This window comes from Bacillus sp. ISL-34 (assembly GCF_018613325.1).
Lineage (GTDB): Bacteria > Bacillota > Bacilli > Bacillales > DSM-1321 > Peribacillus.
This window is the reverse complement of record NZ_JAGGQJ010000011.1, coordinates 173014-229431: the sequence shown is the minus strand read 5'-3', so window position 1 is coordinate 229431 and position 56418 is coordinate 173014. Positions and strand designations below refer to the sequence as shown.

Here is a 56418-nt window from a genome sequence, read left to right as displayed (position 1 = left end):
TCCTAGCGGTGTGGATAAATCCAATATTACAACAAGTTTGGCAGGTGCCAATTCACTGACCGTCTTACCTGGAGGGACCCGTGGTTTCCAAACGGGAGATTTCGTGGACATCCTGCTCCTCGATGACCAGGAAGGATGCAAATGGCCTTGGTGAAGCCCTTTATTTTTCAGTTGGTTGGCTACCAAAATAGAGGAAAAACGACCTTCATAACGAATATTATCAAAAAGCTTCGCGAAGCAAAATTAGAGACAGCCGTTTTAAAACATCATGGACATGGCGGAAAACCAGATGTCACAGGTATAAAGGATTCCACTAAACACTTTCAGGCTGGGGCGGCCGCTTCACTTGTTGAAGGTGATGGAACAATCGAACTGCTCGGCAATTTGAAGGGGGAAGCCCCTATCACTGAGCTGATTCAATTACTGTGTCTATTTCTCCCTGATGTGATTTTAATTGAAGGTTATAAGCAAGAGGACTTTCCTAAGGTCATTTTAATCAAGGAAGAAAGTGACCTCCTGTTATTGGAAAAGCTTACTAATGTCAAAGCAGCCGTGGCTTGGCCCGAATGTCTGGAACGAACCAGGAATCATGCTTCAGTACCCGTCTTCCCTTTGAATTCGGATTCATTCATAACATGGTTTTTAGAACAAATATGAAGGAGGGCGCAATGTTCATTCAATTTCCCATAGAAAAACGCCGCAAGATGATCGAAAGTATCCAAGAATATGTGTATCAGGAACATGGCAAGGAAATCGGTGAAATCGCTGCTGAAAATCACCTGCAGTTCATTTTCGAAAATATTGCTCCCTTTATTTATAATGAAGGTATCAAAGATGCTAAAAAAGTCATTGAGGACAGATTAGTAAATATCGAAGAAGATTTGTATTCCTTGGAACGACCAATTGATTAAAATGGAAAAACAGCATCTTAATCGATGCTGTTTTTTCATGTTCATTGTTCGGTCAGAATAAGCGGACCGTCTTTCGTAATGGCAATCGTATGCTCATATTGAGCCGAGTATTTCCCATCTGCAGTGGATGCCGTCCATCCATTCGGATCCCGGCTTGCTTTATATGTACCTACGTTTACCATTGGCTCGATGGTGAATACCATGCCTTCCTTAAGACGCGGACCTTTATTCGGCAGTCCATAATGCGGAACCTGCGGCTCTTCATGAATGACACTTCCTATCCCATGTCCGATGAAATCACGAACGACCGAGAAGCCTTCCGCTTCGACATATGTTTGTATGGCATGACCAATATCTCCAATCCGATTGCCTTCCACACATACTTCAATAGCCTTATATAAAGATTCCTTCGTCACATGCACTAAATGTTCGGTTTCCTTTGAAACCTTACCGACCGTATACGTCCAGGCAGAGTCAGCAAGGGCCCCGTTATAATTGACAACCATATCAATCGTTACGATATCTCCATTTTTCAAAGGGGTCTTACGAGGGAAACCATGACAGATTTCTTCATTTATGCTGGCACATGTCGCATACTCATACCCTTTGTAACCCTTTTGTTCCGGCTTCGCACCATGTTTTTTTAAGAATCCTTCAACAAATTCTTCTATTTCCCATGTTGTCACACCAGGAACAATCAACTTAGCAATCTCCCTATGACAAGCTGCCAAAATTTTACCCGATTCATGCATCGCTTGAATTTCACGTGCAGATTTTAATACGATCAATCGTGACACTTCCTTTTTTATTCGTCTCTCCTTTTATTTTACTGCAAAGATGGAAGTATATGAATCCTTTAAAATGAAAAACCCCGGCAGCTGCCGGGATTTTTCATTATTTCAATAGATTGAGCGATTCCCGGTTAAATGCCGGAAGATCTTCAGGTGTCCTGCTGGTTACAAGCTGGTTGCCGCAAACAACAACCTCCTTGTCCAAATATGTGGCACCTGCATACTCCATATCGACTTTAATGGATGTATATCCTGTTGCGTGACGTCCTTCAAGTGTTTTGGCCGTTATCAGCAACTGCGGTCCATGACAGATCGCAAATACAGGTTTTTTATCATCCATGAACGATTTGGCAAAAGATACGAAGCGTTCGTCAGCACGCAGCTGATCAGGCGAGAACCCACCGGGGATGAATAATGCATCGAAATTTTCTGGTTTCACCGAGTCGATGCTTTCATCAATCTCGACTTCCACCTCCCCTTGTTTCCCTTTAACAGTTTTCCCTTTTATCATTTCAATCGTCGTTACCGTATGGCCGGCTTCTTCAAATGCCTTTGCCGGTTCAATATACTCCGAGTCCTCAAACATATTCGTTACTACACATGCGATTTTTTTACCCATAATAATTCATCTCCTCAATTTTTGATCGAATGAACCTACTTTGCACTTTATTTATGTTCCCTCTGCCACCATAAATAAAACACATAATTAATGTTAGTCCCTTTTGTTAAGAGTATTTCTGGCTGTCCACCTTTTTAATATCTGCCTTTTCCCAAAGCAAATCAATGTTTAGGATACTCGCCAACAACGTGTATCGCATTGATGATTCTTTTATTGATCCATTTCCTGTTTTCTTCTGTATTCAAATTTCCGAATATCGTTTTCCGCCCTTCTTCAGTGGTTACATAGTAATTAGGCAGGTTATTCAATGATAATGTGATGATGTCATTTTTACATTTACTGCACGAACAAAATGTTTGATATTCCATACCTGACATTAAAACCTGCACCCATGTCACAACGATCTCTTCCATCACATTTGTATATTCTCTTTCCATATAATCTCCTTAAAAAAGAAAAACCCGTCCATTCCTGACAGGTTTTCACTCATTTATCGCTGTCCGTGGCACAATTAGGATTTCAACTCTCCGGTTTTTCGCCCTTCCTTTTTTCGTTTCATTGGAAGCAACCGGCTTGAATTCCCCATGTCCTTTTGCACTGAACATTTCGGGATCCAACTCTTTATTTTCGAGGAGAAGTTTCATAAAATTCACGGATCGCATCACGCTCAAATCCCAGTTGGATTCATACTGGTGATTTTTTATTGGAATATTATCGGTATGTCCGCTTACAATAATGTTTCTGGGTAAGTCCATGACAAGCAAATCCGAGATTTCCTTAGCGATTTTTCGGTTTTCACTTCTCACCTCAGCCACACCCGATTCGAACAGCACGTTTTCCCTAATTGAAATCAACATCCCTTCATCCGTAAGGTTCGTTCCCAATTTATCCGTTAAATCATTCTTTTCGATGTAGGCATTTACACGCTCCTGGACTTCCGTAAGTTCTTCTTGCTCGTTTTTCCCTAGCTTCTCAAGATCTTCTGCACCTGTTCTTTGTTCTGGTGACGTCGGCTCATTGCTGGGGGAATCACTTGGGAATTCCATAAAACCCGTTCCGCTTGTAAAAACCTGGTTAAATACATTGGACAACTGCTGGAACCTTACTGCATCAACCGAACTTGAAGCAAACAAGACGATAAAAAGCGCGAGAAGCAATGTTAAGATATCGGCATAGGGAACCAACCATGATTCATCGATATGCTCTTCATGCCTTTGTTTCTTTTTCCGCCTAGCCATCTTCTCTCACATCGCCTTCTAACCACTTTTTACGATCTCCAGCAGGCAAATATGATGTTAATTTCTGTTCAATCGTTCTTGGCGCTTCCCCTTCGATGATCGATAAAATACCTTCTATCATCATTTCTTTGATACGGACTTCCTGCTGCGATTTCCGTTTGAGCTTATTGGCAAATGGATGCCATAACACATACCCCGTGTAAATCCCCATCAAGGTTGCGACGAACGCGGCAGATATGGCATGTCCCAATGCCTCCGTGTCGGCCATATTACCCAATGCAGCAATCAGCCCGATTACCGCACCCAATACACCAAGCGTCGGAGCGTATGTACCGGCTTGACTGAAAATCGCTGCCGCGCTTAGATGACGTTCTTCCATCGCATCTATTTCCTCTGCTAAAATATCACGAATATAATCGGCACTCTGACCTTCCACTGCAAGATTCAAGCCATTTTTCAAAAAGGTATTATCCACTTGATCCGAAATACTTTCCAATGCCAATAAGCCTTCTTTCCTGGCAATGACCGCCCATTCCGAAAAGGTTTTTATTAAATCTTCAGGCTTTGTCAATTTTTGTTCAAAGAATAAAATCTTGAATATTCTTGGCAGTCTTTTTAATTCCGACAAAGGGAAAGCCGTTACGACAGCAGCTATCGTCCCTACAATAATGATTAAAATAGCCGCCGGGTTAATCAGCGCCGTTACACTAACGCCTTTCAACACCATTCCGACCAAGATGGCCACAATACCCAGAACTACGCCCAAAACTGATGTTATATCCATAATACTCACCCATTCATTTAAAGTCTCGTCTCCTCCTTATATCGGATGAAGTTCAAAAAAAGTGAGGATTATTTTACTATTCGATTTCAATTTTCATTAAATCATCACAAAATCTACCAACTTTATTGCCTAGATGAGCTTAATCAACAGCACATTTCAATGGTTCGGGTACATTATTATTTCGAGAATGGAATCACCAGCCTGTTATGTACGAAACTTTCTCAAAACGTCTGGAATATGCGCATTTACTCGTGAGTTTTGCAATTTTACTCGTGAGTTTCGCACTTTTACTCGTGAATTTTGCATTTTACTAGTGAGTTGCGGTTTACTCGTGAGTTTTGCACTTTTACTCGTGAGTTTTGAGCTTTTACTCGTGAGTTTTGCACTTTTACTCGTGAGTTTTGCACTTTTACTCGTGAGTTTTGCACTTTTACTCGTGAGTTACGGTTTACTCGTGAATTCCGCTTAACGCCAAAAGGACAAAGCCTGTCAGCTTTGTCCCTGTTCTTGTTTCCCCTGGTTTCTTCCAACCAGCCATTTTATGATTGGTGATAGAAAAAATAAAATGAATAAGATCCTGAATAAATGAAAGCTTGTGACAACGGATAAATCCACATGTACAGACATGGCTGTGACTGCCATTTCGGCGACGCCGCCTGGCGCCATGCTCAAAAATAATTCGTTCGGCTGCAAAGATAGGATCGGGGCAAACTGAACGGAAAGATAATAGCAAAATCCAATCAATAGGACATTACTGACGAATACGGCCCCGAACATCTTTCTGAAAAGTCGGGGATTATCAACCTTCAGTGTGTAGCCTAAATGTGCGCCGATCAACAATTGCGATAAGTTCAACCAAAAGTCAGGAATCTGCGGGGCACCTGGGCCTGCTAAATTGAATAGTGCTGCAGCCATAAGAGGTCCTAGCAAAAAAGGCAGCGGAAAATTCGCTTTCTTTGTGATGAAGATGAATATCAGCAAGGTTACCAACATCATGATGGCTAATTTCCCATCATATTCAAATAAGAAAAACGGCCGCTCCGATACGGCCATTACCGCACCTGATCCAACTGACATTATATGGGTCACGATCCAAGGAACAATGGATATCACCAGGATGACCCGAAGTGTTTGCATGAAACCTACAACCGTTTCATCACTATCCTTCATTTCCTCACTTAAGACCACCATCTGGGAAAGGCCTCCCGGAAAACTTCCAAGCATGGATGTGCCCAATGATAAGTTCATTCGCTTTCCGACAAACCAGCCAGTCAGCACTGTAAATGAAATGATTGCAATTGTCGTAAAAAGCATAACTGGCAGATATTCAATCATCTCATTTAACGATTGTTTCGTGAATGAACTGCCCAGTTGTAAACCTAGAATGACCAATCCCGTACTTCTAAAGGTTTTAGACCAAAACAAGTACTTCCTTAACTTCACTTTCGCAATCATCACGACGAATAATGGTCCAAGCATCCATGGCAGGTATATTCCAAGGCTATCAAACGCATAACCACCCAGGAAAGCTAGAAAAGCTGTAAAGATGACTCTAAAACTCTTACTCTCGATTAAATTTGCACTCACAAAATTACCTTCTTTATTTAAGCGGATTTTCATCTTTATCTTAACATAAAATAAGCATTCTCGACTGAAGCGAGGAGCGCAGTGGTGAAATATACTAAAAACGCACCATATGATGGGTCAATATTTTCCAACATCCAGCTAACGTTTTACCATAGGCAGAGCGTTGGTGCAATTTACCATTCCAATGTCAGGATGGATATTGGCGGGCTTGCCATAGTCTGTTCATGTTTATATTTCATCATGTTTTCGCTCAATGAAAAGGAACAGCTCGGGACTTCCACTATTTACTAGATTTCCCACCCCCACAAATTCGCTATAAAAGGTAGAATGAGTATATAGGGGTCAAACTCTTATGGAGGGGTGACTAGATGTTATCAAATACAGAAATAGGCATTGACTTAGGAACTGCAAATACGCTAGTTTACAGTAAAAATAAAGGAATCGTATTTAATGAGCCATCTGTGGTGGCCATTGATATAGAGACTAATAAAGTATTGGCAGTCGGTGTGGATGCAAAAAACATGATTGGGAAAACACCTGGAAATATTGTGGCAATCCGTCCGCTTAAGGATGGTGTCATTGCGGATTTTGATGTGACCGCGCAAATGCTTCGGGAAATCATGAAAAAAGCAAGTAAGGCCCTAGGATTATCGATTCGCAAACCTAGTGTAGTGGTCTGTACACCTTCAGGTTCCACATCAGTTGAGAGAAGGGCCATTCAGGATGCAGTCAAAAGCTGCGGAGCGAAACAGGTACACCTTATCGAGGAACCAGTAGCAGCAGCAATTGGTGCAGGTCTGCCTGTCGAAGAGCCCGTTGCCAATGTCATCGTTGATATCGGCGGCGGTACGACTGAGGTCGCAATCATCTCTTATGGAGGCGTCGTTTCTTGCAATTCAATCAGAATTGGCGGAGATCAATTGGATGAAGATATCAGCCAATATGTTAGAAAAAAACATAATGTGCTGATTGGGGAAAGAACAGCCGAGGAAATAAAAAAAGAAATCGGCTACGCACTCGTTGAACATTCCGCGATCACCATGGAAGTCAGGGGCCGCGATCTTGTAACGGGTCTTCCAAAGCCCATTACAATATCATCCACTGACGTCCAGGAAGCCATCCAGGAATCGCTTCTTCATATACTGGAAGCAATCAGGGCCACTTTGGAAGATTGTCCTCCTGAATTGAGCGGGGATATCGTCGACCAAGGTGTCATCTTATCCGGCGGGGGTGCACTTCTCAACGGGGTACAAGAATGGCTGACGAATGAAATCGTCGTCCCAGTCCAACTTGCAGATAACCCGCTTGAATCAGTTGCCATCGGAACCGGGCTTTCACTTGAGGTCATTCACAAATTACAAAAAGCCGTATACTAAAAATTGAGGAAACCCCAACTTGGGGTTTCTTTTTTTTATCATTCCAGGGCCTTCCCCCATTAGCAAACACCATTTTCCACGTTAAATAACTACCCTGAAATATTTTACCTCGTTTGAGTAGAGAATAAGGAAAAGGTTTTTTTACTGTTTGGATAGGAATCACCTGCACGACTAAATGTATGCAATGTTACATAACTCATGTTATAATGTAATTATGTTACATTGGCAAGAGGAGAAGATCTATGGAATATGTAGAAGCCTTTAAGGATATCAATCAAATCAGCAAGATAAAAACATACTTACGCGCTCACTCCAGTCGGGATTATTTATTGTTTGTACTCGGGATCAATACAGGTATGAAGATAAATGAAATGCTCGAAATCACCGTCGCCAGCGTTCTGGATGAAACGGGCAAAATCAAGGAGTTCTATGAGCAACGGACGGAAAATGACGAAGTCAACCAAATTTATTTGAATCTGAAAGTCCGTACCGCCTTACAAGAATACCTTAAAGGCTCGAAGGTTATCGAAGGTCAATTTTTATTTCTTTCCCCAAAGACAAAAAAGCCGATCACACGTCAACAGGCGCACCGAATCATCCATGATGCTGTGGAAGGTGCAGGGCTGACAGGCAAATTCGGAGCAAGTTCGATGCGTAAAACTTTTGGCTACCATGCCTATAAACAAGGAGTGTCACTGGCCTTGATACAGAAGCATTACCATCATTCCAGTCCATCGGAGACATTAAAATACATCGGCATATCCAAGGAGAAGAAATTCAAGACGAATATTGACGTTAACTTATAAACATTCTGCTATCTTCTATTAACTCTAACCAACATTTTAAGGAGGAATTCCAGTGAGAATTAGAGAAAGTGAACTTCCTGGTATTGGCCAAAAATTCGAAATCATAACGAGAAATGATGAAAAATTAGTAATCGTCATTCATGATGACGGCCGTCGGGAATTATACCATTTTGATAATGAACATGAGGACGTCATATCGAGCATCACCCTTAACGATCAGGAATCCCGGCAACTGGCTTCCATCATAGGCGGCATGGTTTATAAACCACAAGCACTTGAAACGATTGAAATGTCATTGGGTGACTTGGTGATTGAATGGTTCAAAGTCGAACCAGGTTCAAAGGCCATCAATCAAACGATCGGTTCGATTGATATCAGGAGCAATTATAACGTGACCGTCATCGCCCATTCTAAAAAAGGAAAAAAACAACTGAATAATCCTGGTCCAGACTCCATCATCGAAACAGGCGACACCCTTGTGATATCCGGTGAAAGAAAAGATATCCGTAACCTGACAAGAGAATTATTGACTGACGAAAGGAGTGACTAAGCTCATATGGACCATTTAGTCTTTGAAGTGGGAACTGCCCTACTTCTAGTGGCATTAGCCGCTCTCGTAGCAGGTAAATTCAAAATATCAAATGTACCACTATTAATTATCATCGGTATGCTCGTTGGTCCCCATGCCCCGAACTTCGGAATAATTGACCTGCGTTTCATTGAAAGTGATGAAATCATAGCATTCCTCGGTCGTGTCGGTATTTTATTCCTTCTGTTTTACCTAGGGCTTGAATTTTCCGTCAAAAAGCTTATGAAGTCCGGGAAAAATATCGTGACAGGCGGAACCTATTACATTTTAATCAACGTGGGAATGGCCTTGCTGTACGGTTTCCTGCTCGGTCTTCCATTGAAAGAGGTTCTGATATTAACCGGAATCATCAGTTTTTCTTCAAGTGCCATTGTGGCAAAGGTGCTTGTGGACCTTAAAAGGACCGGTAACAATGAAACGGAGCTAATCCTTGGCATCATCATGTTTGAAGATATCTTCCTCGCTGTTTATTTATCAGTCGTATCTGGATTGGTATTAAGCTCTTCTGGTTCCGTTTGGGGAACATTACTTTCTACATTTATCGCGATTGGGTATATGCTGATATTTTTCGTTATCGCCCGGAAAGCATCTGGGGTCCTCAACAAATTATTCAATATATCCTCCGATGAGATTTTTATCATCGTCGTGTTCGCATTACTATTCTTCATTGCCGGTTTCTCGGAAACGATTCATGTTGCGGAAGCCATTGGTGCATTACTGCTCGGCCTAGTCTTTTCTGAAACGGAACATAGCGACAGGATCGAGAAACTTGTCATTCCCTTCAGAGACTTCTTCGGGGCCATATTTTTCTTCAGCTTTGGCTTGAGTATCGATCCGACGACCCTTGGCGGAGCTGTCTGGATGGTTCTTGGAGCAGTCATCATCACCATAATCGGTAACTTCGCAGCTGGTATGATTGCCGGACGCAAATCCGGTTTATCTCACAGAGCTTCTGCAAACATCGGCTTAACGATCGTTTCACGCGGCGAATTCTCCATCATTTTAGCCAACTTAGGCATTGCAGGCGGTTTAATGCCTATACTAACCCCGTTTGCGGCACTTTATGTTTTAACCTTAGCGATTCTTGGGCCGATCCTTACAAAAGAATCCAAACACATCTATAATATCCTAAATAAAGTATTCAAATGGACCCCTCCGAAAGTTCAAAAGGAACAGGGAAAAGAAGTGCAATAGAGAAAAACGGCCAGACAGCAATGTCTGGCCGTTTTTCTGTTTACTTTAATAAATCACTTGAATAGCTATTATACTTGTTATAAAGGGGCATAAAATCATACCTAGCAGTAGTGTTGGCATTATTGATAGGCTTGAAGTATCAACGCAATTATTAGTCGCGAACCTTTCTAGATTAAAGGATACTTGCTGTACGAATCTTCAATCCTGATTCACATTCCCCGACTTCTGCAAAACTTATCCAAAAAGGGGCATTGGAAAATGAATTGGCTAAGATTGGTCATCCTTGGCTTGCCATTTCTATACCTCTCCACCATTCAGGATTATCATTGTCATAAGCATTTACAAGCGTGCGGTTCAGAGATTTCAATTTCTTTTCTTTTGAGGGTTAACTTACATGAACAGAGGGAAAAGAAGCAATAACCTAAGTAACTATTCAGGAGTGATGCTCAGATGAATAAGTCGATAAACTTTTCAAAGAAACTGATTAAAGAAATAAAGGAAGATCGTGTGACAGGGCTGGCAGCAGAACAAGCTTATTACTATTTACTGGCACTATTCCCTTTGCTCATTTTACTGCTTTCCTTATTACCTTATCTGAACATCGATATTCAGACAGCCCTGGACACGATAAGAACCTTCATGCCTGCGGAAACGATGGAAGTCATCGAGAAAAATATCATCAACATATTGTCTGAGCGGAACGGCGGCTTACTGACTTTTGGTTTCCTTGGCACCATATGGTCAGCATCCAATGGAATGAATGCGTTCATCCATTCCATGAATATCGCCTATGATGTTGAAGAAACAAGGAATTTCATTAAAGCCCGCTTCATTTCCATTGTATTGACATTAGGCCTTGTCGTAGCATTCATCGTCATGTTGGGTCTCCCCGTCTTTGGAAAAGTGATACTCGATTTATTACAGCAAGTCATTCCGATCCCTGAGGAAACGCAAATATTATTCAGCTTATTACGGTGGGTCATCGCGGTTGTCGTCATCTCACTTGTCCTGGCCTTTTTATATCGCTTTGCACCGAATAAAAGTTTTCCCATTAAACATGTCATCCCCGGGGCAGTGACCGCAACTGTACTTTGGCTGGGAATATCACTTGGATTTTCATTCTATGTCAGCAACTTTGCCAACTATTCTTCCACTTATGGCAGTTTAGGAGGCGTCATCATCTTGATGCTATGGCTGTATTTGAGTGGTCTGATTTTTGTGATCGGCGGAGAAATCAATGCAATTCTTCATCGCCAAAACTCCATTCCAAAAAAACCGTCCCGCACGATCGTCCATCCTGTCCCGCTTAAAAGGTAAAAAAAAAGCGTCTGTCCCATTCGGACAGACGCTTTCCTATTCATCCCTTATTGACAAACTCTTCATATCTTTCATCATGGGCCAGCCATGCCGCGTATTTCCGCTTCATGTATTTTTCCGCTTCCGCAAATGTATCGAATGTTTTTTTCTGTTGTTTTCCGTTGATTTCAACAATCCATTGCTCTTCTTCATCTTCATAGATGAATATGTCCTGTTTGTCTCTCGTTGAATATAGGCAACCCTCTGGGGATTCTTTTACATTCAATTGATTCTTATGTGCGTCTCGTTTAAGGGGCTCGGCAAAGAAGGTCTTTTCGACATATTGGCTATATGCCTTTTCGGACATGGTACAACCCGCCGCTTTTTGGTGGCCGCCCCCATCGTACTTGCCAGCAACTTCAGAAACATCAATATCGTCATGGATTGTCCGGAAGCTGATTCTTTTACTTCCAACCATCAGGATGGCTATATAATCCAGATGCGAGAACTCTTTCGACAGTTCATTACCCAATTCTGAGTGGTATGACTCTGCATGGACCACACCAGCTGTATAGGGACCGACAGTAGCCTGATAGACTTCTCTTTTTTTCCTGTTTATGTACCGTTCTACCCGACTCTCTTCAACATTAAGAAGGGTTTGCTCCACTTCGTCAAAAGTAAAACTTTCAGCCTTCGACAGCTTATTTGCGATTTTCATTTCGAATTCCTCAATCGGAATCATGAAAAACAGGTCATTCAATCGTTTTGCCGTTGTATTTTTATTGACTTCCCATTCCCAAGTATCGTATTGTCGGACTAATTCAACGAATTCAGCGACAATGCTTGAAGGTTCCAGCAATTTATTTTCAACTGCATACTGATAGAATAATGATGTCGCTGCCGTCTGTTTACCATCTTCCTGTTCGACAGTTACAGATGCCCAATCATGTTCGTTCAAATGCAGTGCTGACTTATGATGATCTATCAGCAGCGCTTTGCCTCCATCTTCCACAAACTGAGTAATCATTTTTTCGTTATCTTCATCAACCGATAGATCAGTAACGATCAATGTATCTTCAATCTTGGCCTGCTCAAGAAATGCTCCTACATTCTGATTAAGGCGGCCAATTGAATTATAACTAACCACTACTTCTTCTCCGAATGCCAGCTTAGCTACAATGCCGCAGCCGACTCCATCTAAATCATTATGTGTAAAGAGATGGTACACACAAACCCCTCCTAATAACTAATAAAATTACTTTTCCCTAAAGTCATGAATTTCAATTGCAATCTTTACAATTGTAGCATAATCATATCCGCATATTTTATCATGCTTCCACTACGTGATGCTTTTGTTCGTTTTTTTTTTGAAAATTCCCTAATGATTCTTTATTTTCCATAATTTATACCGGTATATAGGAAAACACATTACTTTGAAATCGAGGTATCAAATCATCAAAAAAAGCCGCAGGAATGTTATTCCCTGCGGCTTCCTTATGTGAAATCACTGTTCTATTAATTTTCCAAGGTTGGCCATTTCAATGGCACTAACCGCAGCTTCATAGCCTTTGTTACCTGATTTTGTTCCTGCACGTTCAATGGCTTGTTCAATATTCTCAGTTGTCAGCAAACCGAAGATAACCGGTACACCTGTTTCCAAGGAAACGGAAGCCATGCCTTTAGCTGCTTCATTGCAGACATAATCATAATGTGAAGTGGCACCCCTGATTACCGTTCCAAGACCGATCACCGCATCATATTTACCTGTATTCACAAGTTTCTTAGCAATTAACGGTAGTTCAAAAGCACCCGGGACCCACGCGATGTCAACATCATTCTCATCAACGCCATGACGCTTAAGGCCATCCAATGCCCCTCCTAAAAGCTTGCTTGTGATAAACTCATTAAATCTTCCTACCACGATCCCGACTTTCAATCCTGATCCAATTAATTGTGCTTCAATAGTTTTCCCCATGTCCAATTCCTCCTAATTTTTAAAAAAAATATAATTTTTTTGTTCTGTTAAAATGTAATTACTTAAAATCCTCAAGCTTTCGGGATGTTCAGTTCAAGTTCCTGTTTCCCGATTGTATCATTTTGTTGAAGATACCGAATCAAATCGGCTATCGTAATGAATTTCAGATTGAATTTATCAGCGATGACTTCCAAATCGGATACGCGGGCCATCGATCCATCTTCATTCATGATCTCACAAATGACACCAGCTGGAGCGGCACCGCATAACTTCGCCAAGTCCACCGATGCCTCCGTATGTCCTGCCCTTCTTAATACGCCGCCTTCTTTTGCGACTATCGGAAAAGTGTGACCAGGCCGTTGGAAATCTTCAGCGACCGAATCTTCATTAAGAAGCTCAAGGATGGTCAAGGACCTTTCAAAAGCACTGATACCTGTAGAGGTGCTTTTATGATCGACACTTACCGTAAAAGCTGTGCCATGATGATCGGTATTTTCTCCTACCATAGGATGCAGTTTCAATTTCGCCGCCAGTTCTTCAGTGATGGTTGTACAAATCAAACCACGTCCATGAGTCGCCATGAAATTAATCGCTTCCGGTGTCGCCTTTTCGGCCAGCACTACAAAATCCCCTTCATTTTCACGGTCTTCATCATCGGATACGATTACTACCTTGCCAGCCTTCAAATCTTCTATCGCTTCTTCTATTGTATGGAACATCATTACACCGCCCTTTTATTAGAATCCATGCTCTGCCAAAAACTCTAAATTCAGTCCTGGTTTTGGATTGCCATTTTTCATTTGATGTATTATATATTTCCCTATCATGTCGTTTTCGATGTTAACGATATCACCAGCCGCTTTTTGTCCCAATATGGTGTCCTGATGAGTCAATGGAATCAGTGATACAGTCAATAGGTTCCTTTCGATCCCAAATATCGTCAAGCTCGTTCCATCAATGGCCACGGATCCTTTTGGAATGCAAAAGGAACTGAGCCCCTCTTCCAATTGGATTACATAATATACGGCATTTTCTTTCCGTTCTTTTTTTATGATCGTTCCGGTTCCGTCGATATGACCTGAAACAAAATGACCGCCAAACCTTCCCTGTGCACTCATGGCTCGTTCGAGATTCACAGGTGATCCCAATTTCAATGTCCGGATCGAGGAAGCTTTGACCGTTTCCGGCATCACGTCGACCGTAAACAAACTTTTCGTGAAGGACGTTACCGTTAAGCAGACCCCGTTGACTGAAATACTATCCCCCAGATGAACATCTTCAAGGATTTTTTCAGAACGAATCGATAGCTCCATACTGCTTCTTCCTTTTTTCATGGAATGTACGGTACCGATATCCTCAATGATTCCCGTAAACATGTTTTTCCCCCTTTTATAAAATATAAAAAACCCCTCAGGATGACCTAAGGAGTTAGCAGGAGAAATGAGTGAAAAAAATTGTATACCTAAAAAGCCCAATATTTTCATTTTTGAAAAATTAGGCGTACGTATACACTTGGGTTCCACACGTCCTTCTCCCATCCAGACTTTACTGTCGGCTTTGGAATCTCACCAAATCCTGCCTTTAACAGGCTCGCGGGCTTAGAATTTCTTCATCACCGCCGGTTGGGATTTTCACCCGACCCCGAAGGACACTATCAACACATCACTGTGCTTTCTAGTATTATGTTGTTATTCAAAAGCCTATGTAATAGGGTTTTTACGGTTATGATATTCATCGGAATGTTTTGTAGTTCTGTTGAATATTGCTCATTCCTACCAAGTATCCTACCAAAAACCTACCACTGATTTCGCTTTTAACTAAAGACATATTACCATGACAAAATAAAAAGAACAAGGAATCAATCTCCTTGCTCTTCTCCGTCAAGCCATTTAAAAAATGTAACCTTAGAAACTTTATATATTCTCCCGATCTTGATTACATGAAAAGGAGGGTTTTTAAATAATTCATATGTTTGGCTCCTTCCTATGCACAATATATCCTGAACGTGCTTCGGTTCAAGTGCTTCTGGCAGGTTATCCCTATTTATTGCAACCAACCTTATTCCCCCCTTCTAATTATTACAGCTATATTTAAATTGAGGGCAAGCTTGTAAAAAGCTTTCCACCGAATTTTTGTATACGTTCCTTCTGAAATGCTTGGTTGGAACTTAAAACAATACACATTATAATCCGTCAGATAGTCCGATTCCTCTTGCATGTATCTTTCTTCAATCAGAAACCTTTCCTTCTTAGGCAAACGGCTAACAGCACGTTCTAAACGATCACAGTAATTTTTCCTGTATGCCTGTTGATCAGCATTATAAATGGCAATGTTCCCAGTCTGGTCTCCGGTCTGATTTGTAGGACCATGATATCTTACTTCAGCGCTTGCAGTGACTGATGCTTCTCTTTCTTCAAACATTAAGTATTTATACAACCTATATTTCTCCAGCGCTTCTTCGACAGCTTTCTGGGTACCTTTTCTGTCCAATTCCGGTAATTCAAAACTCATTGTCTTCCCCCATTTTCCTAAGAGGTTCCCCAGGCCGAAGCCCAGGGTCAAACAGATTATTCTAATGAATCATCATCACTAAGGTTTACCTTAGCAAACGGATCATCGTTATCTTCATCTTCTTTTTTGTCAGGTTCATCTTGAACCTCACTATTTTCCTCCTGGTCCATATCGTCCAAGGTCATCTGGTTTGGTGAAACATTCGCGGTACCATCTTTATCAATCTTGTACTCAATACCTTCATGATCATCTTCCTCATAGAAATCATCTACAGACATTTGTGACGGCTCCATAAACAATGTGACGCTTCTTCCAGCGTGTGGGTAAAGCTTGATTACTTTGTCATCTGAATCACCTTTAATATTAAATTTGAGGGTAGTCTTCTTAGAATCCTTCTGTACAGATACAAATTCTGCATTGAATGTTCCAGCATTACTTTCCTCAACATTTAGGATTACGATGGATCCAGCTAAACCGACAAGCTCCTGAGTGTTTGGCAGCTCATTACCTTGTACATGAAACTCCAGCACTTCCTTTTTGTCATCCTTTTGCATTTTCTTAAATAGAACGTTCAATGTAGTTTTAGTCATAATCATTCTCCTTTTAATTTTAATATCGTTTTACGGCTTCGTATAGGTTTATTACGAGGTCGTAATTATTTTTGCATACATTTACCCTTTAAGAAGACAAAACGCTTCTATGGGCTTTTAAATCAGTATTCCAACATCCCTTTTTTTCTCATGTGATATAACTTACAGCTAACCTGATTTTTAGTTCGTCCGAGCTTATTAGCTAAGTCTTTATATAAGCCTTTTTGAGGTCCAAACTCGTCTAAATAATCCCGAATGATTTGTTCTTCTTGGATAGTCCAGGCTCCATCAATCAATCGCGTCTCATTTTTCTTTAATCGATGTATTTGCCGGGAAACTGATTTAGAAGTTCTGCCTAATTTGGCTGCCACAGCATAAATCATTAATTCGCCTGTTATACAACGTTTCAGCAATCCCAATTCTTCTTCCGACCACCCACGTCTTTTCGATTCTTTAAAAGGAGTAATGTATTTAGTTGTAGCTACATTATCTCCACAGTTTGGACAGTAAGCTATTTTCCTAGGTCCTAATTTACCATGTGTTTCAAAAACCAAAACACAATCATTACAAATGTACTTCAAGCAAGCCCCCTCCTATATAGCTTTATTTTCTGTTAAATTTATACTGATGTAACTTCTTCATAACTTCTTTATGCTTTTTTAATAACTCAGAATGAGCCCTTTTTAGATCCTCATGAGTCTGAACATGCACCGATAACCTAGCAGCCTTTGAATTTGCTACACTGTAATTAGTATTGATTTTCTTAATGGTTTCTTTCTGGCGTTTAACCTTATTCGCTGTTTGGATGTATGACTTTTGAATTTCATTAAGCAAAGGTCCTAACCGTTTTGTTCTAACCGTTTTTTGGTTCTCTACAATTTCTTTAAGCTCGGCTAGTTCTTTCATGAATCGGCTCCTTTCTAGTCTATAAAATTGTGACTTTACTTCTTGTCCTATGTGTAACTAATTTTAATCATGGGCAATATGATATTAGGGCAAGGCGTTTTAGTTATATACCACACCTTCACCAGTGGGCCTTGCTCCCCCAATCTAAAAAAATAATTGTGTGGTGATGAAAATGCCTAATTTCTTTAAAGAACTTCTTTTGAACGTTTTAGTTCAAACGATAGTTATCATCATTGAAATTATTGCACATTCATTTATTTAATCAGTTAAGATTAGATGAATGCTTGGTCCAATTCTTAAAAAGTTGGATTCAAGCCACACACAAGTAAAATTATATAATCTTCCTAACAACCCCTAACATCTAATTCCCCTCAATAAAATTAGTCGATATATAAATCAAGGAACTGTTTGTTCGTACTGTTCAATAAATCAGTTCAAATTGGCCATCTGTATTTGCAATTAAATCCGTTGCGAAGTCCTCGTTTAAAATTACTTCAAATATCGATTCAAGCACCTGCACTACAATACTGTTGCCAGCTAATGCATAAAGCGTGGCATTTTTTAGTCCTGGCTTCATCGGAAATTCTTTCAGCATTAAGTCAAAATCAGCATCATCAAAGCCCATTAGGCGCCACACTTCACGCTCTGTTAAATACCGATATTTTTTGTCAGCTACTTTCACCACTCCTGCATTTGGACATCTATCTTGGCGCTCAGTAATGGTTGTGCAATAATCTGTTATTGTTTCAACAAAACGATGTTTCTTTTTAGCTGCATCAATTTGTTCGGGTGTCGCCAAATCTTTTAAACGATTCAACATAGATGGGATATTCACCATATAACGTTCATCCGTTACCTTTTCTTCTAAAAATTCACTTATATGTCGCATTGGACGTTTGCCTAATTTTGAAAAATCAAATGTTGCACTGCCTAGAATTGAAATGCAAAATACTCGTTCTCTCGATTGCGGAATACCGAAATCTATTGCATTTAACACATCAAATGAATTGGTGTAACCTAACTTGGTCATCTCCTGCAAGTAAGAATTAAAGATAGGCATTATATTACGGTCAAGCACACCTTTGACGTTTTCCCATACCACTACCTTCGGCTTCCATTCACCCATTTCTGCAATAATGCGCAACGTTTCTAGCATTAGTTCCGATCGCGAACCTTTATCTGCACCTTTTCGATTTGCGTTACTTCTGCTATTGTCTTGGCAAGGACTACCATGCACCAAGATATCAGGTTTTAAATTCCACCCACGAATATCTTGGGGCCTGTGAAGATGATCATATAAAGCGTTATAAGCTTTTACACGGTTCGCTTTCCACTCGACATAATCGATTGCTTTATGATCAATCCCAAGATTGATTAACGCCTTACGAGCTGCTCCAATTCCACCAAATAATTCAAGAATTTTAACCACTTATTTCACCTCTCAATGTTGCACAGTTTGTGTCAAATGTTCAGTCATTTGGATAGTAATTGTAGTAAAAATGTTAAGTTTTTATTAAAATCCTATTCAGATGTTTTTCCATGATAAAATTGTGGAATTGCAAAAGTATAGGTCGCAAAGCTCAAGTTGTTAAGATATTTTTTGATGGCTTATAATCTATTAAAAAGAGGTTTTTTATATGTTACTCCCTACCATTTATTCAACTAGTACAGAAGATAGACACATAGTTAAAGACAAGAATACTTTTGAATGTGGAGCCAGATATAATGTATTTCCTATGTTAACAAGACAGGATCTTAGGAAGATTAGATTCATGCATTATGAAGAAGTAACATGCCCAGGATGTAAAATGAGTGTCATGAAGAGTCAATATTATTCCTAAACCCCTAATGTCACAATTGGTATCAACTCTACACAACGATTTTTTGCATCTTAGCGAACCAGCATCCGTTTGGAAACATTGTAAGTGGATGCTGGAGTACAAATCCCCTTTTCTCCAAGTCCTTAATAGCTTCCTCGACCTCAACTTTATTCCGGCGCCGGACAACAACCGGCCGGATTTGCCTGGCCATTAATATCCTTCTTCCTGACGTTTCAAGTTGATTGCATTTTTATTGAAATATGCAGCTTCGATTTGTTCATAGTCGAATCCAAGGAGTATTCCCAGAGTTATAAGATTGGTAAGTAATCCGTTAAATTCTGAAAGAACGGCATTTTTTCTGGCGTAATGATAGTTGATATTAATTTCTAAATCGCTAATTGAGAGATAAACTTGATTAAACATTTTAGTGATATTCTTTCGTGCACTATACGGTATCAGTATTTCTTCTATATTTGCTTCAGCTTCAATTCCAAGCTCTAAGGCGAGCTCCAGAGTAAAGGATAAGCAATCTGCATACTCTTCAAGGAGTTTAGTTATTCTTGGCTTTCTATCCTTACTCCAATGCTTCCAAGACCTTTGCTCATTTGCCATTTCACCCAATTCAACCCTCAATGCTAAAATTAAATTCTGAACTAGATCCTGGCCTTCCAGACCGTTAGTTTCAATAATCTTCTTGCGAACAACCTTTTGAGCTTCAAATAACTTTGATAAATTCAATTTATTTCCCCTCTTTCAAGTAACCCGTTTTAACGAAATTTTTTCTGAATGCGCGATTCAAGCGATCCTTTTTCCTTTTGGCCAGAGACTTTTTCAATCGACGTTTTTGTTTAGGTGTCATGCTTTAGCCACCTTCTTTTTCTTTTTAGGCTTGGCAACTGGATTTAAGATGGCATCGATAACTTCAGCCTGGTAAGAAGGTAAAAACCTAAGTACATTTTGTTCCATGTGTATTTCGGAAGCTATCTGGGCTAGAATGTAGGCATCCACTACGTTGTCACTTTTGTGAATAAAGGCATAATGTTCTTCAACAGCCTTCATAACAGCAAGCTTTTTATCTTTACCTACAAGTCTTTTTTTGTGGCCAGCTTCTCCAATCCAACCAGTTACATTAACAAACTTTTTAACAGCATTAGGGGCTGCTTCGTAATAGTTAAAACCTTTTCTGAAAAGGGCATTTCTTATGCTTCCATGTATCCATCCTGCTTGTGCTGCACGTTGAGTATCGAATGGAACTCCTTCAATGCAGATAATATCCCCAGGCAAGATATGTGCAATGATTTCATCAGTCAAGGTAACAATACGTTTTGGGTCTACATCTCCTAAACCCTTTAATTCTTTTGCTTTTAAAACATTTCCACCTTGATCCATTGCAACAAATCCAGTTTTAGTTGATGGGTCAATTCCAACAAACCTCATATAACCATCCCTTTCTAATTCTCCCGACTCCACGGAATCTTTGGAGCAATTTTTAAATAGTGCAATCTCGTTTCGTACCTTTGCTTTTTAGGTGATCCGTAATAATTCAGTGATTCCTTCCAAATATCTTGGTGGTGAGAAGCACAGAGGGGATCAAATCCCCACGTTTTTGTGCTTTTCATTGAACAACCGGGATACTCACATTTGTTCATTTTTGCTTTCTCCTTTCTTGTAATTCTTTGGCTGCTGCATATCGATCTTTTAATCTATTATTGCTGTCCATGGCTATTTGGTAGAGTTGATGATTAGTAGCCTGATATAAATTCATATCTTTTACGACCTCGTAAGTTTTTGGTTAAAAAAAATGTCTTTTAGAAAAACTGGTATTCTTGCGTGTGAATCTTTGAACCATTGCTCATCATTATGATGTAATGCCATGTTAATGATTTCATCGAAGTCTTCTTTTTCCAGAGCAAGTTCCTTACATTCGGAAAGTTTATAAAGGTCTATCCACAGGTTAATTTCTTTATTTTCAACCAGAGTCCTTACACGACAGTTACCATTTACTTCAGATATAGTTGTGATAAATCCAATGGAGTTATTTTTATGTGGTATACGGACCCAATCACCAGCTTCGAATAACATTTCATTTTCGCCCATTGTTTTACCGCCCTTTCACTATTTTTTAATCTGATCAGGTAATTCAGTAAATTTTTGCTTCCAGTTAAGAAAAAGTAATTTAAATTCATTCACACCAATATCTCTACCTTTTGCAAAAGTCTGATTGATGATCTTTCCCTGAGATGTTCTTTCGCCCTCACTCCAAAGAAATTCAACTACATCCGCATCTTGTTCGATTGAACTCGATTCCTTTAAATCCGCTAACACCGGCCTTCTTGGTATTCCACCTTTATCAGAATCCCTGGTCATTTGTGACAGCATCATAAAGCAACAGTTCAATTCCATAGCTATTTGTTTAGCTTGGCCTGTAACTCTTCCTATGGCCAATGCACGGGTATCACCCTTTGTCTGAGGGATATTCATGATTTGCAGATAATCCACCACGATCATGGCGATTTTTCCATGCTTCCTCTTAAACTGCTTGGCGGTAGCCTTGATTTCATCGATTGTGACTCCTGAGCTATCTTGCATAAAGATTGGCAGATATTCAAAGTTGTCATAAGCCATATCAACAAGCTTTTGCTCTTTTTGGTTCAAGTCTTTCATTTTGATTCTTTGGAATGGAATGCCTGTTTCAGCAGATATCATCCGATCTTTTAAGGAATCTCTTTTCATTTCTTGACTCCAAACAAGTACCACACCTTCTTTTTGCTTAGCGACCCCATTTATTCTTTGCAAAGCCAATGCAGTTTTACCAACTGAAGGACGTCCTGCACTAATGAAAAGCCAACCTCTCCATAACCCTTGTGCCCACTTGTCATATTCGGAAAATCCACTCTTAATGAACTCTGCTGGTGTTTTCAAATGCGTGTAATATTCTTCCCTAGTTTCTGAAAAGCTGAGCATCTTGGCGTTATCGACTGGCCTTAATTCGGTCACCAGCTGCTCTACATATGAAAAGAATTCTTCATCTGTTTCATAATCATCCCGGGACATTCCCTCAATGATTTGGGCTGTATCTTTAATCCTACGTTCCATTGCCTTTGAACGAATCAATTCAGCATAGTATTTAACATTCGCTGTGGTGGGACAGGATGCAGCTAATTCAGATAAATACTGAACACCACCAATTTTTTGGATATCCCCGAACTTAACATAAGCCTCAGTTACCGTAATGATATCCACAGGTTTTCCCCGTTTTTCTAGGAATCTCATTACTTTATAAATTTCTTTATGCTTTGGAATGAGGAAATCCCGTTCTTCCAAGAATGTAATTTCATCAAGAACATCTGGTTCCAAGAATACTGCTCCTAAAACCGATTGTTCGGGAGCCATTTCAGTTCCAGTTGAAATCATTTGGATCTCCACCTCGAGCTACCCACTGTTGAAACTCAATGTCCTTATCGCGGGAATCTATTTGTTTAATAGGCTGGGCAGGTTTCTTTTGGCTTGCCATTTTCATTGCCAGTTTTGCAAATTGCTTTCTAAATGTGGAAGCAGATAAAATATTCGTTCTCCAAAAGTCATCCGTTACAACCCAATCCATGACGTCTTTAGCAAGACGTTTATCAACCTTTTCGAGTTCAACTAATTTCCTAAAGTCATCTGCCCAGGTTTGTAAATTAGCACGGGCAATCAAATGTTCAATTCCAGCTTCTTTCGCAACAGTTTTGACCAGATTATGAAAGTAAACAGCCATTTTGTAATAAGAGTTGTCTTCTTCATACACCTTTTTCTTGGCCACTTTCTTAGGCTTAACTGACTTTGAATCTGATGTTACAGGAACCGGAGTTTCTTTGGATTCCCATTCATCATAGTTCTTGTTCACTCTCAATTTCCTCCCCCCTTTGGAATCCTCGACTATTTCAATGATTTTCTTCTTAATTAGTTGGTCCAGAGCATTTTGTACTTGGCCTTTGCTTGCCTCAATTTTTGATGCAATGTACGAAAGAGGCATGGTATGCGCTGTTCGTCTAAACCCATACGTATAACGCCATACAGCCAATACAATTCGAAACTGGGTACCATTTAAACTAATCTTCATGATTTGTTCTAATAATTCATTTGCAACTGCGGTATATCCATTTTCCTTTTGTGGATTTGCCATTTAGCTTCATCCGTTCTTTAATATCTTCAAGCGCTAAAACACCTCAATTTCATAATGTGTTCCTGCCTTTAATCCCTTTTTATTCAGAGCCCTTATTGTTGTTAATCTCGCTAGCTCGGGCATGTTGTTGCTACTGGATAAGTGGGTAAGGTATATCTTCTCCCCAATGCCTTTAACAAGCTTTGATAGAGCTTCCGCGGTTTGTTTGTTACTTAAGTGTCCAATGTCAGAAAGGATACGTGCCTTTACGCTATTGGGATAATTAGAATGTTGGAGCATGGCCGGTTCATGATTCGATTCTATGATAAAGAAATTGCTATACTTCATTGTTTCTATCATTTCTGAATCTACTTTTCCGGTGTCCAAGCAAATAGAAACTTTGTCCCCAACCTTATCCACAATTGCATACCCTAAAGGCTGAAAAGCATCATGATGGACTTTAAATGGCGTTACATCAAAATCACTTACTAACATGTTGCCAACAATAATGTGCTTCAGTTCTTCGTTTACTCCCTGAATGCTTTTCCATTCACCCTCACTAGCAAAAACGGGAATTTGATATTTATTGGCTAATGGAAGACCTTTTACATGATCTGAATGTGCATGTGTGATTAGAATGGCATCTATGGAGTCGGGACGAATCCCGACCTCCAGCAGCCTTTTTTCAATCTTTGTTTTTGCGATACCTACATCTACTAAAATGGTACTCCCAGAGGACCGGACAGCAATCACGTTGCCGCCCGAACCACTAGCTAAGATGTCTACTTTCATAAATGCTCGCCCTCATTGTCTGCGATCATCATGGCGTAATTGGCGATGTTGGCGCATAAAGAAATAATTTTACTTTTGTCCTTATCTAACTTGCTAAGTTCCTCATGTAGTTTCATGCCGTGTGTGCCAATCTTACGAATAAGAAAATCATAATTCTCTTGAATCCAACCCTTTTTATGGTCATTCTTTTGAAGCTGAACTTCCATGTCCCTAGAAAACTCCATAACTTCTAATCTTGGATTCGGATTCGGTTCAATTTGCTGAGTAAAGAAGGCAATTTCTTCACCCAGTTCAAAAACATTTATACAATCACGATCTGCACCGAACCTTAGAGCAATTAGCGTTCCCTCTTCATTTTGATGAGTCTCTCGGCGACAGTTTACTTCAAATACTGCCTTTACTTCTTCAAGAAAAGCTAAGTGTTCCGGCTTAATATAAGCTCCCATTCACTACACCTCATTCCAATTCGTCAGCATCAGCATGCTGTGCATCCTGCATATCGATGTGCATGTCCATTAATTCAAGTAATCCGAGAAGCTGTGGCAAGGTAGGTTCTCCTTTAATGTCTCGAGCATTCTTTTCAATGTACTCGGTTCGAGCCTTTCCTTTAGGAATGCCGAGCCTTTCAAATTTCTTGACCATTTCTGTTTTTGCTTCATCGATAGCATCTGCATCTTCATTCTTTTGCTTACTCGGCTTATTAGGATTATCGATAACTTCCTGGTTAGGAGTAATATCCTTGCGCTCCTTTGGCTTGTATTCTGGAACTACATTTCCTGCTGGTTGTGGGATATCCTCATCACCAAACTCTAGGCCGTACTGCTTTTTTAATGCACGCTGCTGCACATGTTTTCCGAACATATCAGCTGTCCATTTAACCCAGTTATCTTTGTTTTGACCTTTGAACATATGTTCAATTTCAGCACGATCCATAATGACTGTTACCGGACGCTGCCCTTCACGGTAAGAAATTGAGTAGGCCCCAATAATTTCACCACGAGGAAATCCAATTTCATGAGTAACCACTTCAAGTTCTTTGGTTTCAGAGTTCTTAGCCACTTTAAATTCATCATTTTCACAAACCATTTGAGTGTCAGGTGGCTGGAATCCTACTTGTTCCCGGGCTTTTGAAAGGTACGCTTCTGCAGCAAATTGGATGCGAGCTGTATTGCCATACTTGATGAAAAAGATTTCATTTTTGAATGGGTCAAGGCCGTAACTTGCAGCCTTATGTGCGAATAAAAGAAACTCTTGATCATTAGCTGTTGGAGCAATAGAATTACGAATGACCTGCAGTACTTCTGGTTTAAAAGCTTCGTTGATTTCCGGTGTATATTGAACGATCGAGTTATTGTTTGCCATGTTTATGTTTCCCCCTATTAATCTGCAGTTTTAAATTGAAATCCTTTAACTTCTATCAGATAATCTTCCAAACTATCTTCTAGAACCATTTCACCGTTGCTAGGATCAAGGACAACTGAATCACCTTTAAGGACTTCATTTCCGAAATAATCAGTGCCGAAGTGCTCCGGCTGCGCAACAAGATTTGCATAGCCGGTTTTATTGACTTCAGTAACATCCGGATGTTCTAGATTAGCCATTGGGCAACTCCTTGATTTGACCTGTGTACCGATGGATGATGTGCAATTCACCAGGAAGATTTTTAATAACTAACCACTCATTAGTGTCTTTGACTCCTGCCCATTCCATGGCTTTTCGTTGGTTTAAAGTGGGTCTTTTACCTGATTTCATTCAGCTTCCACCCCTTCAATTTTCAATTCCTGACCTGCCACTACTCTAGAAACAATCAGCTGACCAACTGGCTGCTTAAAGCTTGTTATCGATTCGGCATTATCCACAAAAACAGGTGTTATAAGGTCGCTCTGCTGTGATAGAACGTCTCGAAGTTCCAATCCTGCCCTAATACCTTCAGCTGTTGAAAGCTTGCGATACGGTTTCTTATCAAGCTCAATTTCAAAGGTGTTTTTCATCTCACCATTCTTCTGTTCTTCAAAGAGACGAACAGACAGAGTATCAAAAAGAGCTTGTACCTTTTCACCTTGTAATTCAGCTTCTTTCGCCTTGAATGCCTTCACACTATCCAAGATGAAGATTGACTCATTAAGCGATTGGAGCGTTTCGTTTTCATCAGCCTGTGCTTGATTAACCTGAGATAAAAGCTGTTCATACTGGGCATGATTTCTGATTTCTTGAAGCAAAGGCTCTCGGTTTCGCTCAAGCTCCCTAACTTTTTCAATCTGTTCAGAGACGTCAATGTATTCAAGCTTCGCAAGTTCCTCTTCCAGTTCTTTACGCTGAATGACCTGGACATTATAGTTTTCTTTGAACTTATTAATTCTCTCCTGCTTTTCTAATTCAGCTGATTCTAAAGATTCATCCTTTAAAGGTTGTCTACATACTCGGCAAGAGCTTTGAATTTCTTCATCCTTCAACCTTTGGAAGTCTTCTTTCATCTGCTCACGTTCAGCTAACATCGAACGAATGCGGGTATTTAGCGTGTTGATTTTTCGATTAGTATCACCTGCAGAATCTGTGAGCTTTTCGATTTCTTTTATTTGTTTGAGTAACTGGGCTTCTTCGACCTTCAATGAATCAAGTGCAACTGTTGGGGCTATTTGGTCTAGCTGTTCTTTCAAAGTCTTTGTCCGGCTTTGTGCAGCAATATATTTTTTATCCAAGCTGGTTTTATTCTCAGCATGAATTTTCTTGATATCTTCTAAACTATGTTTTTTTAATAATGCTGATAGGCATTTACTTTGCTCGTCCGGCATATGCTTTAGTACATCTTTACTTACTGGAGATGTGACATATTGCAGAAGCATAGAACGCTGTTTTTCCCAATGCATCGATGGAAAGTAATTAGGGTTGTATAAGGAAAGAAACAAGTCCTTATCGAATAGTTTCTCAACCACTTCATTAAACTCACCAGCTTTTGAAGGAACATCATTCACATAATAGGTAGTCTTATTTTTCTTAATGCTTCGACCAAGCATTAATTCTTTCCCATCAATTTCTAATAAAAGTGAAACCTTTGTTTCTTCTGCTGCGTAAGTAATTGGCGTGGGGTCCAATTTGCTTCCAAGGGCATCTGTGCCATAAAATACATATGAGGGAACTTCGCAAATTGTGGATTTTCCCTCGGCATTGTCCCCCGTGATATCTGTTCTCTCGCCAAAGTTAACAGTGATATCACGGTGGGATTTAAAGTTAACAAGTGTTAATGTTTTAAAGATCACCCGCATTTACATCGCCTCACTAACTGGATATTCGTATTGCACACCGACAACAGGTAATTGAATTTCAGTGATAAGTTCATCATTGCGATTAAATAATTTAAACACTCCGTTGTGTTCGATGATGTCATCCACAGCTTGTCCACCAAACTCCTTACCAACCTCGAATTTATAAATAAATGGTTTAGTGGCTTCAGCAACTACCTCAAATGATTTGATCACTTTTTCACCCATAATATTCAGCTCCTTTTTTGATGAAATTTTTGACTTCGGATATAAGCACGATGAATTTCCATATAGCGATCAACCTCAGACATTGCTAACCATTCTTTAGATTTGATCTTCACCCTTTCTCACCTCCTCCAATTTCCTGCGACGTTCACCATAAGCAAGAATGTCTGAGAAAGCCGCTCCGCTTTTATTTGGCTTTTCCTCTGAAGGTACGATCGGATGTTTTTGAATGTAAGCAAGACGCTCTTCTTCAGTCATATACCAAACAGTTACTTCACTCATTGTCTTCACCTCCTTTAAGTCTTTCATCTGCAAGAAAGCTACCAGTAACGATACTCAGCAAAACTACCATTAAGTAAATTAGGAAAATATCTATCATTCTATTGTCACCCTTCTGGATTTACGACCTCGTAAGTTTTTCTTCTAAAAAAAAGAATCTTTCGAATGGCTCACCGAATGCTCTTAAAACTCCTGCGATAAATGCGGGACCTGGTGTATTGTGCCTTGGGTCATTGATGGGCAAAGTTGCTTTCCAGAGTTGAGTGCTTGAAACTCCAATAGCTTCTGCAATCTGCTTGTCGGTTCTAAGATTGTGTTCGATCGCTGCTATCCTAAGCTCTTTTTCATTGAGGCGTAAAGCAACTTTCTCTAATTTATCTTCCATAACATCACCTCCTTAAAAAAGTTGGTATATTTTCCTGTTGAACTCAATATATACCAAAAATTACGCGCGCGCAATAATTAATTGCGTAAAGTTTTAAAAAAATTACTTTTGCGTAAGTTTTTATTACTTTTAGTTTATTGCGCGCTCGTAAAAAGTTTGGTATATTTTCTTTAGACCTTATCATAAGTCGTACACTTTGGATAATGATAGGTCATAACATAAAGAATTTAAACATAGAGAATAAAAAATATATTAGAGAATATTAATGGAGGATTTGAGATGAACATGGGATATGGGGAATTTATAAAGAGAAACAGAATAGCTTCTGGTTTTACTAAACAAGTGCAATTAGCTGAAAAATCAGGTATAACTGCTGCAACAATTTCTAGAATTGAAAAAGAAATTCAAAAACCTTCTATGGAAACATTAAAAGAACTAGCTCGATTTTTAACTTCAACTTCATATGTGGAATTAATGGTTGCTTGCGGATACTGGGATGAAGAAGAATTACTTGAAGGACCTTATGTTATTTCTGATGATAAGCCACTAATATTAAAAGAAGATTCTTCAGAATATGTTTCAAAATCAAAAAAGCCAACTCCAGTAGAAGATGACTTTATCGAAAATATAGATCTTTCTGATGAGGAATTATTAAAACAATTCAATATCCAAATTGACGGAATGAATTTAACAGAAGATGAGACTAAAGGTATTATTGCTTATGTTCGTTCTCTTCGTCTTGTGAATCAGAATAAAGCCTAGTTAGTTCTAACTTAAATTGATTGATGTGGATGCCTAACTTCTTTGCTAATTCTTCTAGATCTACAGGCTTTTTCAAATTTTGACACTCCTTCTACCGCCACAATCCGACTTCCGGAACTAAGGATAAAAAAGAACTTAACTAAAGAACATGCAGCTAATATTCTTGGAGTCACTCGAGCTGCATTTAACATATATGAGCAAGGGAAGTGACAAATGGATTATTATGCCTTATTCATTAGCAGTTTACTATAAAGTAAGTTTGGATTTCTCATTCCAAAGAACCGATGTTCCATTTCATTATGAACGATTAAAGAGAATGAACTTGAGTTTATATAGCAACCACTCATTTTAAATAGAGATATTAAATAAGATATAAATATAAATGAGAATCACTTTTTCTCCCCAAAGACGAAGGTGATTCTTTTTGTCTGATTCATTCGATATATAAATTATATACGAACAACCGTTCTGTTTCAAGTGATCTTTTTCCAATAGGTAATTATAATTACTTTTTAAATAATCTCAGAAAAGGTTTTTACCTGGCCATTGATATTCTTCTCTTTTAACCATAATTCGAACTTCCTTTTTCTTTCCTGATTCGTTGTGAAAATGCAGAGTATAGGAACCGTATCTTTTCTAAGATCCTGCAAAACTTGTGAATATGCATCGACCTTTTTCTGATTATCTTTCATGCTTCTTGTATTATCTATTTCAATAAGATGCATATATCCATTTCGATTAAAGTATGCATCGCTTATTATTCTCTTTTTAGCTGGTGAGAGTCCCATGAACTGAATACCAAATGTAGGCACTGCTTCCTTAGATTCAATCCTATACTCCGTCTTCCAATCAATCGGACAATTAAAGTATAAATAAGCTTCATTACACAAAAGAGTGTGCTCCATCAGGGAATTTCTTTTCACTTCCTTAATTGATCCGATTAATTCTCTTCCGGCTTTATTTAAATAAATTACCTTTTCTTTGTCGAAGAAAGTTTCGTGGATGAATGGATCCAATTGTTTTATAACTCGGCAGGCATTACGGTAGCTTTTCAAATCATGGATTTGCTGGAGGTGTCTTATCTTCGCCATATTCAGCCGGTCTATTGTCGTTAACAGGCTTTCGATACGCTGCTGCTTGAATGATGTCATTTTCTCTTTCCTCCATTTTTTTGAACATATATTTATCATCTATATACGGAACTTGCACGATTCTATTTTTCTCAATTTTATAGATGGCACGCCCTGGAATGCTCGGTAAGTCTTCTGCTCCCTTTTCGTCTAAAATAACCATGCTTGCGATTTGAGCAGCCGCAATAAATGAGATCCTGGTTACAATGTTCATTTTAACTTGCATAGGGACAGCTTCTTTAGTGGGATACTGAGTGCAATAAATTAGCCTTAGTCCTAACCCTCCACCTATTCTAGATATTTCGGATAAAGCTGCCTGACAGAACTTAGCGTATTTCTTTCCTTCTCCAGCAATAATATTCGGGCTTAGTTCTGCGCCTTCATCCACAATGACAAATGTTCTTTTGGTGATAGGCGTATCCACAATATTTGTATAGCCCTTTTCCCTAAAGATCTTCTCACGCTTCTTCAGATCTTCCACGATCCCAAATAATACTTCAGCTGCTTCAAAAACATCACTTGCAACCGCCTTCACTTGTGGCAAACCCTGATATTTCCCAAACTCTAAACCGCCTTTTAAATCGAGGAAGTAAAACTCAACATTTTTAATCTGGTTCATTAGCAAAGTATAAAAAGCCTCTTTGATTAAAACAGTTTTTCCGAATCTGGTAACTCCACCTACAAGCATATGTGGGTATTTTTCAAAATCATGATACAAAGTACCTTTATGGTTCTTACCAATTGGGATTTCCCATGTATCGGGCCTTAATAGATCATCATCATATTTCCAACTACTCGGCAGCCCCTGCTCAAATACATTGATTTTTAATACTCCATCAAATTCAATTTCAACATCTTTATTAATTCCATCTATTAAAACAGGGATAAAGGATTCAAAAGCTTCTGAAGGTACGCCTAACGGCAAGGAGTAAATATAAGTGGTGTAAGTGTTGTGATTATATTTGCGGATTAATTTAGGGTGTAGGAATGTGTCACCTTTATTGATACCAACTTTTCTATTTTCAAAAATACTTTGTATCTTTTTCTGATCAGTTAACTTTTTCTTTGGGAGTAGAGCTGCGCCAAATGCCATTGCTGGTATTGCTAACCATTCAATCATTCCAATTCCTCCAATCTTCAATTTCCCCTTCTGTTGTACCGTCATTACAAACGTTGAAGTATTCACGGTTTCCAAAGTGTTTGTAGTATGTTTTTTCTTCATCATGAAACATGTACATGTACTGGCTTAAAGTTTCTTCAGTATCTTCTGGATTATTGCTCCATTCTTCCAGGAAGTCCTGCAATGGTTTAAAAGCTTTCTTTGTACTCTTATGAAAAAACATACAATCACTCCTTCATTGAATTATAGAAAGAAGACTTCATTGCACAATACATAAGGTGTATTCTTCATTGAACAATACAATGTTAGGTGGTAGTTGAGTTGTAGCTTGTTCTTTTTACTTCTTTCAAGATGAAACCAGATATGCTTCACATATCTCCTTTCTGTCTGTAGCCATCCAGAAAGGATTGTTTTCACAAGAATAGTTTACTAAGTTCTCTTAGGAGAAATAGTATTCCTCCGTACTTAGCTATTTCCATGAATAAAAGTAATGCCGTATCATTTATTTTGAAGCCAGCACCATCTAATAATGAAATACCGATTAATGAAGCACCAGTAGCACCAACAGCTACAATACCGAATGTGAATGGATCCATGTTGTTCACTCTCCTATTCTTTGTATAATGCATTGTATGGCCATTAGCCTAAAACATTGCTTGTCTGTATAAATAAACTTATATTTTTTTACAGATTTTCTTATAGAGGGATATCCATATCACAAGGAGAATACCTTTATAGGGTGATAAGATGAAATGCTTAATAGGAGAAATCATTAAAGAAAAAGGGCTGAAGAGTAAATATGTAGCTGAAAAAATAGGTGTTTCATCACAACAAATTTCCAACTGGATAAATATGAGAAACTATCCTACAATCGATAAGGCGTTTAAATTAGCTAAATTATTAGGTGTAAAGGTCGATGATTTATATGAGGAGGATGAGAATTGAGAAAAATTCTATTTCCTATTGTCCTAGCAATATCTTTATTAGGTGGATGCAATCATGGAAAAGTTACCACTATCGGAAAAGACAATAGACTCGATAAGCTGGAAACGGTAATTGCAGAAATTAAATACGAAGAAGAAGAAATCAAAAAAAAGGAAATCATTAAAGCACAGAAAATAAAAGAAGAAGAACGAATGATAGCAGAAAAGAAAGCAAAAGAAGAGGCTGAAAGAAAAGAACGTGAGAGGATCGCAGAAAAAAAACGACAGGCCCAATTGGCAGTACAACAACAAGCGCAACAAAAACCCCAGGAATCTCAACAAAAGCAAACTAAATCAAATGATTTAAATAGAGATGGATTTGTTGATCAATATGAATGGTCGAAAATGAGTAGTGGAGAACAAAAACAGTGGACTGAAAATTTTTCAGAATGCGTAGACTCAGGTAAGGATGATTGTGAAAGGGAATCCAAGTGATGTACATTAATATCAAAGTTTACTTACATTCCAAAGGTGCTAACTTCATGCAAAGTGGAAACTTCCCTGTTCCGAATTCTGAATTTAAAAAGGATCCTGACTGTACTGCAGCCATTGCTGCCTACGAATGGATCCAGCAGATTAAAATTAGCTTTGCAGCTAGTGAGGATTTTCGTATAGATCAAGTGGTTTATAACGAAGATAATAATATTACGGAGTTGGTTAAGAAGGTTAATTCAAAAATATAAATTATCATACAAAAAAAGCCAGAAAATTATCCTGGCTCTTTTTATTTTTTATTAATGGTACTGTTAGTTTATCCTGTAGTCGATTCATGGGTGTGATTTCCCTAAACCGTGACGTAGACCGTAATCACGTCTTCTTCCACCTCTTCAGTAGTTGCTTCCATCCCTATATCCGTAAACATGACCCCTATGATAAATAGAATCAATGATACAAGCATAAGTCCCAACATCATAAGAGCTTTCTTGAATTTCTTCTCCACCAAGAAAATAATCGCCGTCACAAGAAGAGCTCCTGATCCAAAAAAAAAATAAGAATGCTAATATATCTGCCATTCTCTCTTTTCCCCCTAGATGTTCTATGTATCCAAAAAAATTTATTTTACCATCATAGTGAGGGGGTGGGAAGGGGTTAACCCTTCGAACAGAGATATTGATATTACGGAGTTAGTTAAGAAAGTTGAAACTCAATGATTAGTTTACATACAACAAAATAAGCCCTCTCAGAAGGGCTTATTTATCCATTATATATAAAAATTCTTTATAGCAAAAAAGGACCTTCAAAAGAAGATCCCCTTTCTCTATTATTAACGTAATAATTGAAGAACGCCTTGTGGCTGTTGGTTAGCTTGTGCAAGCATTGCTTGTGCTGCTTGAGAAAGAATTGAATTCTTAGTTTGATCCATCATAGTTTTAGCCATGTCGGTATCACGAATACGTGATTCAGCAGCTGTTAGGTTTTCTGAAGAAGTGCTTAAATTGTTAATTGTGTGCTCCAAGCGGTTTTGGTTTGCACCTAACTTAGAACGTTCAGCAGAAACTTGTTCAATAGCGTTGTTAATGACAGTGATTGCTGCATCAGCACCAGCTTGTGTTTTTAGAGCTCCACCAGTTCCATCAGCTGCAGTTTTTAAACTCTTAATTGAAGTAGTCATAGTTCCATCAGCTGCTCTAGTTCCTAGGTTTCCAGCATCCATAGAATTGATAGATAATTCAATGCTTTGACCTTCGTTCGCTCCGATATGGAATGTGAAAGTTTGGGCTACACCAGTGAATGCTCCACCAGCATCTTTAGCTCCTGTAAGGTTCTTTGTGTTGAACTCAGTGTTTCCAGCAATACGATCAATTTCATCGATTAATTGGTCAAGTTCTTTTTGAATCTCACCACGGTCTGTTGTAGTATTTGTATCGTTTGCAGATTGAGTAGCAAGCTCACGAGTGCGTTGAAGAATGTCATGAGTTTCGTTCAATGCACCCTCAGCTGTTTGGATTAAGCTAATGCCATCTTGAGCATTACGAGAAGCTTGATCTAAACCACGAATTTGTCCACGCATTTTTTCAGAGATTGCTAGACCAGCAGCGTCGTCACCTGCACGATTGATACGCATACCTGATGCAAGTTTTTCCATTGATTTAGATTGTGCGTTTGTTGCTGCACCTAGTTGACGGTGTGTGTTAAGAGCTGTGATATTGTGATTGATAATCATTTGTGTTACCTCCGTGTTTTTTTATAGGTGGCCTCATCCATGTGGCCATGATAGGAATTATTCAGGTATTACCTCTTCACGAAGAATATTATATTTCTTCGGTGCATCTATCTTCATTCGAATATCACCTTTTAATTCATGTCTAAAAATTGTTATTTCTATCTTTTCCTTGGTTTCTTCATTGATGATAACCAGTGTTTGCTCCATTTTCCTTGTAACAACTAAACCCATTCCTGATCATCCTCCTTGATGTTCTATAAGAAATATCGGCCATGCATAATAATTCTTTAATCTTTTTTATAAATAATCTTTAAGTAGCTCTGAACTTTTATTTTAGAAAACAAACAAAAAGCCCTCTCATAAGAGAAGGGCTTTTTGTTTAATCCTCAACAGTTATTTCAATAATCTCATCAAACTGAATATACTCAAAGGAACTATCTTTCTTCTGAATACGTAACTCTTTCGTGACAGGATGAATGTACACACAATGCCCATACAAATCATGAGCATTTACCTCGTTATGCAATCTAAAACTTATCGGTAAATGAAATTCCATCGCATAATGAATGTTGTTTTCAAACTCTTCAACCTGGTACTCATCAAGGATAGGTTTTTTATTTAGGAAATAATCGACCTCACCTATTTTCTTATTTAAAGCTTTATGTTCAGGCATAATTAATGCTGTTTGCCATTTAACTAGCCCTCTATCACGAATTGTCCCCATCAGAAAAATCCCTCCTTATTATCCATTATATACGAACGAACGTTCTTATAAAAAGTAAAAAAATTCCTTCCCCAAATAAGTTCAGGCTAGAGAAATGTTGATTTTTGAACAAATAAAAGAGACCACTTATGTGGCCTCTTTTATACCTTATAGAACTAATTCCGTATTTGTAAAGAAAATAGAAAGTAAATTACTGTCTATCTATATATTCCTGGCAACTTTCACAAAATCCATCTTGTGTACTGTCTATAGGTTCCTCACATTTCATGCACCCGCCTACCTGATTTGAATGACCACATTTAAAGCAGTGTCCTACTGTATATTCATTTTCTTTTGATATATTAACCGCAAATGCGTTGCATTCGACACAAGGAAATGAAGCCATATCCTCATCTATTTCGGGCATTTTCTCATTCACTAATTTATGCACAAGAGTTTCCAGGTCCTCAAACGCAGAAACATCCAACTCGTCTTGTATATTTGGCATATAACAACCTTGGTCTTTATTAAAATACGCTTCGCCATTCGTATAGCTAATTTCGTAACTTTCTTGATGATCATCATTGTAATATACTAAAAAGTTCACAGTGCTTGTTCCGGCTTCTTCTGCATCAATGAAAGGTTCTACATCAACTGTTATGCAATTTCTAGTATCATTGTGAATAATCACTAACACATTTTCATCGTTATCTTTTAACAAAGGCTCTTTATAGATAATTTCAAGATCACTTCTGTAGTAAATGTCTTGCTTAATTTCTCCAAAAGCTAAATTAATGTTTTCCTGCAGTAATTCGAAGATGTCATCCTCATCTCGAATTTGCACTCCAGCTTCCTCTGCCTTTATTTCTCTCAGATCAGCTTCTCTTTGACGGTATTCGATCTCTTCCATCTCTTCTAATTCTTCCAGAAAGTTGTTCATTTCTTGATCTAAATGTTCGGAGAATTTACTCTCTGCCTGCGTAATTAGAGTCAGCAGATCACCCATGCTTTTCTTGAACTTTTGATATAACTTAGTATCAATTAGTTTATTATGAGCCACATGGTTTCGATCCGTACTAAAGTTTTCCCATTTCCCTTGGAATTCCCTTATGTTACAAGTAAACCACGGTGCAAAATAATCTTCCCAAAAATCTTTGTCGACTTCCATTTGTTCTTGTAAGATGCGGGTTAAACTTTTCTGAAGTCCTTCAATCGATTTTTCGTCATTCATGAGATTATTCATAATGTATTGAAAGCGATGCAGTTCTCTCCGCCTATCAATATTACTTTCTGGTTCCGCAAAACCAAATATAAAAGGATCATCTTCCCTAAAAATATTGGTTTCTTTCACTCGATAGGTTTTAAACGAGATGATAGTAACTAAATCCCCGGTATCTATGGATAATAAATTCGTATGGATATTTTTAAAGCTAGGGGCCCGGTCTTTGTAAGGGTCATTCCTTTGGTTGTATTTTTTTGTCAGGTGAGTGGGCATGTATTTTTCCCACCAATCGCCGCCCAGATTATAAAATAAGACTGTGTTAATTAATCGGCGTAGGGAATTTTCTACGGAATGAACGTCCTTATATAAATCTTCAGCTAATTCCTCTGATTGTCGGTCCTCCAACCACACACACTGTTCCCACTCATCTATTATTAAATCTTTTATCTTAATCTTTAAATCATGCAACTCTTTGTCATCTACCGAATTCGCTTCCCTTGAAATGTCCACTTTCAATTGAGAAGTCCCATGGGTCATAATAAAAGTAAACTGAACAACATACTGCTTGTCCATTAAAACAAGAGAACATTTTCGCATTCGATCTTTATTTGCATAAAACTCCAAATCTTTTGCTGCTAATCCGGTTTCTACCTTTTCCATTAGCTCTGTTGTGTATTCTTTAAAGTCAAAGCTGTTCTGTTTAATGTTAATCATTACAAACCTAATCATGCTTTTCATGCATTTATCCTCCTGCACGCCCTACGCACCTATTTTTTCATACCAATACATCATACGTTGGCGCACACTTTCTCTAGTCAAACAAAATAATGTATTTACCATTATCATCTTGTAAATTGGAACATTATTCAAGCATTTTTTCGTTTTTTTTGCATTTATCATTCAAGGGATTAGGAAAGATTTGATATTTTTAACTACCCATGCTTCTATTAAAATAATCCTTCCAGCCACTCGACTTTATATTGTATGAAAAAATTCCAATAACGTTAAGATTCTGTTGTGTTTAATGAAATAACCTGCTTTTAGAACAACATCTTTAACAGAACTTCAACAAAAAAAGAGCCCCTACTCAATACGAGTAAGGACTCTTGATTATGCAGCAAACAACTTAGTGAAAGTTACCTTACCAGCCTTGTTATCTGCAGTTATGCTTTTAGCTTTTTGGAATTTAGATAATGCTGACTCAGTACCTTTTCCAAAGATAGAATCAAGTGACTCAGGATTAAATCCTTCTGTATATAGTGCAGCCTGTAGAATCCAAGTAAGATTGCCTTTTGCACCCTTTTGGACAGTAACAACGGCATCCTTGGTCTCATCTCCCCACTTTCCATCTACAACTAGCTTTTTATTGAATTGCTTATTAAGTTCTGTTTGTAGGCCTTTTATAAGCGCTGTTTTAGTTTTAGGGCCATTATATCCATCTACAACAAGACCAGCTTTATAACGGCTGTTTAGCGTTTTTTGAATGGACCTGATTGTTTCATCTCTACTGTTTGATACTTTGTCTTCCTCTTTTATATCAGGTTTAACAATAACCTCTTTAGCATTTCCGAAATTGATTTTCTGACCTAATTTTAGTTTAGTTGGATCTATTCCAGGATTCGCTTTAATTAAATCTTCAACTTGAACTCCGCCAGTTCCATCTTTATGTGCAATGCTCCATAAAGTATCGCCTTCTTGGATTGTATAAACATCAGGAGCCGGTGCTGGCTTGGCTGGAATTTTTGAACCTTTCCAATCAAAGGCATCTCTATAGTTATACTCACAACATGCTTTCCAACTATAACCCGGCATTTCATTATGGGCCTTATCATATTTCCCAATCCCATCTTTAACAAGGGCAGCGTGAAGTTCTGCAATACTTGCAAGAGTAGCTTCATCCATAGTGTCATATCGATAATCCCCAGCAACACAAATTCCGAGTGAGAATTGATTACTATTCCCCACATGGTAGGTCCTGCGGTTAATATCATTGGCATATACAATCCTAGCCCTTTTACCATTCGGAGTATTAATTATATTCTTAGGCTCGATTACAAGAGCATAGCCACATCCAGGCCACCCGAGTGTACTTACATGGTATGCCGCAAAGCTTGCAGCATCAGAACCTGACAAGTTCTTTTTGGTTAATGAGTGATGCCATACACGGTGTGTGATTGATTTCGTTCGTTTTGAGTAAGTGCCATTTGATTTTAATTTACCTCTCATATCGACTAATTGTGGAAGATTAATAAAGTTCATTTTCCATCGTCTCCTTTTAATTTTAAATGGTATTCTTATTTTCGGAGCAACAAAAAAAACGCCTATATAAGGCGTTTGTGTTCCTTTTTTCATTAATGCATCTGTTTGTTTAATGAAAAATATTTTACGACTATTTTGTAATAACCATAAGTAATTAAATAGGATATCCCATAACTTACTGCTGTCCAATAAATATTCCATTCATTTAGGTAATCTAATTTACCTAATATCACCAGTAATAGTTCAATGAAACTTGTACCTAATGTAAAGACTAAAAAAGTAATTAGGATACCTATTTTTTCAAAATGGATTATACATATAAATAAACAACTCAGTATTGGAAAGAGCCCTATATCATAAGGAAGCGAGGGGAACGATAATTCTACAAAGTCCCCATTCATCTTCCAAAAATAATTAAATCCAATTTTGTTTATTAGAAAAGCTATGGCAGCACCAACCGGGTAAATAATAACGAAAATCCTTGTCTGATTTCTAACTAAATAAACTCCTAGGATCCAGGGGAAAACAAAACCAACGATTGTATGAAAAAACATATCCCACCCATCCCTTATTAATTCCAATACAATAGTCTTTCCCCAAAAATCACAATAAACATACCTAAAAAAAGCCACCCGATGGGCTCTTATTTTGAAGTTCCTTCTCTTTTGGCAACTAACTCATAAAGACCAGTACCACCAAGACCAGCGAATGCACCAGCCCATAATCTTAATACAATATCCATATCCGTGAATGGGAAGGCAACTGAACCTACTGCTAGACCAATTACTAAGCTCAAGATTGGCAGTACATTATTTGGCAAGGTTACAGTTTGTTTTACTACCTGGACCACGGCCGCGACGATTGGAGCTAAAATAGTTGTAAATATTAATACTTGTTGCATGACTTCATTATCCATATGATCAACCTCCAAACGAATTTAAGATTTTTGGTATATATTCAAAGGCTGCTAACAATAGACCTGGAGCAGAAAGTAAAGCTACGAGTACCTTTTCTTGCTTGGACATCTTCGCTACTGTGACGTCCTTTTCTGCTGCGATTTTTGTTAATTGCACCTGTCCTTTTACTTCTTCTTGCTTCTGGTTAATGGTAAGTAAATGCTGCAGCATTGTTTGATTTTGTGAAACCAATATATCTTTTTGAGAATTCGAGGTTTGCAAAACGGTTTTTTCAATCTGATCCTGACCTTGTTTTATAACTGATATTTCCTTAATTACCTCACCATAATTGGTTTCTAATTGTGAGATACGTTGCTCATGATTCTCTAACCGTTGTGGCATGTCCATCTCCTCCAATGTCCATAACCCCCTTTAACATAAAATTCTCTCTATCTCTGTATGTCTAGGATGTTTATGCATAATAAAAAGCCGCCCTTTTAGGACGACTTGGATTGTTTTGCTATTCAGTTTTCAAAAATTGAATCTAAAATAAAGTACAAGTACTAATGATTAATTTAATCCACCCAATAAAAGAAATCCATAACGATATGCTCAAAGTAGTACCATACAAAAGACCTTTTAAAAAATCCCCTTCGTGTTTCCCCACCATATTGAACACACCTTTCTTTAGCTCATTATAAATAAAAGTGAAAGTATTTTCTAATTACATGTTTTATTTGTTACGTAGAAACTGTTAATCACTTTCACTTATATTATCGTCAGGACGAGCAAAGATTAAATAAAAAGAGGTTACCTTTATTTACTATCAGCTTTTTTTGTAATGCTAAAAAACCATAGGTCAGCTTCTTTAATAAGATTGTTATTGACGCACCATTTATTAACAATTAACCTATATATATCAAACATATATTCTGAAGGGACGTAGTACTTTGAAAAGACAATTAGATTCAATTGAAACATTAAGAGGAATAGCTGCAATATTAGTATTATTACATCACACTACTAGGATTTTTGTTAAGGATTATAATACAGAATTCTTGTATGGTTTTTTTAATCCAGGGTATTTAGGTGTTGATGTTTTCTTTGTTCTAAGTGGATTTATCATCTTTTACATACACAAATCCGATATTGGTAAACCAGATAAACTAAAACCTTTCGTTTTAAAACGAGTTATTAGAGTCTACCCAGTTTATTGGATAATTGCACTTACCTTAATACCTATTTATCTGGCAGTTCCGTCATTTGGAGAACCACACTACAGCAACCCTGTTTATTTAATTAAGTCTCTACTATTAATACCTCAAGAACTCCAACCTATATTAGGGGTAGCTTGGTCTTTAACACACGAAATGTTTTTTTACTTAGTTTTTGCACTTTTAATTTTAATAAAACCTAAGTACACTTTCCCAGTAGTCGTTTCTTGGATGTTAATAACTTTTGTCATGCTTTTTATAAACCCTTTTGAAGAATTTTTATTAATAAACTTTATTTTTAGTGAGTATAATATTGAATTTTTATTAGGTTGTAGTGTTGCTTATATTTTTTCAAAAAGAAAAATTTCAGGATCACTTCCATTAACAATAGGTATAATAAGCTTTTTTACTTTTTGGGTTTTAAATGAATATTTCTCCTTCGAAATTAGTCGAATTGTCATGGGTGGATTTCCTGCTGCATTAATGATTTTAGGCTGTGCAAATTTAGATTTTACAAGAAAGCCGAATATTAGCCCTATATTTAAATATCTTGGTAGTGCTTCATATTCCATTTATTTAACCCATCCTATTTTTTTGGCTGCTTCTGTAAAGATTGTAGGTCCATTAGATTTATTTAACCTTTTAGGAATTTTTACGATACCTGTTATAGCGTTACTTGCTATTGTTGCCGGATGCATCTTCCACTCTATCATTGAAAAGCCAATTTTGAATTACTGCAGAAAAAGGTTTCTTCCTTCAAGAAAAACAACGCATCACGAGACAAAAGCAGTAATATAACTTAGATTAAAAACAAATAACAAACCCTTACAAGGATTTGTTATTTGTTTTTTTTGTTAAGGATAATTCGTTCTCCTCATTTTCATTTTAAGCCACAACTTGTTCCAAAATATTTGTGATTTTATTTTTAAGTACTTGCTTATTGGAATTAGAAACATTATCTTTCAGTATCGCATTAGTAATATTAGTACCTGTATCTAACACTTGAAACATGTATGAGATCGTACCTGTTCCTTCAGATTGCAGTAAATTATCCCTCAGTTTAAGGAATTTGAAATTACTATTTAATATGCTCACACTTATCGCTTCTGATATATTATTAACCTGCGCAACATTAATCATACGATTATCTGAAATGTCCAATAGGTTAATAACAGCTAAGTCAGTTCCGTAATTTTTAACTCGAATCGGGTAACCATCAAGATCACTAATATCATTGTCTTTTAAAGTGATTCGTTTCGTGAGTAACCCAGGGGACACAAGAATACCGTTTAAAAACTTAGAAATTTCATTATTAGAAATATCTACATTCACTGAATTAAAAACTTGAATTCCGACTATAGTTGATTTTACAGAAACAGGTGTAAGTGAATTACCTTTAACCTTCAAACTAGACAACGAATTTATTACATTAATTCCGTGATCTGTTGAATTATCTGTAATGGAAATTTTCTTAACTTTATCTATATAGATGCTCTCAGAATTTGTATTTTTAATTACATTATTTCTTACTGTTGAATCCTCACTATATACTACTCCGTCAATAGAATTAACCCTTACACCATTCTCGACTTGCGACCCCGTCTTATTTCCACCTTCAAGTATATTCCCTTGTACAATGGATTTCTTAATACTTTGAATAGCGATCAAAGAGGTTCCATCGGGCCTCCATTCATTAAGTCTTAGAACAGTGTTATTAATTACTTTCGCAAATGATGGAAATCTTGATGAATGACTCATTATTTTTATTCCATCTTTCCCAGAATCTACGGCTGTATTTCCACTGAATATAACATGATCTGTTCCTTCAGTCTTCATCGCTGTATCAGACATATTAGATACATCGTTACGATAAATATATGCCTTTTGCCCCTTAGTAACTAAAACTCCAATACCTCCCTTGATTGGATCTACTCCGGCATTTCCGATCCCTAATATTCTATTTCTTCCGATGTGAGAAAACACGCAATCCTTTACTTCGATACCGTGAAACTGTCCGCTTTCTATAACGTTACCGCTAATATGAACATTATTACTATTTACTACCTGTATCGCAATGCTTGGATAATTTGAAATTTCACATTCTTTTATGGTAACTTTTTTGGTAATATTTTTAACTTCTATTCCATGAATATAGTTAGTCCAATCTGCAAAACCGCGATAAGACCAATTACCGTCCATAATAAGTCCATTTAGCACAAATCTTTCTAGACCATCTACTTTAAAAAGCGATTTTCCTGTTGGAAAAGAATTACCCGCTTTAAAGTTAGCGCCCTTTGAAATAGTTAAGACCAACTTTTTTCCCGTATTCTTCAGTATTTGGTCGTTAATCATATAATCACCGTCGGGAACGTCAACAAATGTGGCATTTTGAAATGCATTTTGAAATGCGTTTGTCCAGTCGCCGTTAATAACTAAATTATCATATTCCTTAACGCTAACCTTATCGCCGTGCTTTTTCACAGTATCCGCCAACTGTACGGTAGCAGTTGCCACTTTTTCTTCAACTGTCGTAAGCCTAGGATCTAAGGTAACTGCAGTGGATTCAAACGCATCCACCTTTTCTTGCATCTCATCAACAGTCACATTTATAACTGCTGCTCTTTGTTCAATATCAGATTGGAGAGTATTGAAATCCTTCACATAATATTCAGCTAAAGGAACAATGTCTTGGTCCATTAATGATGCGTCGATATTAAAGGAGAATTTACAAACGGACAAGGCTTGACCATTTGCATAATTAATATTCAATTCGCCCTTTGCTAATCCTGGATGAGAAATTTCTTCTTCCAACACGTATTCAAGTTTTCCGTTTATTTGATCCACAATGGAGACGATTTTTTCAAACACACTACCATCAGCCATTCTTAAGAAAATCTTTGCTGTGGCAGCTGAACTTAATGGTAGGGGTAGACCATCTTTTGATAAAGAAAAAATCAATTTTGCAGTCCCTTGATCTTGAGTGCTAAATTGAATGGATGTTTTTAATATACCTACAGTCCTTGGAGCAACATCAACAGACATTTTTCCACTTTTGAATATTTCATTTTCTGCCATTAACCGTTCCCTCCTTTTAAACTGATGGTTCCTCTGGTGCTTGTTTGCTTTCCAATTCACCTAATCTAATCTGCAAATCTTGTATCATTGCAAACATCTCTTGATTTGCAGTCACTGTTTCTTCTACTTTAGTTTCTAAACCTTGTATCGTGGAAGACATTTCTTGAGTTGATTTGATTAGGGGGCCAATCAGTTCTTCATAACCAATCGATAAAACATCGTCACCACCATTTACACTGTGATCTTGGTACCCACCAAAATCGACTCCCATTTCATCCATAACCGCTCTCACCTCTTGAGCAATTAGTCCATGATGATAACGAATACGTTTTTTGCTTCCGTCTTTCTCTAGTTTCCGTGTTTTAGTGATGAGTTGGCCAAATTCATCCTCTTCTTCGTAAAATTCTACGTAGTCATCTCGGTAATCCCATCTATAATCCACAGGACGTAATTTATTTATAAACTCAATACCTAATGTAGTATCCTGAATATCAGCTTTATCTCTTAAATCTGACCTATTTTGAACAGCACCATAGGAATAAACAGTTACCCCACTATTACCAAGTTGCATTTGATAATCACCAGAAATACGTGTATTTGCTCCTAACCCTACGCATCCAGTGAAATTATTAGCATTATTGCCCGCAATAGTGGTGGATAGAGCATTACGACCAACAGCCGTATTACTGTTACCTGTGACAATGTTAAGCATGCATTGTGTACCAATTGCTGTATTGTCATGACCTAGATCATCATTGTGATTCCTCATGGCATCGACGCCTACGGTTACATTGTTATTAGCATTTACATTCGAACTATTGGATTGGTGCCCAATTGCAACGTTAGCTTTTCCTGTTTCGTTTGCATAAAGAGCAAAACTTCCAAGTGATTGGTTAAAATCTGCATTAGTGTTAAACCCTGCATTGTATCCGACATGTGTATTGAAACCTGCAGTTTTTACATCATGAGCAACACCCTCTGTCACTGTACCGCTGTATGCGTTATATCCAACAGCTGTGTTATGACTTCCGTCAGTACTGGCATGTCCTGCGTTTCTACCCACATAGACGTTTTTTCGACCGGTAGTATTGTACCTTCCTGCATTAGTTCCTATAGCTGTGTTCCTGCTTCCAGGATCATCGTCGCTATTTGTATGAGCACCTACATTGTCATGCAATGCATAATCCCCTATGGCAACATTGTAGTAACCTTCCACATTATTGGTCATTGATTTAAATCCTATGGCAGTATTCCGGTAACCTTTAACATTTTTCAAAAGAGCTTCATAACCAATTCCAACATTATTATAAGAACCCACCGAAGCAGATTCATAATTGTAAAGTAATGAATTCTTGCCTGCATCTTTCCCCAGGTAGATACTTGAATTATTACCGGTTCGAGCTACTAAAGAGTAATCTGCAGATAACGTTTTACTACCGTCTAATAATTTAAATGTGCCGTTTGCGTATTTGTTTTTATTCGGAAAAGATGTGACCACAAAAGTATTTCCATTAAGGTTTACAATTTGGTTACTATACCCACTCTCGATTTGAGAAAAGGCAGCACTATCGTTAGTTGTACCATCACCAACTGCGCCAAAATCCAATGGATCCAGCCAAAAACGATCAATCTTGTTTTTAGCTGGAAGTAGAACAGTTATCTGATTTTCGTTTGCTATTACTTTCGGAAGATAGTTATCTAATAAGGATTTCAAGGTAGTGAATATTCGTCCTGTGTAATCCGCTCTTGCATCGACCACTTCAGTAATGTTGTTGCCGGAACTATTCAAAACTAAATTATTTATTCGACTTTGGATCTGGGTTAATTCGGAATGTACATTTCTATTTTCATAGACAATGTCCTTTGCACTGTGAGCTGTTTCGCTTGTTTTATGATCAAGCAATTTTCGTTCATTATCGTTCAATGCATGTTCGGTGGTTGTTGCATTCGTGTCCATTTGCGATATAAGCCGAGCGTTTTTGGTGGGATCGTGTGTTTTAATTAAACTAATCGTCATGCTGTCACTCCTTTACTGTTGAAATACGGACAAGGATATTTGACTATTCACAGGGACATTAATTAAAGGTGAAGCAATGGCTCCAGCCTTTATTAAGTTAATCTTTATGGTATTGTTGGTTGATGTAAAATCAGTAGTAGCATCAAATCCTGCTGTTTTTAAAGTTACATCTTCATTGACTATTGCACTTGTGACATTAATGTCTAATCCACCTGTAGACACTAAAATAGCGTCTCCTGTAATGGACACACTTCCTGTAGTGATATTGCTTGAATTAATGAACCAATTAGATCCATTGAATATAAGCATCATATTTATTTGTTGAGGTAGACTGTTTCTAATACCGCCAGTTATATTGCGGAAATACTTTTCTTGTCGTCTAATCCTTACTTTGTCATCAATTTGCATATCATAAATGTCTTTTCTGAAATTGGAGAATGTTAAATCAGGCTTACTATATTGATCAAGTGGATTATAACTTAATTGGACAATCCGTAATTCATCCTCATACGTAGAACCATTTCCTTTATCTGCAATCATCCCTACACTATCGCCCTTGTAAAAAGGTTCTTCTAACTCTTCTAATTTCGGGTCATAGAATAATTCCAAATCAGCATTTACTGTAACTTTCGGATAAGGGTTCACAAGATTCTCTAATGCATCGTTAATACTGGAGGCTTTTGTATACTTCTCATCTCGTATAGGATCTGCCCATCTCGGATAACCGTCAATTAGAAAATCTTTTTCTTCAGGATGAATATATAGAACCGGGTCAAAAAGGTATTTTCCTTTATCATCTTGTTTCCCGTATCCCCATGCTCTTGTCGTGCTATTTTGTGTGGATGAAGATATTTTCAATCCTGATACATTGTAACGAGTGTCCATCAAATAATTTACTCTTTTGCCCATTTTTTTATAAACGTATATTTTTGTGTTATTTACGTCCAACTCAATTTTGTAGTCTTCCGTAATCTCATCCATTAAAGATATAGAATTTTGATTACCGAAGTTCTCTTGTTCAATTGCCTTAATACCCTTGGTGTCACTTGCTAAGACATAAGAAAAACCACTACCTTTCAAGGCATGGTTTAGGGCTGCTTCTAAGGTTAACGAACCTGTTTTTGTTCCTGATACATCATTGTTTACAAGCCTTGCCACATAAGTATGTTGAGCAGATATCGTTTTGGTAAAATCGATATGGTCTGCATCCACATTCAAAATGATATAACGTTGCTGTTTAAATCGTTTTTCATCAATTACGATGATGTTATCATTAATCAGCATGTCATATTCAATTTGATTCTCATCGGTAAGTGAAATAGTAAAAGTTAATTCCTTCTTGCCATTCAATCCATCGGTGATTAAAGGCTCTACACCTGTAATTTCTACACGTTCCCCATTATTTTTATTTTCAATAAACATTTGATTTAGGAAAACGTCTTTTGTGACACTATAAGAAGTATCTCCTGCAATTTTTAAATCTGGTGTTTCAGGGTCAACTGGAGGTTCCTCTATTAGCTCATATAAAAACGAATCAACAGCCTTATTTACATCGACATTACCATTGATTCCTTTAATGCTCCCACTATCTGTATATTGCCATATGGTCCAATCATTAAGGCCTGGCGAACTTACTCCATATCTAGCAATCCATAAAGGATAACCTGTGGCATCGATGTCATTTGTATAAAAGGAATAGTAGGTGTATATCATTACTTTTCTATCTTGGGATTTAAGATAATCCAAAAATGTTCTTGCTGCAGCTGTTAATGCGGTTTTCCCAATATCACCTTGATCAGTTTCGATATCAAGTACTAACGGTAAATCAAGGTCTAAATCATTAACCCTACTCAAGAAGTATTGAGCTTCAGCTAGTGCTTCCGCATTGGATGTGAATCTTGCGAAATGATATACACCTACTTTGATTCCGTTAGCTTTAGCATTGATGACATTGGTTGTACAAACTGGATCAAAATAACTTGTACCTTCAGTCGCTTTAATGAAGGCGAATTTTACTCCGTCATCAGCTACGCTATTCCAATTTATCGTCCCCTGCCAATGTGATACATCTATACCTTTAATCATTTTTCCACCTACTTAAAATAAAAACGTGTGATAAAGTCAACACTACTTTTATTCGCTCCTGTAATAACGATTTTATTATATCCAGGCAGTAAAGAAGGAAAACGTCCTTCTGTTTGTGCTATCTTTCCATTTACCGTTACATATTGTCTGAGTATCATAACTTTCGCGTTAGTCAATTTTCCTTTTATTTTAAGGTATTCACCTGTGTTGTTATTTTTAATTTTTACATTGGTTCCAGACAAGACTAAATCAACGCTATAATCATGATCTGTAGGGTATAGTCGTACATCGCCCCCATTATATACTTTAAAACTATAATTATTGTTGAAACTGTATACTAAATCGTCCTGCGGGATATTCATGCCCACACCATACATTTCTCCGCCAAGATTATAGTATTCGCTGGCCATATACTTAGATTCAGCAAACCCAGTTATACAAGTGAATTCCACATCGAATTCCTTAAAATTCTTGTTTGAGTCTTTATCAATGTTAAAGTTACCATCACAGATGACTAGCCATCGTTTATAGGGCTCAAATTCATTAGAAATATAGTAAGGTTCATCGCGTACCAACAGCTTATATACCTCATGCCTCCATAAGTAGAACTGCTCTGGAATTCTACTATTTATAAGGAACTTTACGATGATTTTTCGTTCTTTGTAAATCGTTTTTCTTTGATTGGTCAAGATAATACCATTCCGACCCGGAAGAGCTAAACTTTTCCGGTCCACAATTGGTGCTTCTGGACTAAATGATGACAAACGCACTTTAGGGAGCAAATCATTAAGATTCTGCTCCCCATCCCCGAAATCAAGTTTTAAATCATACCTCATTACCTTATCCCCCTATTGAAGGATTTTCTTGTTAAGTGGTTCGTGCTCCGGTTATCTAACGAGCTACCTACTAAGTCGCTATCCAAGTAAAAATCTGAACTTTTATTTAACAGCTGTCTTAAAATGTTATTTTGCTCAATAAGAAGAGCAGCTGTCCCATCTAATCCAGATGCTGGAGATTGAGATGCAGTTGGTACACCTAAAGCCCGACCGGCTTCTGCCCACATTCCTAAGTTATTTTTGCGATATTTAGGTTCTGATGTAAGAACCCACTCTTTCCAACCATTTTCACCTAACGCTGCCACTTGAGGGTGATTAATTTCTCCACCAGTTGCATAGCCATGACCATGCCCGATAACTCCAAGCATGTTTGAACCGTATCGACTTTTAGCGTAGTTCATACCTGCAAGCAAGCTATCTAAACCGTTCTTCCAATTCTTATGGCCGGGGAATGAAAATGCGGAAAATGTTGGCGGGATCACCTGGACGAGTCCGCGAGCCAAATTTCCAGAGTAATAGTTGACATCTTTTACCCCTGATGATTGGATAGCATGTGGATTACCGCCTGATTCTGACTTGATTTGACGTAACCATGCATCTTGATAAGCCTTAGCTGTAGGTAAACCATTCATTGACAAAGCTTTAATGACGGTACTTCTCCAGCGTTCTACACCAGCTCCAACAGGATTATTACTACTACCTCCACTGCCACCGCCGCCTAATGTGAATTGATCCAATAAACCTTTAACCCAATCTGAACCCATATCTATCATTGAGCTAATTGGATTGCCTGATAATTTGTTCATCCAGCTAGGAATCATGGAGTCTTTCAAACTAAACTTTTCAAATGTTTTCCCGAGAAAATGTTTTGATCCTTTAAACATCCAATCAAAATAATCGCCGGTTCCTTTTTCATATCCAGGCATTCCATAACGTTTTAATACTTTTTCTGTATAGTGATTTGGTAATACACTAGTTCCAGGAGCTAAGTTTCGAAGTTCAGCACCGTTACTTCCTGATAAATACGTTCCTTTACCTGGTTCATGAATTAATTCTCGTCCCTTTTCAGAAACAATAGCTGGCCCTCCAGGATGACTACCATTCGGGGTACCTTTTGCCATCATAGGAATTGGTTTTTTTGCTACACTTTTATTGGAGGATAAGGATGGAGTTTCTTTTGTTTTTCCTCCACCAAAGATACCCTTGATCCAGTCTACTGCTTTTTTAATACCTCTAGTCATCTTATCCCAGCCAGTTAGAACCTTACCAGTCTCCCAATTCACTTCATCTTTATGATCGCCTGCTTGTTTTTTAGCTGCTTTAATGACACCAGCATGCATTTCTTTAGCTTTTTTAACAGAACCATCTTTTTGTCTTTTAGCTTCTCGAATTAATATATCAGCTTCTTCGGCACTGATACTTCCTGTCTCATCGCGTTCACGAATAATAGCTGCAATAGCTTTGTTATACTTGTCATTGGCTTCTTTAATGGTTCCGTCTTTAGCTTTTTTACTATCAGCTACAGTTTTAGCTGCTTGTCTTGCAGTAATTGAACTAGCATTAGTTCTTAATTTTTCCATGATTGCTTGTTGTTCTACTTGACCCTCTGACAAAGTTTTAACTGCCATATCCCTCATTTGTTGATTAATTGCGGCAATTTCAGCCTTTTCAAATTGAGAAGTTTCGCGTTTCTGTGCAACGGCTCGATCGGTGATTTCTTTAACTCTGTCTTCGTATTGCTGAATTTTAGCAAGTTTCTCTTGGTTAGCTGTCTCCATTTTTCCAAGCAATTCTTTTTGGTAGTTGTCGGTGAGAACACTGCTTGAAAATACACTTTCTATATTTTTCTTACTATCTTCAAAGTCCTTCTTCAAACTATTTTTAATTGTTCCACCCATTTTACTGAATGTATCCACCAATTTATCAGCCATTTCTTGAGAAACTGCTTTTCCTGAAGAAGACAAAAGGTTTAATTGCACAGTAGCATCGTCATTCAACTTTTTGTATCCTAAAACAGCTTTAGTCGTAGAATCAGAAACCTTATTACCAAAGTCAGTTAGTGTAGGGATTTGCTCTTCTTTGAGGTGTTTATATAGCTTATATCCCCCTTGAGCAAGTAGAGTGACGCCAGTTACAGCCAGACCAATTGGTCCACCAAAAGCAGCCACCCCACCTCTTGCAACCATCAATACCGAACCTAAGTTTTTGAGGTTTTTAGCAGCTCCGAAAACTTTTCCACCCATGCTTGCAACACTGCCGCCACTTGTTACGGCGTTTTTACCGAATCCTAAAAGGCTTTTACCACCTTTTAATATTTCAGGCAAGAACATAGTCGCAATGCCTGCAACCATACCCCATTTTCCACCAAACATTGTCATGGCCCCGCCGGCCGCTGTTGCACCACCGCGTAGGGCACCCATCCCTTTTGTGGACCTTGCCATTGCGACATTGGCTGTATTCATCTTGGTGGAAGCTACAACTGCAGAGTTACCCATTGTAGTTACTGAGGCAGTTGTAAGAACTGCTTGTGAGCGATACTTCCCTAACCAACCTACGCCCGCAGCTAATCCCCCAGAAACTATCCCTATTGATTTAAACAGGGCGGCCATGCCGAGTGTTATAGGTGCGATACCGGCAGCTACCAAGCCGAGAATAATTACGGTCTTTTTAGCTTCTGGACTTAAAGCAGAGAATTTATCCCCCATATTAGCTAGCCATTCCGTTACGTCCCTTATTGCTGGCGTCATAACATCTGAAACTTGGATTCCTATAGATTCCAATGTCCCCAATAGTTCATCCATGGCACCGGCAAAATTGTCTTTCATGATCTTGGCAGCTTCCGCAGATGCACCACCTGAGTTTTCAAGGGATTTGGTCATCTTATCGATTTCCTTTGGCCCAGCTGACATTAGTGAGAGCATTCCGGAAACGGCCTCAGTGCCAACCAAGCTAGCTAAGGTTGCCGCTTTTTGAGTCTCTGTTTGACCTTCCATTGACTCGGAAAGGTTCTCTACAAGTTTTGAAAGTCCTACAAAATTCCCTTCAGCATCTGTGATGGCAATTCCCATGGTTTCCATCATTTTGCTGTTAGCTTCTGATGGATTCAGGAGTGCAAGTAATGCACCACGCAAGGTTGTACCCGCTTGCTCGCCTTTCATGCCTGCATTCGTGAGAATACCTATAGAACCAGATAACTCTTCAAGACCTATTCCAAGTGCCGCTGCAGGGGGCCCGGCATACTTCAATGCATATTGCATATCTGTAATGTCTGCTGCAGAAATATTCGCTGTCTTAGCCAATATATCTGCAACTTTACTGGCTTTGCTTGCTTCCATGCTAAAGATATTAAGTGTGGAAGCCATAACCTCGGCTGTTTGAGCCATGTCAGCCCCAGAAGCTTCACTGGCCGAGATTACACCAGGGATTGCACCCATTACTTCCTTCGCTGTAAAGCCTGCCGCAGATAACTCTTTCATACCTTCTGCTACTTCCGTTGAAGATTTAGAAGTACTGGCTCCTAATTCTATAGCCTGATCTCTCAGTGCTTTCAGCTCATCACTTGTGGCACCTGAAATAGCTTGGACCTTGCTCATTTCTTTATCAAAGGTCATACCTGTTCGTACTGCAACGGTTGCTATTCCAGCAATAGGAGCAGTAACGGATAAAGCCATGGTCCTACCAAACTCGTCCATTTTATTTCCTGTGCTTGACATATTGTTTGAAAAAGTGGACATCCCCTGGCTTGCTTTGTGCCATTTAGAATTCAAGGTATCAACTTTCTTAGATGTTTCATTCAAATTGCGACCGAGAGTATTATAATAAGCAGTTGCCCGGTTCAAGTTAGATCCTGCTTTTAAAGCTGCTTCACTTTCAGCGCCGTGTGCCTTTGCTAATTCATCATACTTTTTCTTTAATGCCTGAACCTGTTGGCCTTGTAATGCATACTGCTTCCCTAATATGACTTGTTTGCTTTTTAGGGCATCAAGTGAATTCCCATATTTGCCGAACTGGGATTGGGAAGCTTTCATTTCACTTTTTACGAGATTCATTTTTTGTAAAAGGTTTTTCTGTCCTTTGTCAAAATCTGCTCCATCCAGACCGACACGAACTATCATGGAGCCAATCTCTTCAGCCATACTTCCACCTCCTAGAATACGGCATCAATAGGAACCACTTTTTGATCTTTGAACCTACTTCTTTTTCCTTTGTTATTTCCGTTTGCTTTTACCTTTGTTACTGAGTGGTTTAACAACTCATAATAAAAGTGAATATCCATGTCATCCACATCTTTTAACGGCCACCCTCTTTTGTTTACAAGGTGATCATAAGTATCGAGTAAATCGTTATAAATTTGTTTTATTTCGCTTTCCCTAGGTTCTCTAGGGCTTCCGCTAAAAAACTATTTTCCGCCTGTTCCATATCTTGTTTCATTTTTGAATAAGGCTTCCATCCTAAGATATCTTTTCGAATAATGTCCCAAAGAACCTCATCAACTTTTCGTGCATCCAAACCATTCTCTAATTGATCAGCTGTAAATTGTTTTTCGAAAATATCTACAATAAGTTCATACTGCTCGGTCAAAGTTGCTTCCTGGTCTGATTCGCCCTCTTCTAAGGTCTTAAGCAGCTTTAATGACTTACGGTAATATTTTGCTGATACAAATGATTGCGTGAATGTTTTTTCTTGTCCTTCTATCATCAAAGTGATTTCCATATCATTCATCTCCTCCTAATAAACACAAATAAAGCACTACCGAAGTAGTGCTTAACCATTAAACGATTGGTGTATCTAATTTTGTATAATCAAAGACTTCTTCAAAGAATTCTTCTCGATAAGGAGCGAACTCTGCAACAGCAGTGTCACCAACAATTTTAAATACCTCATCAGCATCACGACGGATAAATGTACCTTCGATTTCTTGGTTTTGGAATTCTGGTGAATCAGTTTTTGTATTCCACTCATCAGAAGGAATAGAAAAACGGCCTTTTGTTAGCCAAACAACACGTTCATTTCCATCTGACTTATTGCCAGCAAACCCTAATGCAAGATAAGGACCAACAGCACTTTGTTTATATGCAATGACTCCTTTTTTAATTTCCTGACCAAGAATCTCAGCCAATACTTCCATTGGAATTTCATCCACAGTTAAACTCAATGTTGTTTCGCCAATTTGGGTCATAACATCAATTGGACCATTATCTGCGTATTGAGTTGCAGATTCTTGTGCCGTTTCAACTCCAGCTGTAATGGCTGGGGCAAATGGTTTTACAGCACCGTATGTTGCTTTTCCTTCTGAAGGGTCAGTTAATAATGGTGCATACACAAGATTACGTAAACCTACAATCGCCATGTATTTATTCCTCCTCCAAATTCACTTTTGATGTATACCGCAGTGCTTTTCTCATCGCACCAGTGTTTTCCTCATAAAAAGAAGACACCCCTATTCGTTTGAACTGGAGTGTCTTCATTATTTGATCTATTCTGTTTTGTAATATGTCTGGGTCACCTTTAGTCCATAGGTCAACTTGAATGGCAATGTCCGAAGCTACAGCTTTGTTATCCCGGTAATCTTCATCAGTGTTATCCAGTTCCGCGACACGAATATAAGGGTAATCATTGGAATTCTCTTTCGGTACAAACCAACGAAAAACCTTATTCCCGACCGAATCTAATAAACCAATTTCTAAAGCTGAAATGACTGGAACCTCCATATCAATCATAGCCCCAGCCCCTTTTTAAGCTCACTTTTTAGTTTTGCTTGTACATTTTCTTTTGATAAACGTACGGATCTAAGCATAAACGGATTAGGTGGCATGTAAATTGTACCGAATTCAAGGAAATGCGCCCGCCAAGCTGTTTCCTTACTCGGTCCAACTTGAACGTGAGGAATCCCTTTAATTCGTTTAACTTCACTTACCACAATGTCATCCCTAATATGAGTATGGTTAATGTCCGAAACAGATACTTCTTTATACATTGTATCTGCGAGAATCTGGCCACCTTGCTTTATAGCAGCATTTTGAATCCTTGACCCTTTACGGCCCAATTCTATAATCCTTTTACGAATCGCTTCCGTTCCATCAACTTCTAAAGAGGATTTGACCATTATTCAACCCTCCTACATTGCAATGAGGTCAGGTTTTTCTTGCGCGTTCCATATCGCACAGGACCAATTTTGTATTCTTCGCCTTTGTATTTCAAAAGCATCCCTGGTGTTATTCCATCTTTAGGACGGATATTAAAAAACACTTCATTTTCTAAATGAGATACAGCAGCTTCAAATAATGCACGTCCTGTTGGCTCATAACGCTCCGCCCAGCAACTGTGAAAGGGAACCCATACCATTTCATTCAGTTTGGTTTCTGGGTTCTTTATCGACTTGTTTTGACCAATTTCAACGCGGCAATCAAGCTTCGCTGGATTCATCGTCCTCACCTTTTAGGAGTTTTTCAATGTGTTCTTTAACAGTTACACGATCTTTTCCTTCAACTTCCTGTTTGAGTAAAGATTCAAGTTCTTCTTTTGAAGTCTCCGAGGAAATTGCTTTTATAATGTCAGATGCTTTTTTATCAAGGATTGTTTCTACGGTGGAATCAATTTCACTCCCAAGAAAACCTTTCTTTTGGAGAAACTCTGCTCGATCTTCGCTATCCGTTTCATAATGGCTACCAACGGGGTATTCTTCTTTTGTATTTTTATCTATGAATGCTGATTCCACTTCATATCTCATAGAAATCACCTCTTAGTATGTTTTAAGTTGCAGAATAATAGATTGAAAGGCATAATTGGCTTTTTCTATTTTTTGACCAGGATCACGATTTTCATATTGAAGGGTGACATAAAGCATGACAGCCAAATTATATAAGGCACTGCCCTGCACTGTCACCCCAGCATTGGATAAGTATTCTTTTGCGGCTTCCATTAGCAAACTAATAAGAACATCATCTTCATTACCATCAATCCGCAAATATTCTTTTACTTCACTCAATTCGGGCATGTTCAGCCCTCCTTATTAAACTTGCGGGACAACTTTAGCAATACGGAATGCAGATTTCAATTTGATTCTGTGGTCAATCCAAGCTGTAAGTACAAATAGTTCAATGCCTGTTTTTACATCTTTATCACGGTCTTTAAGCATTTCAATATCATAGTTAAAGTGTGAATAACGGAAATCACCGACAATCGGATCTGATGCAGAATCAGAAAAGATAACTGGCTTACCTAATACACGCTCTGGTGGTGCATCATAGAAAGTTGTGTTACCCGCAGCAAGTGATTCAATCATTTCGGAGTAATCAGCATATGCCATCATGACTTTGGCATTGTCACGGTAGTCCTCATGAAGATCCGCAATAGCTTTTCTGATAGCTTGTAATTTAGTTTCTCCATTTACAACTTTAATAGCGTTCTGAGTGGAGTAGAAAGACATGTGCTCTTCTCCTGTTTTAGGTGTAGCTGCAAAAGCAACTTTCTTTTCCTTAGCTGCAAGACCGCTTTCTAATGCTTGATCCACCGTTTCTACTAAGTTTGTATCGGAACCTTTAAGAATAGTCTCAGAGATTGGCACAAATACTTTGAATTTGAAACGTCCAAATACAACATTGTCCCCATCAGCTTTCATTTCTTTAGCAGTTTCTGTATCAGCAATAAAATCATCATCACTTAGAGTGAATGTGATTTTTGGAACTTCAAGATTAGTTTCATTGGTAAATGTAGAAACATCACGCAATGGATTTTTTACAAACGGTTCAAACAATAGCTCATCAGATACCGTTTTCGGAAGAAGCTTTTCACCGCCTGTGTTATTGCGATCACCCAAAATGGCTTTAGCTTCATCGGATAAAATGCGATTTTGCATTGTTGCCCGAACCATT

At 38.2% G+C, this 56418-nt stretch carries 70 protein-coding genes, 1 pseudogene and 1 riboswitch (2 of these 72 cut by a window edge); of the genes and pseudogenes, 15 read left to right on the top strand and 56 right to left on the bottom strand.

What is annotated here, in order from left to right:
* The 3 genes in view from J7E52_RS11105 to J7E52_RS11095 are tightly spaced (at most 11 nt apart) and all read left to right on the top strand, a layout consistent with a single transcriptional unit that may run on beyond the window.
* Window positions 1–154, top strand: partial view of a molybdopterin molybdotransferase MoeA gene (locus J7E52_RS11105; protein ID WP_214746011.1) — the 3' end only. 1112 nt of this gene lie to the left of the window's left edge; only the last 154 of its 1266 coding nucleotides appear in the window; its start codon lies beyond the left edge, outside the window; it ends in the stop codon at window positions 152–154.
* A complete protein-coding gene (gene mobB / locus J7E52_RS11100) occupies window positions 142–657 on the top strand; it encodes a molybdopterin-guanine dinucleotide biosynthesis protein B (protein WP_214746010.1) in 516 nt (171 codons plus the stop codon). Before J7E52_RS11105 ends, mobB begins: the two co-directional genes overlap by 13 nt.
* Before the next feature lie 11 nt (window positions 658–668).
* Window positions 669–911 (top strand): DUF2164 domain-containing protein, encoded by a 243-nt coding sequence (locus J7E52_RS11095; protein ID WP_214746007.1) that lies wholly within the window; start codon window positions 669–671, stop codon window positions 909–911.
* 41 nt (window positions 912–952) lie between these two features.
* Here the strand turns inward: J7E52_RS11095 and map are convergent, their stop codons facing one another.
* From map to J7E52_RS11065, 6 genes are all read right to left on the bottom strand, one after another.
* Window positions 953–1699, bottom strand: a complete 747-nt coding sequence (gene map, locus J7E52_RS11090) for a type I methionyl aminopeptidase (RefSeq protein ID WP_214746004.1) — start codon at window positions 1697–1699, stop codon at window positions 953–955.
* A gap of 106 nt (window positions 1700–1805) precedes the next feature.
* On the bottom strand, window positions 1806–2321 hold the full coding sequence (locus tag J7E52_RS11085) for a type 1 glutamine amidotransferase domain-containing protein (RefSeq protein ID WP_214746001.1): 516 nt from the start codon (window positions 2319–2321) through the stop codon (window positions 1806–1808).
* 161 nt (window positions 2322–2482) lie between these two features.
* On the bottom strand, window positions 2483–2758 hold the full coding sequence (locus J7E52_RS11080) for a late competence development ComFB family protein (RefSeq protein WP_286197660.1): 276 nt from the start codon (window positions 2756–2758) through the stop codon (window positions 2483–2485).
* 45 nt (window positions 2759–2803) lie between these two features.
* Entirely contained in the window at window positions 2804–3559 is a 756-nt protein-coding gene (motB, locus tag J7E52_RS11075; protein WP_214745998.1) for a flagellar motor protein MotB, read from the bottom strand.
* Window positions 3552–4343: a flagellar motor stator protein MotA gene (motA, locus tag J7E52_RS11070; protein ID WP_214745995.1), complete on the bottom strand. Its 792-nt coding sequence runs from the start codon at window positions 4341–4343 to the stop codon at window positions 3552–3554. Before motA ends, motB begins: the two co-directional genes overlap by 8 nt.
* A gap of 489 nt (window positions 4344–4832) precedes the next feature.
* Window positions 4833–5930 carry an AbrB family transcriptional regulator gene (locus tag J7E52_RS11065; RefSeq protein WP_214745993.1) on the bottom strand — a complete coding sequence of 366 codons (1098 nt, stop codon included), beginning with the start codon at window positions 5928–5930 and terminating at the stop codon, window positions 4833–4835.
* 84 nt (window positions 5931–6014) lie between these two features.
* Here J7E52_RS11065 and J7E52_RS11060 point away from each other — a divergent pair, with 84 nt between their 5' ends.
* The 7 genes from J7E52_RS11060 to J7E52_RS11030 all read left to right on the top strand — a co-directional run bounded on the left by J7E52_RS11060 (window position 6015) and on the right by J7E52_RS11030 (window position 11212).
* Window positions 6015–6221: a hypothetical protein gene (locus tag J7E52_RS11060; protein WP_214745990.1), complete on the top strand. Its 207-nt coding sequence runs from the start codon at window positions 6015–6017 to the stop codon at window positions 6219–6221.
* Between the two features lie 77 nt (window positions 6222–6298).
* Window positions 6299–7306 carry a rod-share determining protein MreBH gene (gene mreBH, locus J7E52_RS11055; RefSeq protein WP_214745988.1) on the top strand — a complete coding sequence of 336 codons (1008 nt, stop codon included), beginning with the start codon at window positions 6299–6301 and terminating at the stop codon, window positions 7304–7306.
* 242 nt (window positions 7307–7548) lie between these two features.
* Entirely contained in the window at window positions 7549–8112 is a 564-nt protein-coding gene (locus J7E52_RS11050) for a tyrosine-type recombinase/integrase (protein WP_063234693.1), read from the top strand.
* Between the two features lie 52 nt (window positions 8113–8164).
* A complete protein-coding gene (locus tag J7E52_RS11045) occupies window positions 8165–8662 on the top strand; it encodes a cation:proton antiporter regulatory subunit (RefSeq protein ID WP_214745985.1) in 498 nt (165 codons plus the stop codon).
* Between the two features lie 6 nt (window positions 8663–8668).
* Window positions 8669–9895 (top strand): cation:proton antiporter, encoded by a 1227-nt coding sequence (locus J7E52_RS11040; RefSeq protein ID WP_214745983.1) that lies wholly within the window; start codon window positions 8669–8671, stop codon window positions 9893–9895.
* A gap of 258 nt (window positions 9896–10153) precedes the next feature.
* On the top strand, window positions 10154–10315 hold the full coding sequence (locus tag J7E52_RS11035; RefSeq protein ID WP_214745979.1) for a hypothetical protein: 162 nt from the start codon (window positions 10154–10156) through the stop codon (window positions 10313–10315).
* A 30-nt stretch (window positions 10316–10345) separates the two neighbouring features.
* Window positions 10346–11212 carry a YihY/virulence factor BrkB family protein gene (locus J7E52_RS11030; RefSeq protein WP_214745976.1) on the top strand — a complete coding sequence of 289 codons (867 nt, stop codon included), beginning with the start codon at window positions 10346–10348 and terminating at the stop codon, window positions 11210–11212.
* A gap of 40 nt (window positions 11213–11252) precedes the next feature.
* Here J7E52_RS11030 and J7E52_RS11025 read toward each other — a convergent pair whose 3' ends face one another.
* From J7E52_RS11025 to J7E52_RS10900, 25 genes and pseudogenes are all read right to left on the bottom strand, one after another.
* Window positions 11253–12419 carry a DHH family phosphoesterase gene (locus J7E52_RS11025; RefSeq protein ID WP_214745973.1) on the bottom strand — a complete coding sequence of 389 codons (1167 nt, stop codon included), beginning with the start codon at window positions 12417–12419 and terminating at the stop codon, window positions 11253–11255.
* A gap of 276 nt (window positions 12420–12695) precedes the next feature.
* The gene (ribH, locus tag J7E52_RS11020; RefSeq protein WP_048685088.1) at window positions 12696–13166 is read right to left on the bottom strand and encodes a 6,7-dimethyl-8-ribityllumazine synthase; all 471 of its coding nucleotides are present in this window, start codon (window positions 13164–13166) and stop codon (window positions 12696–12698) included.
* A gap of 80 nt (window positions 13167–13246) precedes the next feature.
* Window positions 13247–13885, bottom strand: a pseudogene (gene ribB, locus J7E52_RS11015) (3,4-dihydroxy-2-butanone-4-phosphate synthase); the annotation flags it as partial.
* An 18-nt stretch (window positions 13886–13903) separates the two neighbouring features.
* Window positions 13904–14542 carry a riboflavin synthase gene (gene ribE, locus J7E52_RS11010; protein ID WP_214745970.1) on the bottom strand — a complete coding sequence of 213 codons (639 nt, stop codon included), beginning with the start codon at window positions 14540–14542 and terminating at the stop codon, window positions 13904–13906.
* A 146-nt stretch (window positions 14543–14688) separates the two neighbouring features.
* Window positions 14689–14819: riboswitch (FMN riboswitch) on the bottom strand.
* A gap of 205 nt (window positions 14820–15024) precedes the next feature.
* Window positions 15025–15222: a DNA-binding protein gene (locus J7E52_RS11005; protein ID WP_237752032.1), complete on the bottom strand. Its 198-nt coding sequence runs from the start codon at window positions 15220–15222 to the stop codon at window positions 15025–15027.
* Window positions 15223–15224: 2 nt separating this feature from the next.
* Entirely contained in the window at window positions 15225–15677 is a 453-nt protein-coding gene (locus J7E52_RS11000) for an ArpU family phage packaging/lysis transcriptional regulator (RefSeq protein WP_034305704.1), read from the bottom strand.
* A gap of 56 nt (window positions 15678–15733) precedes the next feature.
* Window positions 15734–16267, bottom strand: coding sequence for a hypothetical protein (locus J7E52_RS10995; RefSeq protein WP_214745967.1), 534 nt, complete (start codon window positions 16265–16267; stop codon window positions 15734–15736).
* Between the two features lie 122 nt (window positions 16268–16389).
* Entirely contained in the window at window positions 16390–16848 is a 459-nt protein-coding gene (locus J7E52_RS10990) for a Myb-like DNA-binding domain-containing protein (protein WP_214745964.1), read from the bottom strand.
* A 22-nt stretch (window positions 16849–16870) separates the two neighbouring features.
* A complete protein-coding gene (locus J7E52_RS10985; RefSeq protein ID WP_214745962.1) occupies window positions 16871–17173 on the bottom strand; it encodes a hypothetical protein in 303 nt (100 codons plus the stop codon).
* Window positions 17174–17594: 421 nt separating this feature from the next.
* Entirely contained in the window at window positions 17595–18602 is a 1008-nt protein-coding gene (locus tag J7E52_RS10980; RefSeq protein WP_214745960.1) for a DNA cytosine methyltransferase, read from the bottom strand.
* Window positions 18603–19042: 440 nt separating this feature from the next.
* A complete protein-coding gene (locus tag J7E52_RS10975) occupies window positions 19043–19204 on the bottom strand; it encodes a hypothetical protein (protein ID WP_214745957.1) in 162 nt (53 codons plus the stop codon).
* Window positions 19204–19731 (bottom strand): dUTP diphosphatase, encoded by a 528-nt coding sequence (locus J7E52_RS10970; RefSeq protein ID WP_214745954.1) that lies wholly within the window; start codon window positions 19729–19731, stop codon window positions 19204–19206. The genes J7E52_RS10975 and J7E52_RS10970 overlap by 1 nt, the downstream gene beginning before the upstream one ends.
* 117 nt (window positions 19732–19848) lie before the next feature.
* Complete coding sequence (locus tag J7E52_RS10960; RefSeq protein WP_214745947.1) at window positions 19849–20430, bottom strand: hypothetical protein; 582 nt, start codon at window positions 20428–20430, stop codon at window positions 19849–19851.
* Between the two features lie 333 nt (window positions 20431–20763).
* Window positions 20764–21090: a hypothetical protein gene (locus tag J7E52_RS10955; protein WP_214745944.1), complete on the bottom strand. Its 327-nt coding sequence runs from the start codon at window positions 21088–21090 to the stop codon at window positions 20764–20766.
* Between the two features lie 18 nt (window positions 21091–21108).
* Window positions 21109–22407 (bottom strand): replicative DNA helicase, encoded by a 1299-nt coding sequence (locus tag J7E52_RS10950; protein WP_214745941.1) that lies wholly within the window; start codon window positions 22405–22407, stop codon window positions 21109–21111.
* Window positions 22388–23158: a replication protein gene (locus J7E52_RS10945; RefSeq protein ID WP_214745939.1), complete on the bottom strand. Its 771-nt coding sequence runs from the start codon at window positions 23156–23158 to the stop codon at window positions 22388–22390. The genes J7E52_RS10950 and J7E52_RS10945 overlap by 20 nt, the downstream gene beginning before the upstream one ends.
* 33 nt (window positions 23159–23191) lie before the next feature.
* Window positions 23192–23929, bottom strand: coding sequence for an MBL fold metallo-hydrolase (locus J7E52_RS10940; RefSeq protein WP_214745936.1), 738 nt, complete (start codon window positions 23927–23929; stop codon window positions 23192–23194).
* On the bottom strand, window positions 23926–24375 hold the full coding sequence (locus J7E52_RS10935) for a hypothetical protein (protein WP_214745933.1): 450 nt from the start codon (window positions 24373–24375) through the stop codon (window positions 23926–23928). Before J7E52_RS10935 ends, J7E52_RS10940 begins: the two co-directional genes overlap by 4 nt.
* Window positions 24376–24385: 10 nt before the next feature.
* A complete protein-coding gene (locus tag J7E52_RS10930; protein ID WP_214745929.1) occupies window positions 24386–25291 on the bottom strand; it encodes a RecT family recombinase in 906 nt (301 codons plus the stop codon).
* 17 nt (window positions 25292–25308) lie between these two features.
* Window positions 25309–25530, bottom strand: a complete 222-nt coding sequence (locus J7E52_RS10925; RefSeq protein WP_214745925.1) for a YqaI family protein — start codon at window positions 25528–25530, stop codon at window positions 25309–25311.
* The gene (locus tag J7E52_RS10920; protein ID WP_214745922.1) at window positions 25523–25681 is read right to left on the bottom strand and encodes a DUF6906 family protein; all 159 of its coding nucleotides are present in this window, start codon (window positions 25679–25681) and stop codon (window positions 25523–25525) included. Before J7E52_RS10920 ends, J7E52_RS10925 begins: the two co-directional genes overlap by 8 nt.
* On the bottom strand, window positions 25678–27192 hold the full coding sequence (locus tag J7E52_RS10915; protein WP_214745919.1) for an AAA family ATPase: 1515 nt from the start codon (window positions 27190–27192) through the stop codon (window positions 25678–25680). The genes J7E52_RS10920 and J7E52_RS10915 overlap by 4 nt, the downstream gene beginning before the upstream one ends.
* Window positions 27193–27417 (bottom strand): hypothetical protein, encoded by a 225-nt coding sequence (locus J7E52_RS10910; protein ID WP_214745916.1) that lies wholly within the window; start codon window positions 27415–27417, stop codon window positions 27193–27195.
* Window positions 27418–27513: 96 nt separating this feature from the next.
* Window positions 27514–27696: a hypothetical protein gene (locus J7E52_RS10905; RefSeq protein WP_214746372.1), complete on the bottom strand. Its 183-nt coding sequence runs from the start codon at window positions 27694–27696 to the stop codon at window positions 27514–27516.
* Between the two features lie 118 nt (window positions 27697–27814).
* The gene (locus J7E52_RS10900) at window positions 27815–28078 is read right to left on the bottom strand and encodes a hypothetical protein (protein ID WP_214745913.1); all 264 of its coding nucleotides are present in this window, start codon (window positions 28076–28078) and stop codon (window positions 27815–27817) included.
* A 279-nt stretch (window positions 28079–28357) separates the two neighbouring features.
* On the opposite strand from J7E52_RS10900, the gene J7E52_RS10895 reads away from it, so the two are divergent.
* Window positions 28358–28840 (top strand): helix-turn-helix domain-containing protein, encoded by a 483-nt coding sequence (locus tag J7E52_RS10895; protein WP_214745910.1) that lies wholly within the window; start codon window positions 28358–28360, stop codon window positions 28838–28840.
* A gap of 512 nt (window positions 28841–29352) precedes the next feature.
* On the opposite strand, the gene J7E52_RS10890 is transcribed toward J7E52_RS10895, so the two are convergent.
* From J7E52_RS10890 to J7E52_RS10875, 4 genes are all read right to left on the bottom strand, one after another.
* Window positions 29353–29991, bottom strand: a complete 639-nt coding sequence (locus J7E52_RS10890) for a replication-relaxation family protein (RefSeq protein WP_214745907.1) — start codon at window positions 29989–29991, stop codon at window positions 29353–29355.
* Window positions 29897–31090: an FtsK/SpoIIIE domain-containing protein gene (locus tag J7E52_RS10885; protein ID WP_214745904.1), complete on the bottom strand. Its 1194-nt coding sequence runs from the start codon at window positions 31088–31090 to the stop codon at window positions 29897–29899. The genes J7E52_RS10890 and J7E52_RS10885 overlap by 95 nt, the downstream gene beginning before the upstream one ends.
* Window positions 31083–31313: a hypothetical protein gene (locus tag J7E52_RS10880; RefSeq protein ID WP_214745901.1), complete on the bottom strand. Its 231-nt coding sequence runs from the start codon at window positions 31311–31313 to the stop codon at window positions 31083–31085. The genes J7E52_RS10885 and J7E52_RS10880 overlap by 8 nt, the downstream gene beginning before the upstream one ends.
* A gap of 190 nt (window positions 31314–31503) precedes the next feature.
* On the bottom strand, window positions 31504–31686 hold the full coding sequence (locus J7E52_RS10875) for a hypothetical protein (protein WP_214745898.1): 183 nt from the start codon (window positions 31684–31686) through the stop codon (window positions 31504–31506).
* Window positions 31687–31837: 151 nt separating this feature from the next.
* Between J7E52_RS10875 and J7E52_RS10870 the strand changes: the two genes are divergently transcribed.
* Genes J7E52_RS10870 through J7E52_RS10860 form a run of 3 tightly spaced genes read left to right on the top strand, consistent with a single transcriptional unit; the run spans window position 31838 to window position 32756 of the window.
* Window positions 31838–32035: a helix-turn-helix transcriptional regulator gene (locus J7E52_RS10870; RefSeq protein WP_214745895.1), complete on the top strand. Its 198-nt coding sequence runs from the start codon at window positions 31838–31840 to the stop codon at window positions 32033–32035.
* Complete coding sequence (locus J7E52_RS10865) at window positions 32032–32508, top strand: hypothetical protein (protein WP_214745893.1); 477 nt, start codon at window positions 32032–32034, stop codon at window positions 32506–32508. Before J7E52_RS10870 ends, J7E52_RS10865 begins: the two co-directional genes overlap by 4 nt.
* Window positions 32508–32756 (top strand): hypothetical protein, encoded by a 249-nt coding sequence (locus J7E52_RS10860; RefSeq protein WP_214745891.1) that lies wholly within the window; start codon window positions 32508–32510, stop codon window positions 32754–32756. The genes J7E52_RS10865 and J7E52_RS10860 overlap by 1 nt, the downstream gene beginning before the upstream one ends.
* A gap of 101 nt (window positions 32757–32857) precedes the next feature.
* Here J7E52_RS10860 and J7E52_RS10855 read toward each other — a convergent pair whose 3' ends face one another.
* The 8 genes from J7E52_RS10855 to J7E52_RS10820 form a co-directional block, all read right to left on the bottom strand.
* Window positions 32858–33034, bottom strand: coding sequence for a hypothetical protein (locus tag J7E52_RS10855; RefSeq protein ID WP_214745888.1), 177 nt, complete (start codon window positions 33032–33034; stop codon window positions 32858–32860).
* Between the two features lie 303 nt (window positions 33035–33337).
* Window positions 33338–34237 (bottom strand): flagellin Hag, encoded by a 900-nt coding sequence (hag, locus tag J7E52_RS10850; RefSeq protein ID WP_214745885.1) that lies wholly within the window; start codon window positions 34235–34237, stop codon window positions 33338–33340.
* Window positions 34238–34294: 57 nt separating this feature from the next.
* Window positions 34295–34468: a carbon storage regulator gene (locus J7E52_RS10845; protein ID WP_214745882.1), complete on the bottom strand. Its 174-nt coding sequence runs from the start codon at window positions 34466–34468 to the stop codon at window positions 34295–34297.
* 148 nt (window positions 34469–34616) lie between these two features.
* Window positions 34617–34961: a YolD-like family protein gene (locus J7E52_RS10840; RefSeq protein ID WP_214745879.1), complete on the bottom strand. Its 345-nt coding sequence runs from the start codon at window positions 34959–34961 to the stop codon at window positions 34617–34619.
* A gap of 190 nt (window positions 34962–35151) precedes the next feature.
* Complete coding sequence (locus J7E52_RS10835; RefSeq protein ID WP_286197656.1) at window positions 35152–36900, bottom strand: hypothetical protein; 1749 nt, start codon at window positions 36898–36900, stop codon at window positions 35152–35154.
* A gap of 372 nt (window positions 36901–37272) precedes the next feature.
* Window positions 37273–38610: a peptidoglycan-binding protein gene (locus tag J7E52_RS10830; RefSeq protein WP_214745876.1), complete on the bottom strand. Its 1338-nt coding sequence runs from the start codon at window positions 38608–38610 to the stop codon at window positions 37273–37275.
* Between the two features lie 454 nt (window positions 38611–39064).
* A complete protein-coding gene (locus J7E52_RS10825) occupies window positions 39065–39322 on the bottom strand; it encodes a holin (RefSeq protein WP_214745873.1) in 258 nt (85 codons plus the stop codon).
* Between the two features lie 19 nt (window positions 39323–39341).
* The gene (locus J7E52_RS10820) at window positions 39342–39734 is read right to left on the bottom strand and encodes a hypothetical protein (protein ID WP_214745870.1); all 393 of its coding nucleotides are present in this window, start codon (window positions 39732–39734) and stop codon (window positions 39342–39344) included.
* Between the two features lie 533 nt (window positions 39735–40267).
* Between J7E52_RS10820 and J7E52_RS10815 the strand changes: the two genes are divergently transcribed.
* Complete coding sequence (locus J7E52_RS10815; RefSeq protein ID WP_214745867.1) at window positions 40268–41329, top strand: acyltransferase family protein; 1062 nt, start codon at window positions 40268–40270, stop codon at window positions 41327–41329.
* Between the two features lie 87 nt (window positions 41330–41416).
* Here the strand turns inward: J7E52_RS10815 and J7E52_RS10810 are convergent, their stop codons facing one another.
* The 13 genes from J7E52_RS10810 to J7E52_RS10750 form a co-directional block, all read right to left on the bottom strand.
* On the bottom strand, window positions 41417–43606 hold the full coding sequence (locus J7E52_RS10810; RefSeq protein WP_214745864.1) for a BppU family phage baseplate upper protein: 2190 nt from the start codon (window positions 43604–43606) through the stop codon (window positions 41417–41419).
* Window positions 43607–43622: 16 nt separating this feature from the next.
* Window positions 43623–45623, bottom strand: coding sequence for a tail fiber domain-containing protein (locus J7E52_RS10805; protein WP_214745861.1), 2001 nt, complete (start codon window positions 45621–45623; stop codon window positions 43623–43625).
* A 12-nt stretch (window positions 45624–45635) separates the two neighbouring features.
* Window positions 45636–47708, bottom strand: a complete 2073-nt coding sequence (locus J7E52_RS10800) for a phage tail spike protein (RefSeq protein WP_214745857.1) — start codon at window positions 47706–47708, stop codon at window positions 45636–45638.
* Between the two features lie 8 nt (window positions 47709–47716).
* A complete protein-coding gene (locus J7E52_RS10795) occupies window positions 47717–48544 on the bottom strand; it encodes a phage tail domain-containing protein (protein ID WP_214745854.1) in 828 nt (275 codons plus the stop codon).
* Window positions 48544–52680 (bottom strand): phage tail tape measure protein, encoded by a 4137-nt coding sequence (locus J7E52_RS10790; protein WP_214745851.1) that lies wholly within the window; start codon window positions 52678–52680, stop codon window positions 48544–48546. The genes J7E52_RS10795 and J7E52_RS10790 overlap by 1 nt, the downstream gene beginning before the upstream one ends.
* Before the next feature lie 220 nt (window positions 52681–52900).
* Entirely contained in the window at window positions 52901–53266 is a 366-nt protein-coding gene (gpG, locus tag J7E52_RS10785; protein WP_214745847.1) for a phage tail assembly chaperone G, read from the bottom strand.
* 49 nt (window positions 53267–53315) lie between these two features.
* Window positions 53316–53894: a major tail protein gene (locus J7E52_RS10780; protein ID WP_034305771.1), complete on the bottom strand. Its 579-nt coding sequence runs from the start codon at window positions 53892–53894 to the stop codon at window positions 53316–53318.
* A 4-nt stretch (window positions 53895–53898) separates the two neighbouring features.
* Window positions 53899–54264: a hypothetical protein gene (locus J7E52_RS10775; RefSeq protein ID WP_214745844.1), complete on the bottom strand. Its 366-nt coding sequence runs from the start codon at window positions 54262–54264 to the stop codon at window positions 53899–53901.
* The gene (locus J7E52_RS10770; protein ID WP_214745841.1) at window positions 54261–54650 is read right to left on the bottom strand and encodes an HK97-gp10 family putative phage morphogenesis protein; all 390 of its coding nucleotides are present in this window, start codon (window positions 54648–54650) and stop codon (window positions 54261–54263) included. The genes J7E52_RS10775 and J7E52_RS10770 overlap by 4 nt, the downstream gene beginning before the upstream one ends.
* The gene (locus J7E52_RS10765; protein ID WP_214745838.1) at window positions 54650–54970 is read right to left on the bottom strand and encodes a phage head closure protein; all 321 of its coding nucleotides are present in this window, start codon (window positions 54968–54970) and stop codon (window positions 54650–54652) included. Before J7E52_RS10765 ends, J7E52_RS10770 begins: the two co-directional genes overlap by 1 nt.
* On the bottom strand, window positions 54951–55274 hold the full coding sequence (locus tag J7E52_RS10760) for a hypothetical protein (RefSeq protein ID WP_214745835.1): 324 nt from the start codon (window positions 55272–55274) through the stop codon (window positions 54951–54953). The genes J7E52_RS10765 and J7E52_RS10760 overlap by 20 nt, the downstream gene beginning before the upstream one ends.
* Window positions 55275–55286: 12 nt before the next feature.
* Window positions 55287–55541, bottom strand: coding sequence for a head-tail connector protein (locus tag J7E52_RS10755; RefSeq protein ID WP_214745832.1), 255 nt, complete (start codon window positions 55539–55541; stop codon window positions 55287–55289).
* 15 nt (window positions 55542–55556) lie between these two features.
* Window positions 55557–56418 carry the 3' portion of a phage major capsid protein gene (locus J7E52_RS10750; protein WP_214745829.1) on the bottom strand. The gene runs 278 nt beyond the window's last position, so only the last 862 of its 1140 coding nucleotides appear in the window; the start codon falls outside the window, past its right edge — the gene reads right to left on this strand; the stop codon is at window positions 55557–55559.

Bases quoted from the DNA above. Each gene is read 5' to 3' on its own strand.
- mobB (WP_214746010.1), top strand. From the start codon at position 142: ATGGCCTTGGTGAAGCCCTTTATTTTTCAGTTGGTTGGCTACCAAAAT.
- J7E52_RS11095 (WP_214746007.1), top strand. From the start codon at position 669: ATGTTCATTCAATTTCCCATAGAAAAACGCCGCAAGATGATCGAAAGT.
- J7E52_RS11085 (WP_214746001.1), bottom strand. From the start codon at position 2,321: ATGGGTAAAAAAATCGCATGTGTAGTAACGAATATGTTTGAGGACTCG.
- J7E52_RS11080 (WP_286197660.1), bottom strand. From the start codon at position 2,758: ATGGAAAGAGAATATACAAATGTGATGGAAGAGATCGTTGTGACATGG.
- motB (WP_214745998.1), bottom strand. From the start codon at position 3,559: ATGGCTAGGCGGAAAAAGAAACAAAGGCATGAAGAGCATATCGATGAA.
- motA (WP_214745995.1), bottom strand. From the start codon at position 4,343: ATGGATATAACATCAGTTTTGGGCGTAGTTCTGGGTATTGTGGCCATC.
- mreBH (WP_214745988.1), top strand. From the start codon at position 6,299: ATGTTATCAAATACAGAAATAGGCATTGACTTAGGAACTGCAAATACG.
- J7E52_RS11050 (WP_063234693.1), top strand. From the start codon at position 7,549: ATGGAATATGTAGAAGCCTTTAAGGATATCAATCAAATCAGCAAGATA.
- J7E52_RS11040 (WP_214745983.1), top strand. From the start codon at position 8,669: ATGGACCATTTAGTCTTTGAAGTGGGAACTGCCCTACTTCTAGTGGCA.
- J7E52_RS11035 (WP_214745979.1), top strand. From the start codon at position 10,154: ATGAATTGGCTAAGATTGGTCATCCTTGGCTTGCCATTTCTATACCTC.
- J7E52_RS11030 (WP_214745976.1), top strand. From the start codon at position 10,346: ATGAATAAGTCGATAAACTTTTCAAAGAAACTGATTAAAGAAATAAAG.
- ribH (WP_048685088.1), bottom strand. From the start codon at position 13,166: ATGGGGAAAACTATTGAAGCACAATTAATTGGATCAGGATTGAAAGTC.
- ribE (WP_214745970.1), bottom strand. From the start codon at position 14,542: ATGTTTACGGGAATCATTGAGGATATCGGTACCGTACATTCCATGAAA.
- J7E52_RS11000 (WP_034305704.1), bottom strand. From the start codon at position 15,677: ATGAGTTTTGAATTACCGGAATTGGACAGAAAAGGTACCCAGAAAGCT.
- J7E52_RS10995 (WP_214745967.1), bottom strand. From the start codon at position 16,267: ATGACTAAAACTACATTGAACGTTCTATTTAAGAAAATGCAAAAGGAT.
- J7E52_RS10985 (WP_214745962.1), bottom strand. From the start codon at position 17,173: ATGAAAGAACTAGCCGAGCTTAAAGAAATTGTAGAGAACCAAAAAACG.
- J7E52_RS10975 (WP_214745957.1), bottom strand. From the start codon at position 19,204: ATGGCCAGGCAAATCCGGCCGGTTGTTGTCCGGCGCCGGAATAAAGTT.
- J7E52_RS10960 (WP_214745947.1), bottom strand. From the start codon at position 20,430: ATGAGGTTTGTTGGAATTGACCCATCAACTAAAACTGGATTTGTTGCA.
- J7E52_RS10955 (WP_214745944.1), bottom strand. From the start codon at position 21,090: ATGGGCGAAAATGAAATGTTATTCGAAGCTGGTGATTGGGTCCGTATA.
- J7E52_RS10950 (WP_214745941.1), bottom strand. From the start codon at position 22,407: ATGATTTCAACTGGAACTGAAATGGCTCCCGAACAATCGGTTTTAGGA.
- J7E52_RS10945 (WP_214745939.1), bottom strand. From the start codon at position 23,158: ATGGCAAATCCACAAAAGGAAAATGGATATACCGCAGTTGCAAATGAA.
- J7E52_RS10940 (WP_214745936.1), bottom strand. From the start codon at position 23,929: ATGAAAGTAGACATCTTAGCTAGTGGTTCGGGCGGCAACGTGATTGCT.
- J7E52_RS10935 (WP_214745933.1), bottom strand. From the start codon at position 24,375: ATGGGAGCTTATATTAAGCCGGAACACTTAGCTTTTCTTGAAGAAGTA.
- J7E52_RS10930 (WP_214745929.1), bottom strand. From the start codon at position 25,291: ATGGCAAACAATAACTCGATCGTTCAATATACACCGGAAATCAACGAA.
- J7E52_RS10925 (WP_214745925.1), bottom strand. From the start codon at position 25,530: ATGGCTAATCTAGAACATCCGGATGTTACTGAAGTCAATAAAACCGGC.
- J7E52_RS10920 (WP_214745922.1), bottom strand. From the start codon at position 25,681: ATGAAATCAGGTAAAAGACCCACTTTAAACCAACGAAAAGCCATGGAA.
- J7E52_RS10915 (WP_214745919.1), bottom strand. From the start codon at position 27,192: ATGCGGGTGATCTTTAAAACATTAACACTTGTTAACTTTAAATCCCAC.
- J7E52_RS10910 (WP_214745916.1), bottom strand. From the start codon at position 27,417: ATGGGTGAAAAAGTGATCAAATCATTTGAGGTAGTTGCTGAAGCCACT.
- J7E52_RS10905 (WP_214746372.1), bottom strand. From the start codon at position 27,696: ATGAGTGAAGTAACTGTTTGGTATATGACTGAAGAAGAGCGTCTTGCT.
- J7E52_RS10900 (WP_214745913.1), bottom strand. From the start codon at position 28,078: ATGGAAGATAAATTAGAGAAAGTTGCTTTACGCCTCAATGAAAAAGAG.
- J7E52_RS10895 (WP_214745910.1), top strand. From the start codon at position 28,358: ATGAACATGGGATATGGGGAATTTATAAAGAGAAACAGAATAGCTTCT.
- J7E52_RS10890 (WP_214745907.1), bottom strand. From the start codon at position 29,991: ATGACATCATTCAAGCAGCAGCGTATCGAAAGCCTGTTAACGACAATA.
- J7E52_RS10885 (WP_214745904.1), bottom strand. From the start codon at position 31,090: ATGATTGAATGGTTAGCAATACCAGCAATGGCATTTGGCGCAGCTCTA.
- J7E52_RS10880 (WP_214745901.1), bottom strand. From the start codon at position 31,313: ATGTTTTTTCATAAGAGTACAAAGAAAGCTTTTAAACCATTGCAGGAC.
- J7E52_RS10875 (WP_214745898.1), bottom strand. From the start codon at position 31,686: ATGGATCCATTCACATTCGGTATTGTAGCTGTTGGTGCTACTGGTGCT.
- J7E52_RS10870 (WP_214745895.1), top strand. From the start codon at position 31,838: ATGAAATGCTTAATAGGAGAAATCATTAAAGAAAAAGGGCTGAAGAGT.
- J7E52_RS10860 (WP_214745891.1), top strand. From the start codon at position 32,508: ATGTACATTAATATCAAAGTTTACTTACATTCCAAAGGTGCTAACTTC.
- hag (WP_214745885.1), bottom strand. From the start codon at position 34,237: ATGATTATCAATCACAATATCACAGCTCTTAACACACACCGTCAACTA.
- J7E52_RS10845 (WP_214745882.1), bottom strand. From the start codon at position 34,468: ATGGGTTTAGTTGTTACAAGGAAAATGGAGCAAACACTGGTTATCATC.
- J7E52_RS10840 (WP_214745879.1), bottom strand. From the start codon at position 34,961: ATGGGGACAATTCGTGATAGAGGGCTAGTTAAATGGCAAACAGCATTA.
- J7E52_RS10835 (WP_286197656.1), bottom strand. From the start codon at position 36,900: ATGAAAAGCATGATTAGGTTTGTAATGATTAACATTAAACAGAACAGC.
- J7E52_RS10825 (WP_214745873.1), bottom strand. From the start codon at position 39,322: ATGCAACAAGTATTAATATTTACAACTATTTTAGCTCCAATCGTCGCG.
- J7E52_RS10810 (WP_214745864.1), bottom strand. From the start codon at position 43,606: ATGGCAGAAAATGAAATATTCAAAAGTGGAAAAATGTCTGTTGATGTT.
- J7E52_RS10805 (WP_214745861.1), bottom strand. From the start codon at position 45,623: ATGACGATTAGTTTAATTAAAACACACGATCCCACCAAAAACGCTCGG.
- J7E52_RS10800 (WP_214745857.1), bottom strand. From the start codon at position 47,708: ATGATTAAAGGTATAGATGTATCACATTGGCAGGGGACGATAAATTGG.
- J7E52_RS10795 (WP_214745854.1), bottom strand. From the start codon at position 48,544: ATGAGGTATGATTTAAAACTTGATTTCGGGGATGGGGAGCAGAATCTT.
- J7E52_RS10790 (WP_214745851.1), bottom strand. From the start codon at position 52,680: ATGGCTGAAGAGATTGGCTCCATGATAGTTCGTGTCGGTCTGGATGGA.
- gpG (WP_214745847.1), bottom strand. From the start codon at position 53,266: ATGAATGATATGGAAATCACTTTGATGATAGAAGGACAAGAAAAAACA.
- J7E52_RS10780 (WP_034305771.1), bottom strand. From the start codon at position 53,894: ATGGCGATTGTAGGTTTACGTAATCTTGTGTATGCACCATTATTAACT.
- J7E52_RS10775 (WP_214745844.1), bottom strand. From the start codon at position 54,264: ATGATTGATATGGAGGTTCCAGTCATTTCAGCTTTAGAAATTGGTTTA.
- J7E52_RS10770 (WP_214745841.1), bottom strand. From the start codon at position 54,650: ATGGTCAAATCCTCTTTAGAAGTTGATGGAACGGAAGCGATTCGTAAA.
- J7E52_RS10765 (WP_214745838.1), bottom strand. From the start codon at position 54,970: ATGAATCCAGCGAAGCTTGATTGCCGCGTTGAAATTGGTCAAAACAAG.
- J7E52_RS10760 (WP_214745835.1), bottom strand. From the start codon at position 55,274: ATGAGATATGAAGTGGAATCAGCATTCATAGATAAAAATACAAAAGAA.
- J7E52_RS10755 (WP_214745832.1), bottom strand. From the start codon at position 55,541: ATGCCCGAATTGAGTGAAGTAAAAGAATATTTGCGGATTGATGGTAAT.